Raw genomic sequence first — 56982 nt, forward strand, 5'->3', positions numbered from 1 at the left:
CCAGACCGACGAGCGCGATCTTCGCGCCACGCGCCGACAGCTTGCGCGCGAGCAGCTCCCCCACGCCGCGCGCCGCCCCGGTGACGACCGCGACCTGACCCTCAAGGCTGACCTTGCTCATGCGCTGCTCCCTTCGAGCCCCTGAACCTGAACCTGCTGACCGGCCGCTCCCGCGTACCTCTTCACGAGCTCCCTGACCTTCGCCGTGACCGCTTCCGGCGCCTCGACCGGCGTCATGTGACCGATCCCCGGCAGCTCGGTGAGGCCGAGGGAGTCCGGCAGCATCCCGGCCAGGCGCCGCGCATGCGTGACGGGAGTCATCCGGTCGGCCGTACCGGCGATGACCGCGGTCGGCACCTCCAACTCCAGTACACCCGCGTCGAGTGCGATCTCGTCGAGCACGTGCGACCAGCGGTAGCGCACCACCCGCGGGCACCCGTGCACGATCCGCGCGCACACGTCGACCCGGTCGGGCGCCGAACCGGGGCCCATCGTGGCGTACTTGAGGACACGCCTGGCCATCGGCGTCACCGGCCCCAGCGGCGCCTTCGCCCCGAGGACCGACCGCGTGAGCCGGGTCCGCACCCGCCCCGCCCGCATCGGCACCACCAGCGACTCGGCGACGAGCCGCGCACTGCCCGTGCTGCACAGCAGCACCGCCGCCGCGTGCTCCCGGAACCCGGGCCGCGTACTCGCGGCCATGATCGTCATGCCGCCCATGGAGTGCCCGGCGACCACGGCCTGCTCCCCCGGCTCCAGCGTCGCCGCGAGCACGGCTTCGAGGTCGTCGGCGAGTGCGGTGGTGCTGTACCCCTCCACCCCGTCCGGCGCGACACTGCGACCGTGTCCCCGCTGGTCGTACGCGATCACCCGGTGGTCGACCGCGAGGTCACGTATCTGCGCCGCCCAGAAGGCGGTCGAGCAGGTCCACCCGTGCGCGAACACCACCGCGGGCGCGCCGTCGGGTCCGTGCACCTCGGCGTGCAGCCGCGCGCCGTCCGCCGACACGACGGTCAGCTCCCGCGCGGCAGCGGGCGGCGCGAACGGCCCGCTCGTCACATGCGTCAGCCTGCTCATGCTCCTGCCTCGACCTTCTTCGCCTTACGGGACTTCGGCGGCGCCGCTTCCGGACTCACCTTGGGCGGCCGCACCACCTCGTACTCGGCGAGATCGACCCGCCGGGTGGCGGCGCGGAACTCGCTCGTCGTGCCCGGCCAGATCGTCGTGTTCACGCCGTTCTCGTCGAGGTACCAGCTGTTGCAGCCGCCGGTGTTCCACACGGTGCGCTTCATGCGCTCCTGCACCTTGTCGTTCCAGGCGTCCACGGCGCCGGTGCGCACGGCGAGCGCGGCCCGGCCGCCCAGCACGTCCAACTGCCGCATGTAGTCGGCGAGATAGTTCAGCTGGGACTCGATCATCAGGATCATCGAGGAGTTGCCGAGGCCGGTGTTCGGGCCGATGACCGTCATGAAGTTCGGGAAGCCCGCGGCGGTCGCGCCGCGCAGGGACTTCATGCCGTCCTTCCAGGACTCCATCATCGTCCCGCCGTCGGCGCCCACCACCCGGTCGGCGATCGGCATGTCCGTGACGTGGAAGCCCGTGCCGAAGATGATCGCGTCGACCTCGGTCTCGGTGCCGTCCGCGGCGACGACGGTGTTGCCGCGCACCTCGCTGAGCCCGCTGGCCACGACGTCCACATTGGGCTGCGCGAGCGCCGGGTAGTAGGTGTTGGACAGCAGGATGCGCTTGCAGCCGATGCGGTACGAGGGTGTCAGCTTGGCCCGAAGCGCCGGGTCCTTGATGGCCCTGGAGATGTTCCGCTTGGCGAGCTGCTCGACCGCACCGAGCTCGTTCGGCCGCTTGGTGAACGCCTGGACCTGCAACTCCCGTATGCCCCACAGGATTCCGCGCCGGGCCTGCGTGGTGAACGGCAACTGGCGGTGCACCCACCGCTCGGCCTTGCTGATCGCGCGGTCCATGCGCGGCATCACCCAGGGCGGGGTGCGCTGGAAGAGGGTCAGCTTGCCGACCTCGCGCTGGATGGCGGGCACGATCTGGATGGCGGAGGCACCGGTGCCGATCATCGCGACGCGCTTGCCGCGCAGGTCGTAGTCGTGGTCCCAGCGCGCGGAGTGGAAGACCTTGCCCTCGAAGGTGTCGAGGCCGGGGATGTCCGGGAGCTTGGGGTCGGAGAGCGGCCCGGTGGCGGAGACGACGACATCGGCGGTGAGGGTGCCGTTGCTGGTCTCGACCTCCCACCACAGCTTCTCCGCGTCCCAGCGCATCTCGAGCACCTCGGTGTCGAGGCGGATGTGCGAGCGCAGCCGGAAGGTGTCCGCGACCTGCTCCAGGTACTCCCTGATGCGCTCCTGGCCGGAGAAGGTGCGCGGCCAGTCGGGGTTGGGCGCGAACGAGAACGAGTACAGGTGCGAGGGCACGTCGCACGCGCAGCCCGGATAGCTGTTGTCCCGCCAGGTGCCACCGACGGCGTCGGCCCGCTCCAGGACGACGAAGTCGGTGATGCCCTCGCGGCGCAGCCGGACCGCGGCACCGAGCCCGCCGAATCCCGAACCGATCACCGCCACCCGCACGTGTTCGTGTGCGCGACCACTCTCGGGCCCGCCCTCGCGCCCCTGTTCGCGCTTCTGCTGGCGCTCGTCCTCGGCCATGCCGCCGCCTCCCGAACTGCATCACGACTCTGCCAGTGACCACTGGCGCAATTGGGAGAGTAGAACACCTGCCTACTGATGGGTAGGGGTCCGGCGACTTGAGTTACCGCCGGTAGATCTCGACCGAACGCACACGCGATCCGGCAGCACATAGGCTGCTGCCGTGGCAGAGACACGCGAGTACCGCATGGAGGAGCTGGCCAAGGCGGCCGGCATCACGGTGCGCACCGTGCGCTTCTACCGGGAGCGCGGCCTGATCCCGCCGCCCCGCCGCGAGGGCCGCATCGCCTGGTACGACGACCACCACCTGGCCAGACTCCGCACGATCGCCGCCCTCCTGGACCGCGGCCACACCCTGAACGGCATCGCGGAACTCGCGGAAGCCTTCGAGAACGGCCGCGACGTCGGCGAACTCCTCGGCATCGGCGAATCCACCGAGGAGACCCCGGTCCGCCTCACCCCCGAGGAACTGGCCGACCGCTTCGCGGGCGAGGTCACCCCCGAGAACCTCGCCGCGGCCCTTGACCTCGGCTACCTCGGCACGGACGGCGAGGAGATCGTCCACGTGAGCCGCCGCCTCCTGGACGTCTCGTCGACCTTGGTCCGCGAGGGCATCCCGCTGGCCGCGGTCCTGGAGGCGGGCCAGCGCGTGCGCGAACACGCGGACGCACTGGCCGAGTTGTTCGTCACGGTCATCCGCACGCACACCCCCGCCGAGGCGGGCGACGTCAGCATCGAGCGTCTGCGCCCGCTGGCCAAGAGCGTGGTGGAGGCGGAGCTGTCGATGGCGCTGGACCGCCGCATGGCGTCGGACAAATAGCCCGTCCGGCGTTCGAGGACGAACTCGGCGAAGCCGGTGATGACGGTACGCACGAGCCGGCGGAGCCGGAATTTCCGGGAAGGGGCGGGATCGGGGAAAGAACCGCCGGAGACAAGACCTCAGCCCCCTCCCGCGTGCACCCGAACGAGCCCCCTACCTCGGCAGGAACCACCGCGCCTTGTAGATCCCGCCACCGACCAACTCATACTCCCCCCGCGGCCGATGGACACTCACCTTCGTCGTCCACCAGGTCTCCTCGAGACCGCCCTCCGGCACGGTGGAGATGACCTGCCCCGTACGCGGATCATTGCCGACGCCCTTCACCGACTTCCGGGAAATCTCCTCGGCCCCCGCGAAGTCCTGCACGAAGGCCTTCTCCCGGATGTCGTACTGGAAGACGGACGCGTTGGTCGTCACCCACAGCCGCCCGGGGCGCCCGGCCACCGGGAAGAGGTCATGCCCGCCGGGGGTCCTGCCCGGCGTCCCGACCGGCAGCCCGATCGAGAACCGCCGCGTCAGCGTGGGCCGTGCCCGCGTGCCACCCACGGCGTACGTCACCAACTCATCGTCGCCGATGGCCCACAGCACCTCGCGCCTGCCGTCCCAGTGCAGCCCGTGCGCCCCCTTCAGCTCCGCCTCGGCGAATCGCGAGGCCCGCGGCCCCTGCGACGCCGCGTACAGCCTGACCAGCGCACCCGTGCTGCACGCCACCGCGACATTGCCGTCCGGCAGGATCTCCGCGCTGTGCGGATTGAAGAGATCGTCGCCGGGCCCGATCGCCGTACCCCAATACCGCTTCCCCGACGGGTAGTCGACGACGGCGACGAAGCCGAAGGACGCGGTGGTCAGGACGTACGTACGCTTCTTGTGTCTGCGCACCTTCGACTCGCTCGGATACACGAAGCTGTCGTCGGGCCGCAGATCCTCGTACCCCTCGCGCTCCCGGGGCGAGAACGCCCACCGCACGACGGACGGGTCCTCCTGCGGGTCCCAGACCCTGCGCCTCGGGTCGAGCACGAGGATCTGCTGGGTCGCCTGCTCGGTGAGGAGCACGGGCGGCGTCCGCCGGGGAATCCCGCCGGCGCCTCCGGCACCTCCGCCGTCACCGGCGGCCGCGGCGGGCGACGCGGCCACCATCGGCAGCCCCGCCCCGATCCCCGCGCCCAGAGCCCCGAGCAGCACACCCCGACGAGACGGTCTCGACATACCGGACATGAAGTTACCCCCACACGGCTGACAGTTGAGACATTGTCAGGTACGCGCTCGCAACATGCCATGGCGCCGCGCGGCATCACATGTCGTAGACCACCGTGACGGGCGCATGGTCCGACCACCGCTCCTCGTGACTGGCCGCCCGCTCCACGAAACCCTTGACCGCGCGCTCCGCGAGACCCGGCGTCGCCACGTGGTAGTCGATCCGCCAGCCCGTGTCGTTGTCGAAGGCGCGCCCTCGGTAGGACCACCAGGAGTACGGGCCCTCGACGTCGGGGTGCAGCGCCCGCACGACGTCGACGTACCCGGCGTCCCCCTCGAAGACCTCGCTCAGCCAGGCGCGCTCCTCGGGCAGGAAGCCCGAGTTCTTCTTGTTGCCCTTCCAGTTCTTGAGGTCGGCCTCCTGGTGCGCGATGTTCCAGTCACCGCAGACCACCACCTGCCGCCCCTCGGCGGCCGCCCGCACCCTGAGACCCTTCAGGTACGCGAGGAACTCCCCCATGAAGCGGATCTTCTCGTCCTGCCGCTCCGTGCCGACCTCACCCGAGGGCAGATACAGGCTCGCGACGGTGACGCCGGGCAGATCGGCCTCGACGTAGCGCCCGCTCCCGTCGAACTCCTGCGACCCGAATCCGATCTGCACGCGGTCCGGCTCACGGCGCGTATAGAGGGAGACACCCGCGCGCCCCTTGGCGGCGGCCGGTGCGTGCACCACGTGCCAGCCCTCGGGCTCCCGCACCTCGGCCGGCAGCTGCTGGGGCTCGGCCCGCACCTCCTGGAGGCAGACCACGTCGGCGGAGGTCTCGCCGAGCCACTCGACGAAGCCCTTCTTGGCGGCGGCGCGCAGCCCGTTCACATTCACACTGGTCACTTGGAGCATCCCGGAACGATACCGGCACACTTAATGGATACCCGCACACCACCGCATAGAAGTACGATGATTCGCATGAGTATTCAGTCACCGGCGCACCGGGCCTCCGTCGAGCTGCGCCCCACCCCCTTCGACCACCCCGACGCGGTCAGGCTCAACGACCGCGTGCAGCTCGAATACGCGGAGCGGTACGGAGATGAGGGCGACGTCACACCCCTCGACCCGGCCATGTTCACCGCCCCGCGCGGTCTGTATCTCCTCGCGTACGACGAGAGCGGCACCCCGGTGGCCACCGGCGGCTGGCGCGGCCACGAGGAGAACGACGAGGGCTACGCGCACGGCGACGCGGAGATCAAGCGCATGTACGTCACCCCGGAGGCCCGCGGCCTGGGCCTGGCCCGGCTCATCCTGGCGGCCCTCGAGGACGACGCGAGGGCGGCGGGCCGTACGCGCATGGTCCTGGAGACGGGCACGAAGCAGCCGGAGGCCATAGCCCTCTACACGTCGACCGGCTATACCCCGGCCCCCTCGAAGTTCGGCCTCTACCGCTTCGAGAACCTGAGCCGCTGCTTCGCCAAGTTCCTGTAGCCCTTGGGCACACGCAAAGATCCCGCCCGGTTCGAAGAACCGGGCGGGATCTCATGTGCAGTGGACCTGTGGGGATTTGAACCCCAGACCCCCTCGATGCGAACGAGGTGCGCTACCAGACTGCGCCACAGGCCCTTGCAACGAGTGAAACTCTAGCATCCCGATCCGGGTGCTTGGAAATCCGTTCCTGCCCGGTCCCTCGCTGGTCAGGCATCACTCGTTGGCGGCCCGCGGCCGCTCCCCGTCGTCGTACTGATCGAAGAGGGGCGTGCGTCCGCGTTCGCGGGCCCTGCGTGCGGACGCGGCCCGCCGTGCGTCGCTGCGGCCACCGCCGCCGTCCGCGCTGTCGGCGCCTTCCGCGGTCTCGGCGTAATCGGCGTACTCGCTCTCGGCCGCCTCGCCCCGCGCCTCGTCCGCGCTGGGCTCCACGGAGCTGGACCGTGCCGAGCTCCAGGCGTCGGGTGCGCCCAGGTCGACGTCGCCGGTGGCCCGCGGGGCGACCGGCGCGGTCACGTACGTCGGCAGGGGCACCGGCACCGGGTCCCAGCTGTCGCCGTGGCCGGGGCGGCGCTGGCGCTCGCGCTGCTGGTCCACCCACTCGGCGTGGTCGGTCTGCTCGACCAGGGCGCGGCGGTCGGCGGCGAGCGCGGAGAGCCCGGTCTCCGTCTCGGGTCCCGGTCCTTCCTCCGCTTCGTCGACGACCGCTTCCGTTCCGCCCGGCGCACGCCTGCGCGGCTGACGCTCGCGCAGCCGCTGCGCGGCGACCTCGGCCCGCTGCCGGTCCATGGTGTAGGTGAAGCGGCGCCGCTCCTGGCCCCGCAGATACACGATGTACGCGCTCAGGAGCGCGGCCGGCGCCGCGGGCGCCCAGAGGAACGCGAGCCCTCCGACGGCGGCGACGACCGTGCCGGCCGTGAAGGCGATGAACAGCATCACCGTCGTACGCCGTCGGCGTGCGAGCACCTTCGTGCGCCGGGCTCGCGCGGCGGCTTCCGCCGACGCGGCCCGCCGGGCGTGCGACTGCTGGGACCGGGCTCCGGTCGGGGCCGGGGTCGGCACCGGGGCCTTCACGGTGGGCCTGGCCGGGGGCTGCGCCGCGGCCTGCGCCTGAGGCCTGGCCGGAGGCTGCTGCGTCCGCGGCCTCGGCGAGGGCTGCTGCGCCTGGGGTTTGACCGGCGCCTTGCCCTGCGGCTCGGGCCGCTCCTCCTGGCCGCCCTGTCGATGCGGGGGCGCGACGAAGGCCCGGACGTCCACCGCGCCGGTGGCGTCGTCCGGGTCGCGCGACTCCTCCTCTTCGGGCGAGCGCGCTTGCAGGTCCTTGGCGTATCGGCGCTCCATCCCCGCACGTCCGGACAGGAGCCGGATGGCGGTGCTGAAGCGTTCCGTCGGACGGGCTTCATTGAGCTCGTCCTGCCTACGGAGCCACATCGGCACCAAGTAGGCGGCCCAGGCCCCGACGATGACTGCGTAGATGAGGCCGCTGCTGCTCACGCCTCACACGGTAGAGGGGTTTGCTGGAGGCCATCTGCCAATTGAGCCGGTGTGTCGCACGATCTGGCTGATATCTCGAACTTTTTTTGTGACTGATGCGATCAACAGGCCACCGGGACCGTGAAATTAATGCCTCAGAGGGACCAAGTCGGGCCCCAGACGGTCGATCACGGATTTATTTCAAACACTTATTCTATTTACGCGGTGTTCCGAGGTCGTGCCTGGTGCCAGCGCCGCAGCAACCCTTCCGGTACCTCTTCCGCGGTGAGCGCGAAGACAAGATGGTCGCGCCAGGCGCCGTCGATGTGGAGATAACGTGGACGGAGCCCCTCCTCGCGGAATCCGAGTTTCTCCACGACCCTGCGACTTGGCCCGTTCTCCGGGCGAATGCAGACCTCGATGCGGTGCAGCCCGACCGAGCGGAAGCAATGATCGACCGCGAGGGCGACGGCGGTCGGCATCACGCCGCGGCCCGCGACCGACTGGTCGACCCAGTAGCCGACATGCCCCGAGCACATCGATCCCCAGGTGATCCCGGCGACCGTCAACTGCCCCACGAGCCGCCCCTGGTACTCGATCACGAAGGGCAGCATGCGCCCGGCGTGCGCCTCGGCGCGCAGGTGCCGGACCATCTGACGGTACGTCGGGCGGTGCACGATCGGGCCGCTGGGCGTGGGCGGCGGAATGGTCGCCTCCCAGGGGCGCAGCCAGTCCCGGTTGCGCCGGTTGACCTCACGCCAGGGCCGCTGGTCGCGCATCTTTATCGGACGGAGGGCGACGTCGCCGTCCGTCAGCTCGACGGGCCAGGAGGGGCTGTTCAGCTCGCACCGCCTGGGGGGCGGGGATGGTCGCCGCCCCGGAGCTGCTCGACGGCGTGCGTGAGGAGCGGCTCCAGGACGGCCATGCCGTCCCGTACGCCGCCGGTGGAGCCGGGCAGGTTCACGATGAGGGTGCGGCCCGCGACCCCGGCCAGACCGCGGGACAGGACGGCCGTGGGGATCTTCTCCCTGCCGTACGCGCGGATCGCCTCCGGGATGCCGGGCACCTCGTGGTCGATGACGGCGCGTGTGGCCTCGGGGGTGCGGTCGGTGGGCGAGATGCCGGTGCCGCCTGTGGTGAGGATCACGTCGAAGCCGGCCTCGGATCCGGCGCGCAGGGCCTGCTCGACCGGGTCACCGTCCGGGACGACTTGCGGTCCTTCGACCTCGAAGCCGAGGGCGGTCAGCGCCTCGGCGATGACCGGCCCGCCCCGGTCGGCGTAGACCCCGGCGGCCGCGCGGTTGGAGGCCGTGACGACCAGTGCGCGGTAGGCGGTCATGCTCCGGCTCCTTCGCGGCTCCAGTCCCCGGACTTGCCGCCGGTCTTCTCCTCGACGCGCACATCCGTGATGACCGCGCCCTTGTCGACGGCCTTGACCATGTCGATCACCGTGAGGGCGGCGACGGTCACCGCGGTGAGCGCCTCCATCTCGACGCCCGTACGGTCCGTCGTCTTCACCGTGGCGAGGATCTCCACGGCGTCGTCCGCCACGGAGAGGTCCAGCTTCACCCCGGAGACGGCCAGCGGATGGCAGAGCGGGATCAGGTCGGGCGTGCGCTTGGCGCCCATGATGCCCGCGATCCGCGCGGTGGCCAGGGCGTCGCCCTTGGGCACGCCCTCGCCGCGCAGCAGTTCGATCACGCGGGGCGAGACCAGGACGCGGCCACTGGCCCGGGCGGTGCGCGCCGTCACGTCCTTCGCGGATACGTCGACCATGCGGGCGGCGCCCGCTTCATCGATGTGCGTCAGTCGCTGCTCGGTACTCATGTGCTGTGGCGCTCCCGGTCCGGGCCCTCCGGCGGTGCGGCGCAAGGGGGCCTATGTGCGCGACACCGTACCGCGCGGACGCGCCCTTCAGCCGAGCAGGACCACTTCGACGTCCGTACCCGGCTCCACCGATGTGATGTCTTCGGGGACGACGATCAGCGCGTTCGCGTGCGCGAGGGCCGCGACGAGGTGGGAGCCCGCGCCGCCCACGGGTCGCACGCCGCCCGCTTCGGCGTCGTACTGCCCGCGCAGGAACTGTCGCTTGCCCCCGGGGGAGGTCAGCGCCTTGTCGGCGGTGAGCTCCGCGCGCGCCGTGGGCCGGTGGACGTCCGGGAGGCCCATCAGGGCGCGCACCGCGGGGCGCACGAAGATCTCGAAGGAGACGTACGACGACACGGGGTTGCCCGGCAGGGCGAGCAGCGGGGTGTGGTCGGGGCCGATGGAACCGAAGCCCTGCGGCTTGCCCGGCTGCATGGCGAGCTTGCGGAACTCGATGCCGCTGCCGTCCTCGTCCTCGTCCCCCACGGAGGAGAGTGCTTCCTTCACGACGTCGTACGCCCCGACGCTGACGCCGCCCGTGGTGACGATGAGGTCGGCGCGGATCAGCTGGTCCTCGATGGTGGAGCGCAGCGTCTCGGCGTCGTCGGCGACCGCGCCCACGCGGTAGGCGATCGCTCCGGCGTCCCGGGCCGCGGCGGTCAGGGCGAAGCTGTTGGAGTCGTAGATCTGGCCCTTGGCCAACTCCTCGCCGGGCTGGATCAGTTCGCTGCCGGTGGACATGACGACCACGCGGGGGCGGGGGCGCACCTTCACCGTGCCCCGGCCGATCGCGGCGAGCAGGGCGATCTGCGGGGCGCCGAGGACCGTGCCCGCGGTCAGCGCGCGGTCGCCGGCCCGGACGTCGCTGCCCTGCGCGCGCACGTGCGCGCGTGCCTCGGCGGGGCGGTGCACGCGGACCTCGCCGGAAGCTCCCTCGGGTGCTCCGCTGTGCGCGCGCATCCCGGAGACGGGGCCTTCGCCGAGGCCTCCGTCGGTCCACTCCACGGGGACGACGGCCTCCGCGCCGGGCGGCAGCGGGGCGCCGGTCATGATGCGGGCGGCCTGGCCCGCGCCGACCTCCGGCTGCTCGCCCTGGCCCGCGGCCACGTCACCGATGACCGTCAGGACGGCGGGGAACTCCTCGCTCGCGCCCGTGATGTCGGCGACCCGGACCGCGTAACCGTCCATGGAGCTGTTGTCGAAGGGCGGCAGCGAGACGGGCACCGTGACGTCCTCGACGAGGACGCAGCCCTGGGCGTCGAGGAGTTGGAGCTCGATGGGCTCCAGGGGGCGGACGGATCCGAGGATGTCGTCCAGGTGCTCGCTCACCGACCAGACGTGTTCCTGGCCGGTGACTTCGGTCGTCGCGCTGCTGCTCAAAGTGCTACATCTCCTCGGACACGTAACTGCGAAGCCAGGCCTGGAAGTCCGGGCCCAGGTCTTCACGTTCGCACGCGAGTCTGACAATGGCACGCAGATAGTCGCCCCGGTCGCCGGTGTCATAGCGGCGGCCCTTGAAGACGACGCCGTGCACGGGGCCGCCGACCTTCTCGTCGGCGGCGAGCTGCTGGAGGGCGTCGGTGAGCTGGATCTCGCCGCCGCGGCCCGGCTCGGTCTTGCGCAGTATGTCGAAGACATGGGGGTCCAGGACATAGCGGCCGATGATGGCGTAGTTGCTGGGGGCGTCCGCCGGGTCGGGCTTCTCGACCAGGCCCGTCACCTTCACGACGTCGCCCTCGTCCGTGGTGTCCACGGCCGCGCAGCCGTAGAGGTGGATCTGCTCCGGGGCCACCTCCATGAGGGCGACGACGCTGCCGCCGTGCCGCTCCTGGACCTCGACCATGCGGGCGAGGAGCGGGTCGCGCGGGTCGATCAGGTCGTCGCCGAGGAGCACCGCGAAGGGTTCGTTGCCCACGTGCGGGGCGGCGCACAGGACGGCGTGACCGAGCCCCTTGGGGTCGCCCTGGCGTACGTAGTGCATGGTGGCGAGGTCGCTGGACTCCTGGACCTTCGCAAGTCTCGCTTCGTCGCCCTTCTTCAGGAGGGCCGACTCCAACTCGTAGTTGCGGTCGAAGTGGTCCTCGAGGGGGCGCTTGTTGCGGCCGGTGATCATGAGGACGTCGTCGAGGCCGGCGGATGCGGCCTCCTCGACCACGTACTGGATCGCCGGCTTGTCGACGACCGGCAGCATCTCCTTGGGAGTGGCCTTGGTCGCCGGCAGGAACCGGGTTCCGAGACCTGCTGCGGGAATGACAGCCTTGCTGATCCGCGGGGGGTGAGACTCAGTCATGTCCGTAACCATAACCGGTGACTATGTGCGGAATCTGTGGCTCCGGGCACTTTGTTCTCATATGAGCGCACCTGGAAGGATTTGTGAGCGCACCATGCAAGAAACCGGCTCGGACCAACCAACCAAGCGCACCTTGCGCGGAGAAATCCTCGCGGTGAGAAGCCGGTTGACTAGGGATAACGCGCAGAAGGCCGCCGCGGTTCTCGCCGACCGCGCATTGGAGCTGCCGGAGCTCTCCGGGGCGCACACGGTCGCCGCGTACGTCTCCGTGGGGAGCGAACCGGGGACGCGCGCGCTCCTTGACGCCCTCCACGCGCGCGGGACGCGGGTCCTGCTGCCGGTGCTCCTCGACGACAACGACCTGGACTGGGCGGGCTACGAGGGCGAGGACTCGCTGGCCCAGGTGCAACACCCGGGGAAAATCCGGCTCTTGGAGCCGTCGGGACCGCGGCTCGGGCCCGACGCGGTCGTGGCGGCCGACGTCGTGCTGCTGCCGGGTCTGGCCGTGGACGCGCGCGGGATGCGCCTCGGGCGAGGCGGCGGGTCGTACGACAGGGTGCTCGCCAGGCTCGGGCGGGCCGGGGCCGATCCGGCCCTCGTGGTGCTCCTGTACGACACCGAAGTCGTCGCGCGCGTCCCCCAGGAGCCGCACGACAAGCCGGTGCACGCCGTCGTCACCCCGTCGGGAGCACGCCACTTCCGCTGAGGCCCACGAAGACGGAAAGGGCCCTCCACGCGCGCGTGGAGGGCCCTTTCACTGCTGCGTGCGGCGGTTCAGGGCCGCAGCACCAGGGTGTCGTTCGTGCTCTTCTTGACGGCGTCGTCCGAGTAGACCCACGGCAGCAGCTCGCCCTTGACCCACTTGCTGGTCTGGTCGGTGTAGTGCGCGCTGTAGGCGTGCCCCGAAGCGCCGGTGAGGTTGATCCACTTCGACTTGTCGAGGTCGTCGAGGTTCACCACCATGCGCATCGAAGGCACCCACTGCACTCCGTAGCCGCCCGCCGCGTTCCAGCCGGTCGCGTTGACCGCCGCCTCGCCGCCGCCCAGCTTGAACGGGCCGCGGTTGAGCATGAACTGGAGCCAGCCGGGGCCTTCGACGCCCAGGGTCTGGTTCTTCAGGGTCAGCCGGTGCAGGCGGCCCCAGCTCCAGGTGTCGACGTCCTTGCCGAGCTTGGCCGTCAGGTCCCAGCGCGCGTCCTCCATGGCCCGGCCGAACAGCTGGTCGCGGGTCTTGGTCGCGTTGTCCGTGCGGGTCTTCGGCGACTGCCACCAGTCGTTGTCCTGGTCGTCCATGATCGTCCGGATCACTTCGTAGTAGCGGTCGCCGCCGTCGGGCTGCGCGGATTCCGCGTCCCGCTGGCCGCACTCGCGCACCGGCTCGGCCTCGTCGGCGGGACCCGTGTTGCCGGCCGGCTCGACGTTCAGGCACTGGCCCTTGACCCGCAGCTCCTTGGGCAGCTTGTTGCCGATGGAGAGCTTGAGGATGTTGCGCCAGACCGAGTTGAAGTACGCGGCCGCCGCCGAATCGGGGTCCTGGGTGTAGTCCCAGCCCTCGAGCAGCTTCTGCGCCTCACGGACGTAGCTGTCCTTGACGTCGATCTTGAGCAGCTTGGGCACCAGCAGCTTGGCGATCTCGCTGCTGTTGTCCATCTGCATCGTGCGCATGTCCTCGGTGGAGACCTTCCCACCGTCCTTGATCTTCGACTGGATCAGGTCGGTGATGCGCTGGCTGCGCGCCCCGTAGCCCCAGTCCGACGTGAGCTTGTACGGGTAGTCCGACTTCTCGTCGTCGATGACGGCCTGGTTGGCGGTCACGATGTAGCCGCGCTTCGGGTCGTACTCGTAGGGCAGCGCGGACTGCGGGATGTAGCCGGTCCAGCGGTAGTCCGAGTCCCAGCCGGGCGCCGGAAGGGCGCCGTCGCCCTTGCCGCGGACCGGGATCTTGCCCGGTGCCTGGTAGCCGATGTGGCCCTTGGTGTCCGCGTAGATCAGGTTCTGCGAGGGCACTTCAAAAGAAGAGGCGGCCTTGCGGAAGTCCGCGAAGTCCTTCGCCTTGTTGAGCTCGAATACGGCGTCCATCGACCTGCCCGGCTGCAGCGCGGTCCAGCGCAGCGAGACTCCGTAGCCGTCGCCCCGGTCGGGGGCGGCGCTGTCGACGGTGGCCTTCTTGCCGACCTTCACCAGTTCGTCGTCGCGGTCGGACAGCAGTGGGCCGTTGCCGGTCTCACGGACGGTGATCTTCTTCGGACTGCCGCCGGCGACCTTGATGGTCTCCACGCGTGTCTTGAAGGGCAGCACCTTGTCGTCGTACTCGTAGCCGTCGCCCTCGAACTTCTCGAGGTAGAGGTCGGTGACGTCGGCGCCCAGGTTCGTCATGCCCCAGGCGATGTCCTGGTTGTGGCCGATGACCACACCGGGCATGCCGGCGAAGGTGTAGCCGGAGACGTCGTACTGGCAGTCCTTGGAAACCGACCGGCAGTGCAGGCCCATCTGGTACCAGACGGACGGCAGCTGCGGTGACAGGTGCGGGTCGTTGGCGAGCAGTGGCTTCCCGGTGATCGTGTGGTCGCCGGAGACCACCCAGGAGTTGGAGCCGATGCCGTTGCCGTTCGGGCCGAGGCCCGCGTCCGGGACGCTGTCCAGGATGTCGGAGAGGCCCGACAGCTGGGACTGGAGGCCGTCGGGGGCCTGGGTGTTGCCCGCGAGGCCCGTGCCCGCCGCGCCGCCGGTCTGCGACTGGCTGCCCGTGCTGCTGCCCTTGCCGTCGTACTCCTTGGTGACGCTGTTGAAGGCGCCCTCCTGGACGATCGGCTTGTTCCGCGAGTACGGGTACTCCGGGTACAGGTCCTTGATCTGGGACGGGCCCAGACGGCTGGTCATCAGGGAGCGGTCGATCTCGTCCTGCATGTTGCCGCGCAGGTCCCAGGCCATGGCCTTGAGCCACGCCACGGAGTCGACGGGGGTCCACTCCTGGGGCGCGTAGTCGTTGGTGAAGCCGAGGGCGGCGTACTCCAGGGAGATGTCCTTGCCGCTCTTGTCCTTCAGGTAGGCGTTGACTCCCTTGGAGTACGCCTGGAGGTACTTCTTCGTCGCGGGCGACAGCTTGGTGTCGTACTCCTTCTGCGCCACGCGGTGCCAACCGAGCGTCCGAAGGAACTCGTCGGTCTTTACTTGGCCCTTGCCGAACATCTCGGAGAGACGACCGGAGGTCATGTGGCGGCGGACGTCCATCTCCCAGAACCGGTCCTGCGCCTGGACGAAGCCCTGGGCCATGAACAGGTCGGCATCGGACTCGGCATAGATCTGCGGGATGCCGTTGCCGTCGCGCTTCACGTCGACGGGGCCGGCGAGGCCGTCGAGCTTGATCGTCCCCTTGGTCTGCGGGAAGGAGGCACGCACCGTACTGACGCTCCAGTACGCCCCGTAGCCGATGCCCGCCACGATGGCCAGGACCAGGACGATGACGAGGAGGCGGGCTCGGCGCCCCTTCTTCTTGCCGGACTTATGACCGGAAGAGGCGGTGGTATTCGAGGGCATCGCTGTCCTTGCTGTCCTTACGCGAGCGGCAGGGCTGGCTGGGCGGTGGTGGGAGCGCTGGAGCAACTGTAGGCGCAGGGCACTGCGGCCTCGGACGCGGAGTCAGGAACCTACATGGCGACGCGTCGTACGGGAGTTCGAGGGCGTCAAGGAAGCGTTAACAATTAGGTAAGGTAACGAAGTACTTGGCTCGCGCGGAGGAAGGAACGGCCCCTGACTGTCCACGACCTCAACCAGCTTCTGCTCATCTGCTCGCTCGTCCTGCTCGTCGCTGTCGCGGCGGTCCGCATCTCGTCGCGCAGTGGGCTCCCCAGCCTGCTCCTCTACCTCGGCATCGGCATTGCCATGGGCCAGGACGGCATCGGCAACGTCACCTTCAACAATGCCGAGTTGACGCAGGTCATCGGCTATGCGGCGCTCGTCGTGATCCTGGCCGAGGGCGGCCTCGGCACGAAGTGGAAAGAGATCAAACCCGCGCTGCCCGCGGCCGCCGTCCTGTCGCTCGTCGGCATCGCGGTGAGCGTCGGCGTGACGGCCGCGGGCGCCCACTACCTGGTCGGCCTGGAGTGGCGGCAGGCACTCATCATCGGCGCGGTGGTCTCCTCGACGGACGCGGCGGCGGTCTTCTCCGTGCTGCGGAAGGTGCCGCTCCCCTCGCGCGTGACGGGCATCCTGGAAGCGGAGTCGGGGTTCAACGACGCCCCCGTGGTGATCCTGGTCGTGGCCTTCTCCGCCGCGGGTCCCGTGGAGCACTGGTACGTCCTGATCGGCGAGATCGCCCTGGAGCTCACGATCGGTGCCGCCATCGGCATCGCGGTGGGCTGGCTCGGCTCCTACGGCCTGCGGCACGTGGCACTGCCCGCTTCCGGCCTCTACCCCATCGCCGTGATGGCCATCGCCGTCGCCGCCTACGCGGCCGGAGCCATGGCGCACGGCAGCGGATTCCTCGCCGTCTACCTCGCCTCGATGGTCCTCGGCAACGCCAAGCTGCCGCACTGGCCCGCGACCCGGGGCTTCGCCGAAGGGCTCGGCTGGATCGCGCAGATCGGCATGTTCGTCCTGCTCGGCCTCCTGGTCACCCCGCACGACCTGCTCGACGACACCTGGCCGGCGATCATCATCGGCTTGATCCTGACCATGGTGGCCCGGCCCCTGGGCGTCATCGCCAGCCTGCTGCCGTTCCGCATGCCCTGGCAGGAGAAGGCCCTGATGTCCTGGGCGGGCCTGCGCGGAGCCGTGCCCATCATCCTGGCCACGATCCCGATGGTGAACGGCGTCGACGACAGCCAGCGGATCTTCAACATCGTCTTCGTCCTGGTCGTCGTCTACACCCTCATCCAGGGTCCTACGCTGCCGTGGCTGGCCAGGAAGCTGCGCCTTGGCGACTCCTCGGGCGCCGCCGACCTCGGCATCGAGTCGGCACCCCTGGAGCGCCTGCGCGGGCACCTGCTCTCGGTGGCGATCCCCAAGGGGTCGCGGATGCACGGCGTCGAGGTGGGGGAACTGCGGATGCCCGCGGGCGCCGCGGTCACGCTCGTCGTTCGCAACGGCGAATCATTCGTGCCGCAGCCCACGACCGTGCTGCAGCGCGGGGACGAGCTCCTGGTGGTCGCGACCGACCCGGTGCGCGACGCGGCGGAGCGGCGACTGCGGGCCGTCGGACAGGGCGGAAAACTGGCCGGATGGCTGGGAAGCGCTGGTCAAGACGCGGATGAGCGGGGCAATCGCAGGTGACGGGCGCCTCATTCTCCGTATTCACAGGTCCCCTCGCCCCATTCCCTGTACGATGAAGGCACACTTCTTCTGTACCAACTGATCGAACCAACTCTGTCTGAAGCAGAGCTGGCGCCGACCGTATGGCGGCCGCATGCCCTCGCAGTGGGCAACCGGCATCTACCGCAGTTCCGCGCTAGAGGACAGCTCTCGGCGCCGCCCTGAAAAGGGGGCCGCGCTACCAGGCGGCAGAAAGGCACGGGCCGTGGCATCCACGGTCACCTCCCGCCCCGGATACGGACAGCTGCTGCGCACCCGCGGCGCCTGGACGTTTCTCCTGCCCGGCTTCGCGGCTCGACAGCCCTTCGCGATGCTGACCATCTCCATCGTGCTGCTCGTGCAGCACACCACCGGCTCGTACGGCGTCGCCGGCGCCGTCTCGGCCGTCACCGGCGTCTCCATGGCCGTGTTCGCCCCCTTCGGCGGCAAGCTCGCCGACCGGTTCGGCCAGCGCGCCGTCCTGGTGCCCGGCGTGCTCATCCACACCGTCTCGGTGCTCTCCCTGACGGTGCTCGCGCTCTCGGACGCCCCCTTGTGGGCCCTCTTCGTCGCCGCGGTGCCCACCGGCGCCTCACAGCCGCAGATCAGTCCCATGGTGCGGGCCCGCTGGGGCGTCAAGCTCCAGGACTCCCCGCTCGCGGGCACGGCGGCCGCCTTCGAGTCGGTCACGGACGAGCTGACGTTCGTGCTCGGCCCGCTCTTCGCGACCGCGCTGTGCACGACCATCGACCCGGCGGCCGGACTCTTCACGGAGGCCGGTCTCACCCTGGTGGGCGGCCTGCTGTTCGCCGCGCAGAAGAGCACCCAGCCCAAGCCCGCCTCCCGCGAGGAGCACGCGCGCGTGGAGCACGTCTCCGCGCTGCGCATCCCCGGTGTGCGGGTCCTGATCGTGACCTTCCTGGGCATCGGCGCCGTCTTCGGCGGCATGCAGGTCTCGCTCGCCGCCTTCACCGAGTCCATCGGCGAACCCGGTCTGAACGGCGTCCTGTACGGCACGTTCGCGGCCGGCAACATGCTCTCCGGGCTCGTCTGCGGCGCCATCGCCTGGAAGATCGCCCCGCAGCGGCGCCTCCTCGTCGGGTACGCGGCACTGACCCTGATGGCCTCCGGCCTGTGGGCCGCGCACTCCGTGGTGCTCCTCGCCGGGCTCGGCCTCCTGGTCGGCGTCTGCATCGCACCCGCGCTGATCACCGGTTACACGCTGGTCGACCGGCTCGTGGACCCCTCCGGGCGCACCGAGGCGTTCACCTGGCTCACCGGTGCCGTCGCGCTCGGCCAGGCCGCGGCCGTCACCGTCGCGGGACAGCTGGAGGACCGCTTCTGGGACGGCGCCGGATTCCTGGTGCCGCTCGGCGGTACGGCACTGGCCCTCGCGGTGCTCGTGACCCTGCGCTCGCGGCTCGTTCCGCGGTCCGTCGGACGCACCGTGGCACGTGGCGTCGGTCACCGCCAGCCGGTCACGGTGGACTGATCTCGCGGAATACGTCACTATGGACCGTCGTTAGCACTCATCGAGTGAGAGTGCCAGGAGGAAGCAAGTGCCGACGTACCAGTACCAGTGCACCGAATGCGGCGAGGGCCTCGAGGCGGTGCAGAAGTTCACGGATGACGCTTTGACCGTGTGCCCCAGCTGCGACGGACGCCTCAAGAAGGTGTTCTCGGCCGTCGGCATCGTCTTCAAGGGCTCCGGCTTCTACCGCAACGACAGCCGCGGCTCGTCGTCGAGCAGCACGCCGTCGTCGGCCTCCGCGTCGAAGTCCTCGGACTCCAAGCCGTCGGACTCCAAGTCCTCGGCGGGCGCTTCGTCCTCCTCGGAGTCGAAGTCGTCGGGTTCGTCCAGCTCCTCGGGGTCGTCGGCCGGTTCGTCCAGCTCCTCCAGCTCGAGCTCGTCGGCCGCCTGAGTTCTTCTTCCGGGTCCCCGCTGTCGTACGACAGCGGGGGCTTCGGCGTTCCGGGGCCCGGTTACTGTGCTCGGCATGGTGAATACGGCGAACGCGACGCGGGCCGAGATCGGTGTCATCGGCGGCTCCGGCTTCTACTCCTTCCTCGACAACGTGACCGAACTCCAGGTCGACACCCCCTACGGGGCGCCCAGCGACTCCCTTTTCATCGGGGACATCGCCGGGCGGCGGGTCGCGTTCCTGCCCCGGCACGGCCGGGGACACCATCTGCCGCCGCATCGCATCAACTACCGCGCCAACCTGTGGGCGCTGCGCTCCGTGGGTGTGCGGCAGGTGCTGGGTCCCTGTGCGGTGGGCGGGCTGCGGCCCGAGTTCGGGCCGGGGACGCTGCTGGTGCCCGATCAGCTCGTGGATCGCACCAAGTCGCGTACGCAGACGTATTTCGACGGCGTCCCGCTGCCCGACGGGAGCATTCCGAACGTCGTGCACGTGTCGCTGGCCGACCCGTACTGCCCCGCCGGGCGCGGCGCCGCGCTGAAGGCGGCCCGCGGGCGGGAGTGGGAGCCGGTGGACGGCGGGACGCTCGTGGTGATCGAGGGGCCGCGGTTCTCGACCCGGGCCGAATCGCTCTGGCACGCGGCGCAGGGCTGGTCGGTGGTGGGCATGACCGGGCACCCCGAGGCGGTGCTCGCCCGTGAACTGGAGCTCTGTTACACGTCGTTGACGCTGGTCACGGACCTGGACGCGGGTGCGGAGAGCGGCGAGGGCGTCTCGCACGAAGAGGTGCTCCAGGTGTTCGCGGCGAATGTGGACCGGCTGCGGACGGTGCTGTTCGACGCGGTGGCCGGGCTTCCGGCGGAGGGTGAGCGGGGCTGTCTGTGCGCGGGGGCGCTCGGTGGGATGGAGCCGGGCATTCAGCTGCCGTGAGCGCCCGCACCGCCCGGACCGACCGCACCGACCGCACCGCCCGCCGCTTAGGCCGGAACTGCGCCTTCGGGTGACGGAGTTGTCCACAACCGGCGAGTAGTGCACGGGGCTCAGCGGGATCCGGCGCGGGCCTGCATCGTGAGAGCGGAAGGCAAGATCCGCAGCTCTCCCGAACTCTCCGCAGGTGGTGGCCGACATGCCGCAGGTTTCCCCAGACATCTCCTCCCCTTCTCCTCCCCCGCCATGCCCGGTCCCGCACTTCGCTCCCGTGCGGGTGCGGGGCGGGCGCCGGCGCCTGCGAAGGCTGCTGCGGCACAGGCGGCGGGCCATGGCCGCGGGGCTGGCCGTGACCGCTGCGGCGCTCGTGGCCGCCGGGCCGCGCGATGCCGAACGGGTACGGCCACAAGGGCATCCGGCAGCCGCGGCCGCTCCCTCACGGGCATCGGAGCGGGGCTCGGAGCGGGAATCGGAGCCGGAGTATCGGGCCGCCGCCATGGTGACGGCGCCGGTGCGGATCGCGGACGCGGAGACGGTGCGGCTGCTGCGCCGCGGTGACCGGGTCGACGTCGTGGCCTCGGACGGATCGAAGTCGCGGGTGGTGGCTGCCGGGGCGAGGGTGACCCAGGTGCCCCAGCCTCGGACGGGCGCCGGCGAAAGTGCCGCGGAGGCAGGGGCGTTGCTGGTGCTCTCCGTGCCACGGGCGACGGCGGCACGGCTCGCCGGAGCGGGTGCGGGCATGCGGCTGGCGGTGACGCTGTGCTGATTCACGACGTGTGCAACTGCACTGAGATCTTGTCAAGTCGCTCGTTCGAGGTACCCAATTGGACAGTGCTGCCAGGCCCTGCCGTAGGTTTCGAAGCTGTTTGTTTCACGACCTGCACATGCAACGAAAGGCCTCGTGGTGAGCGAGAAGAACGAGCCGAGTCTCTGGGAGGGCTTCAAGGCCTTCCTGATGCGCGGCAATGTCGTCGACCTGGCGGTCGCGGTGGTCATCGGAGCCGCGTTCACGAACATCGTGAACTCCGTGGTGAAGGGTGTCATCAACCCGCTGGTCGGCGCCTTCGGCACGAAGGACCTCGACCACTACAGCTCGTGTCTGCAGTCACCGTGTGTCGTGAAGGCGGACGGCACGGTCGAGAGCGGCATCCCGATCATGTGGGGCACGGTCCTCAGCGCGACCCTCAGCTTCGTGATCACCGCGGCCGTCGTCTACTTCCTGATGGTGCTGCCCATGGCCAAGTATCTGGCGAGGCAGGCCGCGCGGCGGGCCGCGAAGGAGGGCACGCAGGAGGTCATCGAGATCTCGGAGCTGGAGGTCCTCAAGGAGATCCGCGACGCCCTGGTGGCACAGCGCGGCTCGGGGCACGACGAGCGCTAGCGGCGGCTCAGAGGTGGTCTCAGAGGTGGTGGGGCGGCTTCTCGTCGAGGAAGCGTGCCAGGTCGGCGGCGCTGTCGCCGCCCGAGGGCCGCTCGCCCCACCCACGGTCCGTGTCGTCCGAAGACTGCTGCGACAGGGGGTCGTCGAAGACCAGGGCGCTCTTGGGCTTCTTCGGCGCCTCGGAGCCCTTCGGGGTCTCCGATTCCTTCGGATCGCGCGGTTCGGGGGCGGGGGCGGTGCTCATGCTTCCAGGGTACGTCGGAGGGGCACCACGGCGACCGTCAGACGGCCGTGAGCCCCTGGGCTGCGAAGATCTCCCTGGCGGCGGCCACCTGCCCGGGGGTCGGCGAGGGGGTGTCGCGCAGGGTGAAGTCCTTGCCGAGGGCGTCCCACTTCGCCTCGCCCAGCTTGTGGAAGGGCAGCACGTCGACGCGCGACACGTTGCCGAGCGAGGCGGCGAAGCGGGCGACGCCCTCGATGTTCTCCGGATCGTCGGTCAGGCCGGGGACGAGGACGAAGCGCACCCAGACGTCCTTGCCCACGTCGGCGAGGCGGCGGGCGAAGTCGAGCGTGGGCCGCAGGGGCCGCCCGGTGGCCTTCTTGTACGTGTCGCGGTCCCAGGACTTGATGTCCAGGAGCACGAGGTCGACGTCACGCAGCAGGGCGTCGGTGGCGCGCACGCCGAGGAAGCCGGAGGTGTCCAGGGCGGTGTGCAGGCCCAGTTCGTGCTTGAGGCGGTGCAGCAGTTCACCGGTGAAGACGGGCTGCAGGAGGGGTTCGCCGCCGCTGACGGTGGCTCCGCCGCCCGCCGCCGCGATGAACTTGGTGTACTTGGCGGCCTCCTTGATCACGTCGTCGGCGGTGGTCCGCTTGCCGTCCCGCATCCGCCAGGTGTCGGGGTTGTGGCAGTACAGGCAGGTCAGCGGGCAGCCCGAGAGGAACGTGACGAATCGGGCCCCGGGGCCGTCAACGCCGGTGGACAGATCCCAGGAGTGGAGGGACCCGGTGACGGGGCGCCGGGTGACCGCGGCGGCGGGGGTCGCCGTGCCGCGCGCGGTCACCGTTTCGAGCAGAGCAGTCATGGCGGTGCTCCAGGTGGCTCAGCAGGTGGCTCAGAGGGAGCCGTGGAAGGTGCGGTTGATGACGTCGAGCTGCTGGTCGCGGGTCAGGCGGACGAAGTTGACCGCGTAGCCGGAGACCCGGATGGTCAGCTGCGGGTAGTTCTCCGGGTGCTCCATCGCGTCCTGGAGCGTCGCCTTGTCGAGCACGTTGACGTTCATGTGGAAGCCGTCGCTTGCCATGTAGCCGTCGAGGACTCCGGAGAGGTTCTGGACCCGTTCTCCTGGGGTGCGGCCCAGGGCGTCCGGCGTGATGGTGTTGGTGAGCGAGATGCCGTCCTCGGCGTCGTCGTAGTCGAGTTTGGCGACCGACAGCGCGGAGGCGATGTAGCCGTGCTCGTCACGGCCGTTCATCGGGTTGGCGCCGGGGGCGAACGGCTCGCCGGCGCGGCGCCCGTCGGGGGTGTTGCCGGTCTTCTTGCCGTAGACGACGTTCGAGGTGATCGTCAGGACGGACTGGGTGTGCACCGCGTTCCGGTAGGTCGGGTGCTGCCGGATCTTGCCCATGAAGTCCGAGACGATGCGCCGGGCGATGTGGTCGGCCCGCTCGTCGTTGTTGCCGTAGGCGGGGTAGTCGCCCTCGATCTCGTAGTCGACGGCAAGACCCGTCTCGTCGCGGATGACCTTGACCTTGGCGTGCTTGATGGCGGAGAGCGAGTCGGCGGCGACGGACAGGCCCGCGATGCCGCACGCCATCGTGCGCAGGATCTCCCGGTCGTGCAGCGCCATCTCGATGCGCTCGTAGGCGTACTTGTCGTGCATGTAGTGGATGACGTTCAGCGCGTGGACGTACGTCTTGCCGAGCCAGCCGAGCATGGCGTCGTAGCGCTCGACGACGGTGTCGTAGTCCAGGTAGTCGCCCTCGATGGGCTCGAAGCCCTCGACGACGCGCTTGCCGGTCTTTTCGTCGCGGCCGCCGTTGATCGCGTAGAGCAGGGCCTTGGCGACGTTGACGCGGGCCCCGAAGAACTGCATCTGCTTGCCGACGGCCATCGCCGAGACACAACATGCGATGGCGGTGTCGTCGCCGTACTTGGGGCGCATCAGATCGTCGGACTCGAACTGGATGGCCGAGGTGTCGATGGCGACCTCGGCGGCGAAGTCCTTGAACCCCTTGGGAAGTTCGCGCGCCCAGAAGACCGTCAGGTTCGGCTCGGGGGCAGGACCCAGGTTGTAGAGGGTCTGCAGGGCACGGAACGTGGTGCGGGAGACGAGCGGGCGGCCGTCCTCACCGATGCCGGCCATGGACCAGGTGACCCAGGTCGGGTCGCCGGAGAAGCCTTCGTTGTACTCGGGGGTGCGCAGGAAGCGGACGATGCGGAGCTTGATGACGAAGTCGTCGATGAACTCCTGGGCCTCGGTCTCGGTGATGCGGCCGGCCTCGATGTCGCGCTGGAGGTAGATGTCGAGGAAGTTGTCGATGCGGCCGATCGACATGGCCGCGCCGTTCTGCTCCTTCACGGCGGCCAGGTAGGCGAAGTAGAGCCACTGGACGGCTTCGCGGCCCGAGGTGGCGGGGCCGGAGATGTCGTATCCGTAGGACATCGCCATGGACTTCAGCTCGCCCAGCGCCTTGATCTGCTCGGAGGTCTCCTCGCGGGCCCGGATGACGTCCTCGGTGGCCCACTCCTCGGCAAGGAGGTCCCTGTCGGCTTCCTTCTCGGCGATGAGGCGGTCGACTCCGTAGAGCGCGACGCGGCGGTAGTCGCCGATGATGCGGCCGCGGCCGTAGGCGTCGGGCAGGCCGGTGATGATGCCGGAGGAGCGGCAGGCGCGGATCTCGGGCGTGTAGGCGTCGAAGACACCTTCGTTGTGGGTCTTGCGGAGGTGGGTGTAGATGGCCTTGACCTCGGGGTCGGCCTCGTAGCCGTAGGCGTTGAGCGCGCCCTCGACCATCCGCCAGCCGCCGTTGGGCATGATCGCGCGCTTGAGCGGGGCGTCGGTCTGGAGGCCGACGATCAGGTCGCGGTCGGCGTCGACGTAGCCGGGCCTGAACGCGTCGATGCGGGACGGGGTCTTCACGTCCACGTCGTGGATGCCGCGCTCGATCTCCGCGGGGAACATCGCGAGGAGCTTCTGCCAGACCTGGGTGGTGCGTTCGGTCGCGCCGGTCAGGAAGGAGCCGTCACCCTCGTACGGGGTGTAGTTCTGCTGCACGAAGTCGCGGACGTCGACGGCGTCCCGCCACAGGCCGCCCTTGAAACCGTCCCACGCCTCGCCGTGCACCGTTGTCTCCGCGGGAGTTGCAGTCATCGCCGACACCTTCCGAATCGCCTTTTCGCTCTGCGTCCATTGCACTCCGCTTCGGCCGGCCAAGGGCTCCGCAATGGTCCCCACTTCAGGGCCGGAGGTCCCCTCTCCTCACCGCGGTCCACGAGGAGACTCGCTCTGACCTGGCGTTTTGCCCGGGACTTTGGACCCAAGTTCGCTTGTGAAGACATTCACAAGAAGTTCCCGGCCTCCCCGTGGCACCAGGTGTCCGGGCTCAGGACATGCCGGTGGGCCGGGTGCTCCCACACCCGGCCCACCGCTCCGACGCCGCTCGGGGCGTCAGCTCGGGGACTCCGCGCCCTTGCGGGCGTAGAACCACCAGCAGACCGCGATACAGCTGACGTAGAAGGCCACGAAGCCCCACATCGCGCTGGTGACCGCGAAGTTGGCGAACATCGCCGGGATGAAGAAGAAGCCGTAGGCCGCGATGGCGGAGGTGAATCCGGTGACCGCGCCGGCCTCCATCTCGGACTGCTTCAGCGCCTTCGTGTAGGCGGGGGTGCCCTCCTCCAGGCCCTTCAGGTGCTGGGCCCGGAAGATCACCGGGATCTGGCGGAACGTCGAGCCGTTGCCTATGCCCGAGAAGAAGAACGCGCACAGGAAGCAGACGAAGAAGCCCCAGAAGTTGCCGTCGTCACCGCCGGAGGGCAGGAAGTTGATGACGCCGATGATCGAGAGCGCCATGCCGACGAACGAGATGATGGTGACCCGCGCGCCGCCGATCTTGTCGGCGATCCAGCCGCCTGCCCAGCGGGCGAGCGCACCCACGGCCGGGCCCATCCAGGCGTAGGTGGCCGCGGAGTAGGCCGCGTCGATCGGCGTGAAAGTGGTCTTGATGAGCATCGGCAGAGCTGCCGCGAAGCCGATGAAGGAACCGAACGTGCCGACGTAGAGCCAGGTCATCAGCCAGTTGTGCTTGCGCTTGAAGATGATCTTCTGCTGGCTGAAGGGGGTGGAGGCGACCTTCAGGTCGTTCTGGCCGAACCACGCGACGGCGGCCAGGATCACCAGGACGGGCACCCACAGGAACGCGGCGTTCTGCAGCCACACGGGCGTGCCGTCCGCCTTGTGCTGGGCCGAGCCGACCGCGAGCACCGAGCTGGTGATGACGATCGGGGTGACCAGCTGGACGACGGAGACACCGAGGTTGCCGAGACCGCCGTTGATGCCGGTGGCGTTGCCCTTGTCGCGCTTGGGGAAGAAGAAGCCGATGTTGGCGAGGGACGAGGCGAAGTTGGCGCCGCCGACACCGCAGAGAGCCGCGATGGCGACCATCACACCGTACGAGGTGTTCGGGTCCTGTACCGCGATGCCGAGCCAGATCAGCGGGATGACCAGCACGATCGTGGAGAGCGCGGTGAAGCGGCGCTGGCCGATCATCGGGCCGAGGAAGGTGTAGAGGACGCGCGCCGTGCCGCCGGTGATGCCGGGGACGGCCGTCAGCCAGAACAGCTGCGAGGTGGAGAAACCGAAGCCGACGTCCTTGAGGTTGGTCGCCGTGACCGACCAGACCTGCCAGACGACGAACGCGACCAGGAGCGCGGGGACGGCGATCCACAGGTTGCGGGCGGCGACCTTCTTGCCGACGGACTTCCAGAAGAGTTCGTTCTCCGGCTCCCAGTCGGTGATGGTCTTGCCGGGGCGGTACTGCGCGGGGTCGTACGTGCTGTCCGATGGCGCGGTCCGCGTTTCTTGGGCGGCAGGCGATGTCATGTTGGATCCCAGTTCGCTACGGGTCCCGACCTTGCTCCGGGGCCTGACACATCCACCCTCGCGTGCGCGGTACTTCGGGAGCAGAGGCGTAGGACATGCGTCGACCGGCCCAAAGACACGAAGATGAGAGGGCCTTCGGACGTTCGGGCCTCGGGTGCTCCCCCGCGTGATACGCAAGTCGGCATGGCTTCCTCGAACCCCTCCACCAGGCCCCGCACCAACTCCCTCTCCGATGTCGCCGGTCTGCGCGTGGGCCATGCCACCCGCGTCGCGCCCACCCATGCGGGCCACCTCACCGGCACCACGGTCGTGCTCGCCCCGGATGGCGGCGCCGTCGCGGCCGTGGACGTGCGCGGCGGCGGCCCGGGCACCCGCGAGACGGACGCCCTCGACCCCCGCAACCTGGTCCAGCGCGTCGAGGCCGTGGTACTGACCGGCGGCAGCGCGTACGGCCTGGACTCCGCGACCGGTGTGATGGCGTGGCTCGAGGAGCGGGGCCGGGGCGTGCGGGTCGGCCCCGACCCCTCACACGTCGTCCCCGTGGTCCCGGCCGCCTGCGTCTTCGACCTCGGCCGGGGCGGCGACTTCGCGGCGCGCCCCGACGCCTCGACGGGCCGCGCCGCGGTGGAGGCCGCCGCGGGCAGCGAGCCGTTCACGCCCGTCGAGGAGGGGAACGTGGGCGCGGGCACCGGAGCCGTGGTCGGGAAGGTCAAGGGCGGTGTCGGCAGCGCGAGCGTCCGGCTCGACTCGGGCATCACCGTGGCCGCCCTGGTCGTGGCGAACGCGGCGGGCTCGGGGGTCGATGCGGGGACGGGTGCGCTGTACGGGCAGTTCTTCGAGGGGCGGCGGGTGGCCTACCCCGCCCCCGAGGTGCACGACGAAGCCACGCGCCGCCTTGCCGAGGCCGCCGCCATCAGCGGGCCTCCCCCGCTGAACACCACCCTCGCGGTGGTCGCGACGGACGCCGAACTCACCAAGGCCCAGGCGCAGAAGCTCGCGGGCACCTCGCACGACGGCATGGCGCGCGCGGTGCGCCCCGTCCATCTCCTCAACGACGGGGACACCGTCTTCGCCCTCGCCACCGGTGAGCACCCCTTGGCCGCCGACAGCCCCCTCGCCCTGAACGAAATCCTCGCGGCGGGCGCGGACATGGTGACGCAGGCGATCGTCAGGGCGCTCCTGGCCGCGGAGTCCGTCGAGACACCAGGCGGCAACTTCCCCTCGTACCGCGACCTTTACCGCCCATAGACTTCAAAGGAATCGTTAAGGGAATTCCTATGCTCAACAGCTACAAATGACCGCAGAGCACGGCGCGTTGGACCGCCGGTGGGCCATGTCCATGTGCCCGCCCTCACATCAAGCGGACGGAACCTCTCCGCCCGCAGGCCGCTCTTAACCCTTACTGGATCAGAACGCGCACTTCGCACAAAGATGGAGCAGCCCGTGACAACGTCGCACATAGCCAAGCCCCGGCGGCGCACCCTCCTGGCGGCCACCGCGCTCGCCGCGGTCGGTGCGCTGACCCTCACGGCCTGTGGCGGCGACTCGGACGCCGATGGCGACAGCGACGGCAAGAACGGCAAGGCCAGGACTCAGGGCGCCGACATCACCATCTCGGCGAAGGACGGCTCGACCGGGGCCTCCATCAACGCCACCGGCGTCAAGGTCGAGGGCGGCAAGCTGACCGAGGTGAAGATGACCCTGGTCTCCACCGGGGCGGCGGTCGACGGCACGCTCTCCGCCGACGGCACCAGCTGGAAGCCCAAGGCCCAGCTGGAGCGCGGCATGAAGTACAAGATCACCGCCGACGCGAAGGACACCAAGGGCAAGGAGGCGACGGAGAACTCGATCTTCACGACCGTCTCCAAGGCCAACAGCTTCATCGGCAGTTACACCCCCGACGGCGGCACGAAGGTCGGCGTCGGCATGCCGGTGTCCTTCAACTTCGACAAGGCGATCACCGAGAAGCAGTCCGTCCAGTCGCACATCAAGGTCACCACCGACAGTGGCCAGAAGGTCGTGGGCCACTGGTTCGGCGACCAGCGCCTGGACTTCAGGCCCGAGGAGTACTGGAAGGCCGGCTCCAAGGTCACGATGAAGATCGACCTGGAGGGCGTGAAGGGCGCGGACGGCGCCACCGGCGTACAGAACAAGACGGTCAGCTTCACCGTGGGCCGCGCGCAGGTCTCCACGGTCGACGTGAAGGCCAAGAAGATGACGGTCGAGCGCGACGGCAAGGTCATCAAGACCATCCCGATCTCCGCGGGCAGCCCGTCGAACCCCACGTACAACGGCAAGATGGTGATCTCCGAGAAGTTCACCCAGACCCGGATGAACGGCGACACGGTCGGCTTCGGCGGTGAGTACGACATCAAGGACGTGCCGCACGCGATGCGCCTGTCGTCGTCCGGCACCTTCATCCACGGCAACTACTGGGGCTCGCCCTCGATCTTCGGCAGCGCCAACACCAGCCACGGCTGCGTCGGACTGCAGGACGCACAGGGCGCGGGCGACTCCAGCACGCCGGGCGCGTGGTTCTACGACAACTCCCTCATCGGGGACATCGTGACGGTCAAGGGTTCCCCGGACGAGACCATCGCCCCGGACAACGGCCTGAACGGCTGGAACATGTCGTGGAGCGAGTGGACGGCGGGTAGCGCGGGCTGATCCCGGCGCCACTCCTGCCCCTCTCACCAGCCCCAACACCGCGAGCCGCACGGGAACTTGCCGTGCGGCTCGTACGTTTTCCAGTTCCCGGACATGATGTCCGACACAGGGGCTACGGTATGCACTCACAAGGTGACATGCAGCAACGCCGGGAGAGACCTTGAGCGTTCCGTACGAGTACGAGACGGCGTACGAGCCCCAGTCTGCCGAGCAGGATTCTCCGCACTCCCCGCAGGAGCATCTCGAGCGGCTTCTTCGCCGCGCCATGAACTCCTTCGACCTGCCGGACGACACGATAGGACGTCTGGACTCGGCCTTGGCGTACGACAGTTCGCTGCACTCCGCGCATCACAGCGCGGGCCTGCACCGCGAGACGTACCGCCACACGTGGCTTCTCGCCGACGCGGGCGCGCTCACCCTCTGGGAGCTCGTGCACAACACCGGCCCCGGCAGCCACCCCCAGTACGAGCTGTACGCGGACGAGGAGGAGGCCGGGGTCGCCACCTCGCGCCTGCCGCTCCCGCCCGACACCCCGTCCGCCACCTGCGAGCAGCCCGTGGTGCTCCAGCTCCCGGTCGCCGACGAACCCCGTCATACGTACGTGCCGGACGGCTCCGCGGACCACGGCCGCCGGCTGCTGCGCCGCGCGGAGAACTCGGTGAGCGAGGGACGCCCCGGCGAGGAGCTGGAGCGGTTATTGCGCTCGGCGTTCGCGCACCAGATCACGCAGGCCTTCGGCCGCCCCTGCCTGGTCGGCGAGGCACGCCTCTGCTTCTCGCTCTACGAGCACGCGTTCCTGCTCTTCGACGGCAGCGAGCTCAGCCTCTGGGAGGTCGAGCACACGGTCACCCCCGACAAGCGGCACCGCTGCGAGGTGTACGTCTCCGAGGAAGCGGCCCGCGCGGCGATGGAGCAGCGCGCCAGGAACATTCCGCAGCAGCGCAGGAAGTAGCGGGCCGGTCCGCGTACGGGCGTCAGGGGCGGCCGTCGCCGAACTGCCGCACCAGGCCCGCGAAGGCGGCGCGCTCGTCCGCCGTCAGCTCGACCGTCTCGGCGCGCGGCGGGCCCGTCTGCGCGGGCAGCGAGCCCAGCGCCCGGGACGTGCGCCAGACGTCCACGTCGGCCTGGTCGCGCCGCATCACCCGCACCAGGCCCACGGCCCAGACGACGGTCGCCGCGGCCAGGACGGCCACGCCTGCCTGCTGGAGGATCGAGACATTCTGGAGCATGCCGCACAGTAGACATCACGATCCGGGGCTTACGACAGGGGGTTGTGGGACTTACGTCCTGAAGTGACGCATGTCGCACAACCCCCCTCATAGGGTCCGAACCCCCGGAGCCCGGCCGAACCCGGCAAGCGAGCCGAAGTCCGGCAGCCGGGCCCCGAAGGGGCGGGATCAGACAGCCGCCGGCACCCGCTTCTCCGTCGCCGCTTCCTCGCCCGTGATGCCGCTCTCCGAAGGCGCCGTCCTCCGGACGCCCTTGAGCAGGATGACCGCCACGGTCGAGACGCCGACTCCGGCGGCGATCGCCACCAGGTACAGCAGCGGCTGCCCGATGAGCGGCACCACGAAGATGCCGCCGTGCGGGGCCCGCAGCGTGCAGCCGAAGGCCATCGACAGGGCGCCGGTGACCGCGCCGCCCGCCATCGAGGCGGGGATCACCCGCAGCGGGTCGGCCGCGGCGAACGGGATCGCACCCTCCGTGATGAAGGAGGCGCCGAGGAACCAGGCCGCCTTGCCGTTCTCACGTTCCGTCTTGGTGAAGAGCCGGCCCCGGATCGTGGTGGCGAGAGCCATGGCCAGCGGCGGGACCATGCCGGCCGCCATCACCGCGGCCATCACCTTGAAGCTGCCGTCGGTCGGGTCGGCGAGACCGCCGACGGCGAAGGCGTACGCGACCTTGTTCAGCGGGCCGCCGAGGTCGAAGCACATCATCAGGCCGAGGATGACGCCGAGGATGACGGCGTTGGCGCCGGACAGGCCCTCCAGCCAGTCCGTGAGCGCGCTCTGCAGTTCGGCGATGGGCTTTCCGATGACGAGGAACATCAGGAAGCCGACGACCGCGGACGAGATCAACGGGATCACGACCACGGGCATGATCCCGCGCAGTACGGCCGGGATTTTCACGCGCTGGATGCCCATGACGACCGCACCCGCGATCAGACCCGCCGCGAGGCCGCCCAGGAAGCCCGCGTTGATCGTGACGGCGACGGAACCGCCGACGAATCCGGGGACGAGCCCTGGCCGGTCGGCCATCCCGTACGCGATGTAGCCCGCGAGGACCGGCACCAGGAAGGCGAAGGCGAGCCCGCCGATCTGGAAGAGGAGCGCGGCCCAGCTGGTGGTGTCCGTCCACACGAAGTGCTCGGCGACGGACGGCGCCTTGTCGATCTTCCAGCCGCCGATGGCGAAGCCGAGTGCGATGAGGAGGCCGCCGGCCGCGACGAACGGGACCATGTAACTGACGCCGGACATCAGCCACTTGCGCAGCTTGGTGCCGTAACCGTCGCCGCTGTCACCGGCGTTGTCGACGGGGCTCGGCCCGACGTCCGCGGTGATCTCGCCGCGGGCCGCCTTCGCCCGTACCTCGGCGATGAGCTCGGCTGGCCTGCTGATGCCTGCCTTCACCCCGACGTCGACGGTGGGCTTCCCGCCGAAGCGGTCCTTGTCCCGTACGGGGACGTCGTGCGCGAAGACGACCGCGTCCGCGGCGGCGATGACGGCCGGGTCGAGGCGGGTGAAGCCCGCTGACCCCTGGGTCTCGACCGTCAGCTCCACGCCTGCCTCGCGGGCGGCGTTCTCGAGGGACTCGGCTGCCATGTAGGTGTGCGCGATGCCCGTGGGGCAGGAGGTGACTGCCACGATGCGGAACGGCTCCGCCGGGGGCGCGTCGCTTTCCGGCTGCGGGCCGGTGGGTTCTTCCGCCGCGCTGCCCGCCGCGGGCTCCCCCGTGATCAGGGCCGCGGCCGTCTCGGCGTCCTGCGCGGCCCGCAGCGCGCTCGTGAACTCCTCGTCCATCAGCTGCCGCGCGAGCGACGACAGGATGGTCAGGTGGGCGTCATCGGCCCCGGCGGGAGCGGCGATCAGGAAGATCAGGTCGGCGGGACCGTCCGGCGCCCCGAAGTCGATGCCCTCGGCCGAGCGGCCGAAGGCCAGGGTCGGCTCGGTGACGTGGGCGCTGCGGCAGTGCGGGATGCCGATGCCGCCGTCGAGGCCGGTCGGCATCTGCGCCTCGCGGGCCGCCACGTCGGCGAGGAACCCGTCCAGATCGGTCACCCGGCCCAGGGCCACCATGCGCTCGGCGAGGGCACGGGCCGCCGCTTCCTTGGTTCCGGCGGACCGGTCGATCTCGAGGTCGACCAGTTCCGCGGTGATCATCTCGCTCATCGCGGGCTCCTTCGCACGCGTATCGCCCGGAGGGCTGGGGTGGGGACGGGGGTGGGGACGGGGGTGGGGGCGGGGGTGATGCGGTGTGGGTACGTCATGACGCCGGCTCCGTCAGTACGCGGTCCAGGGGGACCTCCGACGTGACGGTGACGGCGTCGGGCGCGAGGTCGGCGGGGGTCGGCATCGCGCTGCCGGGGAGCTGGACCGCTGCCGCGCCGTGCGCCACGGCCGACGCCAGGGCGGTGACGCCGGTGCCGCCCGCGACGAGGAAACCGGCCAGGGAGGAGTCACCGGCTCCGACATTGCTGCGTACGACGTCGACCGACGCGGCGGCGAAGTACGCGCCCGAGTCGTCCACCAGGAGCTGGCCGTCCGCGCCGAGACTGGCGAGCACGGCCCGCGCGCCCAGCTGCCGCAGTTCCTCGGCCGCCTTGACCGCGTCGCCGACGGTCGCCAGGGGGCGGCCCACGGCTTCGGCGAGCTCCTCCGCGTTCGGCTTGACGACGTCGGGGCGTTCGGCGAGGGCGGCGAGCAGGGCGGGACCCGAGGTGTCGAGGGCGATGCGGGCACCGGCGGCGTGCGCGCGGGCCACCAGGTCGGCGTACCAGGAAGGGGCGAGCCCACGGGGCAGGCTGCCGCAGCAGGCGATCCAGTCGGCGCCGACGGAACGCTCCCGCACGGTGGAGAGCAGCAACTCGGCTTCGTCCGGGCTCAGTTCGGGACCGGCCGCATTGATCTTGGTGAGCGTTCCGTCCGGTTCGGCCACCGCGATGTTGGACCGGGTCTGGCCCGCGACCGGGACCGGCGCGACCTGGATGCCCTGCTCGTCGAGGAGTTGGGCCACGAGGGCGCCGGGTGCGCCGCCGAGGGGCAGGACCGCGAGCGTCGTCGCGCCTGCCGCCGCGACCGCCCTCGACACGTTGACGCCCTTGCCGCCCGGGTCCATGCGGTCACCGGTGGCCCGGATGACCTCGCCGCGGTCCAGCGAGGGGACCTCGTAGGTGCGGTCGAGGGAGGGGTTGGGGGTGACGGTGAGGATCATGCGCGTACGTACCGTTTCCTTGCTGACCTGCGTTGTGCCGCTGTCCGCATTCCTGTCCGCGCCGCTCACGCGCGGATCACCTCCGTGCCGCCGCTCTCGATCGCCGCGGCGTCCTCGGGGCTGAGGCCGCTGTCGGTGATCAGCAGATCCACGTCCTGGAGGTCACCGAAGCGCGCGAAGTGCTCCTGCCCGTGCTTGGTGGAGTCCGCGAGGAGCACCACGCGGCGGGCCGCGCCGATCGCCGCGCGCTTGACGGCGGCTTCGGCGAGGTCGGGGGTGGTCAGGCCGGCCTGCGCGGAGAAGCCGTTCGCGGCGACGAAGAGGACGTCGGCGCGAATCTCTCCGTACGCCCGCAGCGCCCACGCGTCGACGGCGGCGCGCGTACGGCTGCGGACGCGGCCGCCGATGAGGTGCAGCTGGATGCCGGGGTGGTCGGCGAGGCGGGCGGCGGTGGGGAGGCCGTGCGTGACGACCGTGAAGGTGGCCTCCAGCGGGAGGGAGGCGGCGAGGCGGGCGACGGTCGAGCCGGCGTCGAGGATGACGCTGCCTTCGGCGGGGAGTTCGGCGAGGGCGGCGTGGGCGATGCGGTCCTTCTCGTCGGCCGCCGTTCCCTCCCGCTCCGCGAGGTCCGGCTCGAAGTCGAGGCGTCCCGCCGGTATGGCGCCACCATGCACGCGGCGCACCAGGCCCGCGCGGTCGAGGGCCTTCAGGTCGCGCCGGATGGTCTCGGCGGTGACCTTGAACTCCTCGGCGAGCGACAGGACGTCGACCCGGCCGCCGTCGCGCGCGAGCCGCAGGATCTCCTGCTGCCGCTCCGGTGCGTACATGTCCGTCTGCCTCCGCCGGGTGCCCGAGTGTGTGGTTTCCCATGCAGAGTACGACTGCTTTACGGGAAAGTCCACAGGTTCGGACCCCGAACGGACACAAACGGACTTCCGTCCTTGCCCGCGCTCTTGGACCCCGGAGCACGAAAGCGGCCCGGGCGGAGCTATGAGCTCCGCCCGGGCCGCGCCCCGTCACTACGTCACTCCCCCGCTCAGGAGGTCAACACGGGCTCCCGCTCGCCGAGTTCATCACCGGAGGCACGGACGGCCGCGTCCGCACCGCCACCGTCGGCATCACCGCCGACGCCATCACCATCGCCCTCCACGTGCTGCCGCGGCTTCGACGGCAGGGCGAACATCAGCAGGAAGATGGCGACGAGCACGCCGACGACCCACCACAGCGAGTTCTGGAACGCGCCCACGATCTCCATGGGCATCTCGCTCCGCGCCGCCTTCTCGTTCATCACGCCGAAGAACACCACCGAGACCAGGCCGAGGCCGAGCGCCGTACCCATCTGCTGCACGGTGTTGAGCAGCCCCGACGCGGACCCGGAGTGCTCACGCGGCACGTCCGACAGGATGGCGTCGGTCAGCGGCGCGACGATGAATCCCATGCCCGCGCCCATCACGACCAGCGGCAGCGCCATCTGCCAGGACGCGATGCCCGCGCCGTACCGGTCCGCCTCCCAGATGTAGAGCAGCACCCCGGTGGCCATGACGAGCGCGCCGCCCTGAAGGACCTTGCGCCCGAACCGCGGCACGAGCTTCTGCACGGACATGCCGGCCGCCACCGAGACGGCGATCGAGAACGGCACCCCGGTCGTGCCCGCCCGCAGCGCGCTCCAGCCGAGTCCCGTCTGCATGTAGACCGTCCAGACCAGGAAGAAGATGCCCATCGCGACGCCGAACACGGTCTGCACCGCGATGCCCGCGGCGAAGCTCTTCACCTTGAACAGGGACAGCTCCACGAGCGGCGAACCGTCCTTGGCCGCCTTCGCCTTCTCGTACGCGATGAGCGCGACGAAGACGACGAGTCCGCCCGCCATCATGGCGTGGCCCCACAGCGGCCAGTCCAGCTCCTGCCCGCGGGTGAGCGGGTAGAGCACCATCAGCAGGCCGAGCGTGACGAGGACGACGCCGACGAGGTCGAGCTTGAGGGCCTTCGGCGCCTTGGACTCGGTGATGAACTTGCTGCCGAGGATCAGGCCCGCGATCCCGACCGGCAGGTTGATGAGGAAGATCGGACGCCATTCGAGGCCGAGGATGTTCCACTGGGTCAGCAGCGCGCCGAGCAGCGGTCCCGACACGGCGCCGAGCCCCACGATCATGCCGAAGAGGCCGAAGACCTTGCCGCGCTCGTGCGCGGGGAAGGTGGCGTGCACGATCGACAGGACCTGCGGCACCATCATCGCGGCCATGCCGCCCTGCAGGATCCGGGACGCGACCAGCATCTCCGGGTTGGCGGCGAACCCGCAGAGCGCGGAGGCGACCGTGAAGCCGCCGATCCCGACGAGGAACATCCGCTTGCGCCCGTGGATGTCGCCGAGCCGCCCGCCGGTGATGAGCCCGGCGGCGAACGCGAGCGCGTAGCCCGCGGTGATCCACTGGATCTGGCTGTACGAGGCGCCGGCCTCCTCCTGGATGGACGGAATCGCGATGTTGACGATGGTGACGTCGACGAGGTCCATGAAGGCCGCCGTCATCACGATGGCGAGGGCGAACCAGCGGCGCCGGTCGGCTGCTGCGGCGGCGTCCGATCCGGTCGGTGCTGTGGCGGGGCTGCTGTAAGTCATAAGAGGAGACTAGAAGCCATATAGGTCAGGTCATGACCTAGATGGACGGCATCCTTGGAGACATGACTTCGACTTCCGGCACGACCTCGGAACGGTCCGGCGGTACGGACACCCCGGCTCGGCTGCTGCAACTCCTCTCCCTGCTCCAGACCCCGCGCGAGTGGCCGGGCGGCGAGCTGTCGGAGCGGCTCGGCGTCAGCCGTCGTACGGTGCGGCGCGACGTCGACCGGCTGCGGGACCTCGGCTATCCGGTGCAGGCCAGCCAGGGTGCGACCGGTGGCTACCGGCTGGTCGCGGGCAAGGCGATGCCTCCGCTCGTCCTGGACGACGAGGAGGCGGTGGCGATCGCGGTGGGGCTGCGGGCCGGGGCGGGGCACGCGGTGGAGGGTGTGGAGGAGGCGTCGGTCCGGGCCCTGGCGAAACTCGAACAGGTCCTCCCCTCCCGCCTGCGTCACCGAGTCCAGACCCTCCAGATCGCGACAACCCCCCTGACCAGCGGAGACGGCGCGAGCATCGCGCCCGAGACGCTTACGGTCATGGCGTCCGCGGCGGCGGGCCAGGAGCGCCTGCGCTTCGCGTACCGCTCGGGGGACGGCACGGAGTCGCGCCGCCTCACGGAGCCGCACCGGCTCGTGTCGACGGGACGGCGCTGGTATCTCGTGGCGTACGACATCGACCGTGACGACTGGCGCACGTTCCGGGTGGACCGGGTTTCGTCGCCCTTCGCGACCGGCGCCCGCTTCGTGCCGCGGGAGCTGCCCACGGGAGACGCCGCGGAGTTCATCCGCCGGTCGATGTGGCGGGGTCAGCCTTCGTACGCGATCGACGTGACGTTCGAGGCGTCCGCGGAGGCCGTCGCGAGGGCGTTCCCGGCGGCCCTGGGGACGCCGGAGCCGCTGACGGCCACGACGTGCCGGCTGCGGGCGGAGGTGACGGACGCCGTCGAGTGGCTGGCGGTGCGGCTTGCCCTGACGGGCCATGATTTCGTCGCCCACGAGCCGCCGGAACTGGTCGACGCGTTGCGTTCCCTGGGGACCCGCCTCACCCGCGCATCCACCTCCACGTAGCCGCCGCGAGCGAGGCAGGAAACAAAAATGAGCCCCGGTGCCGGGGGGGGGATGGCACCGGGGCTCGGCTGTGGGGGCCGGTCGAGGCGGGCCGCCTAGGCCGCCGCGTCGAAGCCCGTGTCCCGAGCCAACTTCTTCAGTTCGAGCAGCGCGTGCTTCTCGATCTGACGAATCCGCTCCCGCGTCAGACCATGCTGCTTGCCGACCTCCGTCAGCGTCCGCTCACGGCCGTCCTCGATGCCGTACCGCATCTTGATGATGGAGGCCGTGCGCTGGTCGAGGCGGCCGATCAGGTCGTCCAGCTCCTCGCTGCGCAGCAGGGTCAGGACGGACTGCTCGGGCGAGACCGCGGAGGTGTCCTCGAGGAGGTCACCGAACTGCGTGTCGCCGTTGTCGTCCACGCCCATGTTGAGCGAGACCGGGTCACGCGCCCAGTCCAGGACGTCCGTGACACGCGCGGGCGTGGAGTCCAGCTCCGCCGCGACCTCTTCGGGCTCGGGGTCGCGTCCGTTCTTGCGGTTGAACTCCCGCATGACCCGGCGGATCCGGCCCAGCTCCTCCACCAGGTGGACGGGCAGACGGATCGTGCGGGACTGGTCGGCTATGGAGCGCGTGATGGCCTGACGAATCCACCACGTGGCGTACGTGGAAAACTTGAAGCCCTTGGCGTAGTCGAACTTCTCGACCGCGCGGACCAGGCCCGCGTTCCCCTCCTGGATCAGGTCGAGCAGCGGCAGACCACTGCGCGGATAGCGGCGGGCCACGGCGACGACCAGACGCAGGTTCGACCGGATGAAGACGTCCTTGGCCCGCTCACCGTCGGCGACAAGCGTTTCGAGCTCCTCGCGGGACGCGGAGGCGCCGGGGACGGAGTCCTCGACGTCGCCGTCGAGTATCTTCCGGGCGTACACACCGGCCTCGATGATCTGGGACAGCTCGACTTCCTTGGCGGCGTCGAGCAGCGGCGTACGCGCGATCTCGTCGAGGTACATGCCGACCAGGTCGCGGTCGGCGATCTCCCCGCCTACGGCGCGAACACTGCGTGCCGCGTCGGTCTCGCCGGTGGAGGCGGACTTACGACGGGCGACGGCACGGGTTGCCATGCGTGCTCCCTTGCGTGTGGAGGTCCTGGTCGGCCCTTTTCACGGGCCTCTGTGGTGGAAACCACACCCTCGCGGGTGCCCTGCTTCCGATGGAAACAACGACTGGAATCCGGACAGAATTCCCAAGCCGCGCAACTATTTTCCTGACGTTGCAGTACCCTGTGCCGCCACAAAGGGAGGCCGGATGCCGTCGGAACGTGACGAGGTGCAGGTCAGGCCGGGCACGGAGGCCGATCTGGGGGCCCTGACCGCTATCTACAACCACTACGTGCGCGAGACGGCGATCACATTCGACACGGCCGTCTTTCTGCCGGAAGAGCGCCGCCCTTGGCTGCTCTCCCACCCTGAAGACGGCCCCCACCGCCTCTTGGTTGCCCAGGAGCGTGATTCCGGCCTGGTCCTCGGGTACGTCACGAGTTCTCCTTTCCGGGCAAAGCCCGCGTACGCCACCTCTGTGGAGGTGAGCGTCTACTGCGCGCCGGACGCCGCCGGCCGCGGCATCGGCACCCTGCTCTACAAGGCGCTCTTCGAGGCCCTCGAAGGCGAGGACCTGCACCGCGCCTACGCCGGGATCGCCCAGCCGAACGACGCTTCCGGCCGCCTCCACGAACGTTTCGGCTTCCGGCACGTCGGCACGTACCGCGAGGTGGGCCGCAAGTTCGGCCGCTACTGGGACGTCGCCTGGTACGAGCGTCCCCTCGGCCCCCGGCACCGAAGCGGGTCCTAGGTCCCGACCCGGCCCGCCCTAAGCCCTGACCTAGGGCGCAAGGCCGTTACGTCCGCACCCGGGCCCCGCCTACCGTGCCGCCATGGAAGCCAACGCGGACGCCGACGCCACCACCGGCACCCTCGACGAAGCCCTGCAGCGCCTGCACGCCTCGGGCCCCGAGCGGCTCGGACGGCTCACCAACCACGCGCCGATGGCCGTCGAGGCGCTCGCCGCGCACGGCCACTCCGGTGCTGTCCACCGCTGGCTCGGGCTGTACGCGCCGAAGTTGGAGGAGTACCCGGGCGCGGTCGGAACAATCACCGACGACGACTGGCGCGAGGCTCTGGGTGATCCGCGCCGGGCGGCGGACTGGATCGCGTACTTCGGCCGCGAGGTGGCCGAGCGTCCGTGGCGCGAGGTGCTGGCCGCGTGGTGGCCGCTCCTGCTGCCGGGCATGTACGGCGGCTCCACGCACCCGGTGATCCGCGTGGGCCACGCGGTCCGCACGCTCCTGTCCGGCGAGGCGACCGGGCCCCGCGTCACGGAACTCGCCCACGGCCTCGGCTACTGGGCCGCCCGCCACCACCCCGTCACCGGCATCGCGCTCCTGCCGCCGGGCACCGGCACCGCGGCCGCCGCCCTGGACGTCGTCGAGCCCATCCCGGACAGGGAGAGCGGCGGCTTCCCCGTCAGGCTGGGCCGGGTCGTGGGCCTGCCCGCGTGGGCGGCCACGGTGACGGACCCGGACGAGGCGCACCGCGGGCTGACCGAGCTGGTGCGGGCGGCCACCCACCGGTACGCCACGCACGGCCACGGCGAGGCGACCATGCTGGTGCACGCGGCGACCGCGCCCAACGCCGTGCTGCGCGCGCTGCCCGCGCTGCCCCGCACCCTGTGGGCGCCGAGCCTGCACGCGGCCTGGACGGCGTCGGCCGCCGTGACCGCGATGTACGCCCCGGACACCCCGGTCACGTACACGGCGCCCGGCACCTTCGCCCCCGAGGAGGTCTTCGAGCGGGCCTTGGCGCACGGCGACGAGCACGTCATCAAGTTCGCCGACACGGCACTGGACGTGGGCGACGAGCGCGCCCTGACGGCGGCCCTGCGCGCGATCGAGATCAGCGAACCGCTCGCCTAGGCACGCGGGCGACCTCAGCCGAACTGCACCGACCGCTTCGCGAGCCCCATCCAGAACCCGTCGATCACACTGCGCTGCCCGCCGAGGTCCCCGGCGGCCTCCGCGGCCCCCAGCGTCACGAACAGGGGCGCGAAGTGCTCCGTGCGCGGATGTGCGAGCTCGCCCGCCGGAGACTTGTGCCGGAAGTCGAGGAGACCGTCGATGTCGCCCGCGTCGAGCGCCTCGTGCCCCCACGCGTCGAACTCCACCGACCACGACGGCGTACCGCCCTGGCGCAGCGCGGCCAGATTGTGCGTGAAGAAGCCGCTGCCGACGATCAGCACGCCCTCGTCCCGCAGCGGCGCGAGCTTGCGGCCGATGTCGAGCAGGCGGCGCGGGTCGAGGGTCGGCAGGGAGATCTGGAGCACGGGGACGTCCGCGTCGGGATACATCTCGACGAGCGGGACATACGCTCCGTGGTCGAGCCCGCGATCCGGGATGTCCTGCACCGGTGTACCCGCCCCGCGCAGCAGTTTGCGTACGGAATCGGCCAGTTGGGGGGCGCCCGGGGCGGCGTACGTGACCTGGTAGTAGTGCTCGGGGAAGCCCCAGAAGTCGTAGACCAGCGGCGCCGTTTCGGTCGCGCCGAGCGCGAGCGGTGCCTCCTCCCAGTGGGCGGAGACCATGAGGATGGCCTTGGGGCGCGGCAGCCCCGCCGACCAGGCGCGGAGCTGGTCCGGCCAGAGCGCGTCGTCGGCCAGCGGCGGTGCGCCGTGGCTGAGGTACAGGGCGGGCATGCGCTCCTGGGTCGCGGTCATGGCGGCACCTCCGAGAACGTACGAGAAACGGTTTACTTTAACTCTCAAGCTTTCTCGACGACGACCCTACTCCCGTATTGTTTAACTTTCAAGGAAGGGCTGCGTACGATGGAGTACATGGACACGGCACCCACTTCTCCCCCCGACCTTCCCGACGGGGAACCGCGCTGGCTCGACGACGACGAACAGCGCACCTGGCTCGCGTATCTGCAGGCCACCACGCTCCTGGAGGATCACCTCGACCGCCAGTTGCAGCGTGACGCCGGCATGCCGCACATCTACTACGGCCTCCTGGTCCAGCTCTCCGTCGCCCCGCGGCGGCGGCAGCGCATGACGGAGCTGGCCAGGAACACCAAGATCACCCGGTCCCGTCTCTCGCACGCCATCGCGCGCCTCGAGAAGAACGGCTGGGTGCGCCGCGAGGACTGCCCCTCCGACAAGCGCGGCCAGTTCGCGATCCTCACCGACGACGGGTACGAGGTCCTGCGCAGGACCGCGCCCGGCCATGTCACCGCCGTGCGCCAGGCCCTCTTCGACCGGCTCACCCCGGAACAGCAGAAGTCCCTCGGCGAGATCATGGTGATCGTCGCCGAGGGACTTCAGCCGAAGGAGGCGGGAGCGGACCTGCCCTGGCTCCGCTAGGCCTCCCCGCGTGCGACCGGGGTCAGTGCGCGACCACCGGGATCCGCACCTCGTCCGCGGAGCCCTCGACGCCCTCGCCGTCACCGGAGCCCGATGCGGCCGGAGCGCCGCTCTGGGCACCGGTGTTGATCAGGGCGAAGGCGATCGCGGCGGCGGCGGCCAGGATGCCGACGGCCCACCAGATCGCGCTGGTGTAACCCTCGACCATGGCCTGCGCCTGGACCAGCTTCTGGGCCGCGGGGGTCGTCGCACCCGCCGCGTGGTCCGCGATGTACGCGGTCGTGGCGGAGGCGGCGATGGTGTTCAGGAGGGCGGTGCCGATGGCGCCGCCGACCTGCTGCGAGGTGTTGACCATCGCGGAGGCGACACCCGAGTCACGCGGCTCCACACCGTGCGTGGCGAGCGACATGGCGGGCATGAACGCCGTACCCATGCCGAGGCCGAGCAGCAGCTGCGCGGGCAGGATCAGACCGGCGTACGAGGTGCCGATCTCCAGCTGCGTCAGGAGCAGCATGCCGATGGCCGCGACCACGAAGCCCGGGCCCATCAGGAGCCGCGGCGCGACGCGGGTCATCAGGCGGGCGCCGATCTGCGTGGAGCCCGTGATCATGCCGACGATCATCGGCAGGAACGCGAAGCCGGTCTTCACCGGCGAGAAGCCCTTGACGATCTGCAGGTAGTACGTGAGGAAGAGGAACAGGCCGAACATCGCGATGATCGCGAGGCCGAGCGAGAGGTAGACGCCACCGCGGTTGCGCTCGGTCAGGACGCGCAGCGGGAGCAGCGGCGACTTGACCTTGGCCTCGACGAGGACGAACGCGGCGAGCAGGACGGCGGAGCCGACGAACATGCCGATCGTCAGGGAGTCCGACCAGCCGGCCGACTCGGCGCGCGTGAAGCCGTAGACGAGGGCGACCAGACCGAGGGTGGAGAGGATCACGCCGGGGATGTCGAGCGGCGAGCGGTTGCGGGCGCCGGCCGGCTCACGGATGACGAAGTAGGCGCCGAGTGCGGCGATGACGGCGAACGGGATGTTCACGAAGAACGTCCAGCGCCAGTTCAGGTACTCGGTGAGGAATCCGCCGAGGATCAGGCCCACGGCGCCACCACCACCGGCGATCGCACCGTAGATGCCGAACGCCTTGGCGCGCTCCTTGGCATCGGTGAACATCACGGCGAGCAGGGACAGGGCGGCGGGCGCGAGCAGCGCGCCGAACACACCCTGCAGGGCGCGGGCGCCGAGCATCATGGCCTCGCCCGTCGCGGCGCCGCCGAGCGCGGAGGCCGCGGCGAAGCCGATCAGTCCGGTCACGAAGGTGCGCTTGCGGCCCCAGAGGTCGGCTATGCGGCCGCCGAAGAGCAGCAGACCACCGAAGGCCAGGGCGTAGGCCGTGATGACCCACTGGCGGTTGCCGTCCGAGATGCCCAGGTCCTGTTGGGCGGAGGGCAGCGCGATGTTCACGATGGTCGCGTCGAGGACGACCATCAGCTGCGCGAGCGCGATGAAGATCAGCGCTTTCCAGCGCCTGGGATCTGTTTCTGACATGGGAGTAGCCACCTAGCGGTACGTGTGGTGAAAAAGTGACGGAAAAGCGACGCGTGCCGCGCACGACGGAGGCGCGTGCCGCGTGGAACGTGATGGAGCCGGGTCAGGCGTGACTCAGGACTGGCGGAGGTCCTCCAAGGTCGCCGCCTCACCGGGCAGCTCGGAGCGGGCAGGCGCCATCAGGCCGTCCAGGAACAGCTGCAGATGACGGTGGACGAAGCGGTCCATGTTCGGGCACGCCGTGCCGGGCAGCGGCCTCGTGAGCTGGGAGAGGGCGACCATCAGGTCCCCGACGGCGATGTCGGTGCGCAGCTGCCCGGCCGCGCGCGCCCGTTGCATGAGCCCGTCGATCACGGCTTCGAGCCGCTCACGGGCATCGACCAGATCCGGGTGATCGGGGTCGAAGGCCGCCTGGAGGATCGGGCACAGGGCACCGATCCGCTCGTCGGCGGAGGCATGTACGAACCGGCGCAGGACGTCGAACGCGACACTCGGGTCGGCGTCCGCGGCCAGGATCGCCGCCTCGGCGTGCGCCGAGACGCGGTCGGTGACCAGCAGGACGACCTGGTGCACCAGTTCGGAACGGTCGGAGAAGTGCCGGTAGACCGTGGCGTTGCCGACGCCGGCCCGGCGCGCGACCTCGTCGAGCGGCACATCGGGGCCGAACTCGACGAACATCTCGCGTGCGGCGGCGACGATCCGCTCCCGGTTGCGCAGGGCGTCGGCCCGCGGGCGGGGCGTTCGGCGCTGCGCGGCGGTGGCGGTTTCCACGGCGGCTCTCCTCAAGTCTGCGGTCGAGCCTCCGGACGGTGCCGGAGCCTCGGATGCGCGATGCGGGGAATCACTCCCCGTTTCGCTCGGACACAGGTCTAAACGGGGAGACAGTCCCCGGATATTTCCCGCTCCCGGACTTTCTTCGCGTGACCCGCGTCACACGTAAATGAACAAGAAACCCACGATCGGTCGCACCCAACGAGCGCCCGCGCACCCACCGGCACAGGGTGATCGAAAGGGTGCAGCCAGGACCGGCGGCTGCCGCTAGGGGAAGGCCCACGCATGCAGCAGCCGACCTGGAGGCAGATATGCGGAGCGCGACGTGGCACTGCACTCGCCACCTGCGCCGTCCTTGCTTTCACGGTCACCACATCGGCGAGCACCGGCCGCCTGATGGAGGAGTCCCCCACGGCGGCGGGCCCCTCGTCCCTGGCCCGCGCGACCACGCTCAACCCGTGCATGATCAGCGGCACGATGGGCGTCCAGATGTCCGAGGGGATGCCCACCCCCACCGGATACTCCCGCTCCACCGGCACCGTCCGGGCCCTGAACCTGATGGTCGACTTCTCCGACGCCCCCGGCGAGGGAAGCGCCCTCGACCGCCTCGGTGAGTTCTTCCCGCAGACGTCCGACTGGTTCCGCACCAGCTCCTACGGACGGCTCGACTACCGCCCGGAGTCCCCGGTCTCCGACTGGCTGCGGATGCCCAAGAGCTTCAAGGAGTACGGGATAGAGCGCGGCGCCCCCTTCGACCCCGGCTACCGCGAGCTGGTCACGGACATCGTGGCGGCGGCCGACCCGGACGTGGACTTCCGGGAGTACGACCTGGTGAACATCCTGATCACGCCGAACGCCGGTCCTTCCGCGCTCGACACGGTCCTCTCGGTGACCTTCGCGGGCAACACCGAGGCCCCCGTAGCGGACGGCGTCCCGGTCTCGAACGCGTCCTTCGTCTACAGCAGGCAGGACGACGGCTCGGGCAGCTACCGCGAGACCGGCTACCGCGTGCTCCCCCACGAGAACGGCCACGTCTTCGGCCTGCCCGACCTCTACACACAGGAGGGCGGCGGCGCGGTCGGCCATTGGGACATCATGAGCGAGGACTGGGGCGCCAACAACGACCTCGTGGCCTGGCACAAGTGGAAGCTCGGCTGGCTCGGCGACGACCAGGTCAGCTGCGCGTCGAACTCCGGCACCACCGAGCACACGCTCAGCCCGCTGCCGACGGAAGGCGGCACCAAGCTCGCCTTCGTGCCGCTGAGCGACCGGACGGGGTACGCCGTCGAGGTGCGCACCCGCGGCGGCAACGACGAGGCGATCTGCAAGCCGGGGGTCCTCGTCTACCGGGTGGACGCGGAGGTCGACACCGGCCACGGCCCGATCACGGTCTCCGACTCCACGAAGGACAGCGGCGGCTGCACGCGCCGGCCGAACGTCCACGCGGAGCTCTCCGACGCGACCTACGAGCCCGGACAGACCTTCACGGACAAGAAGACGGGCGTACGCATCACGGTGACGGACATCGACGAGACGGGCCGCTACCGGGTGCACGTCACCCGGCCGTGAGGCCACGCCTCAGCCGCCGTTGACCTTGGCGGACCCGGCGCCGGGCACGGTCTGCTGCACCTGCCGCAGGAAGGCGGCGTTGTCCGGGGTCTTGCGCAGGCGGTCGAGGATCGCCTCCAGGTTGCCCTGCGGGTCCCTGCCCTGCAGGGCGCGCCGCAGACCGCGTACGGCGGTCAATTCGTCGGCGGGCACCAGGAGTTCGTCGCGGCGCGTGCCGGAAGGGGTGACGTCGACGGCGGGGAAGACCCGGTGCTGGGCCATGCCGCGGTCGAGGCGGAGCTCCATGTTGCCGGTGCCCTTGAGCTCCTCGAAGTAGTAGTCGTCGGCGCGCGATCCGGTCTCCACGAGCACGGTGGCGAGCATGGTCAGGGACCCGCCCTCCTCCGCGCACCGCGCGGCACCGAAGAGCCGCTTGGGGCCCTGGATGGCGGCGGCGTCGACACCTCCGGAGAGGGTGCGGCCGCCGCTGGATGCCGCGTTGTTGTACGCGCGGCAGAGCCGGGTGAGGGAGTCGAAGAGCATCACGACGTCCTTGCCCTCCTCGGTGAGCCGCTTGGCGCGCTCGACGGCGAGTTCGGCCAGGGCGATGTGCTCCCTGGCGGGCCGGTCGAAGGTCGAGGCGAGCACCTCACCCCGTACGGAACGCTTCATGTCCGTGACTTCCTCGGGCCGTTCGTCGAGCAGCACGACCATGAGGTGGGCCTCGGGGTGGTTCGCGCTGACGGCGGCGGCGATCTGCTGGAGCAGGACGGTCTTGCCGGTGCGGGGCGGCGCGACGATGAGGCCGCGCTGGCCCTTGCCGACGGGGGCGACGAGGTCGATGAGCCGGGTCGCGACACTGCCGCCGCCGCTGCCGGGCGTCTCCAGGAGGAGCCGCTCGCGGGGGTGCAGCGGGGTCAGGTCGGCGAACCGCGTACGCCTGCGCAGGGCTTCGGCGGAGTGTCCGTTGACCCGCTCGACGCCGGTCAGGGTGCGGGCCCTGCCGCTGACGCCCTCGACCATGTCACCCGCGCGCAGGCCGAACCGGCGGATGAGCGCGGAAGGGACCTGTACGTCGTTCGGGGTGGGGAGGCAATCGCCCGTACGCAGATGGCCGTTGGCGTTGTGACTCACGTCGAGGATGCCGGAGGCGGCGACGACGGGAGCCGTGGTGGTGTCCCTGTTCGGGGTGGTGTCCCTGTTCGGGGTGGTGGTCTTGTTCCGGGTGATGGTTGCGGTACTCATGGTGGGGTCCTTTCGCAGGCGTGCGAATGAAGGGGCCCGGCGGGACGGTGAGTTCACGTCCCGTACGTCGGGCGGAGAGAAGAACTGCGGCACAGGGCTGCGCGGAAGTTTCCTGAGAGCTTCGTCGAACGACGGAAGCCACGGAGCCACTGGACTGCGGAAGCCTCGATGAGGCGGAAGAAGAGAAGATCGGCACGGGCGCCGCGGAAGGCGGCGTACACACGTGCTGTTCGCAAGGTAGCACAGCTTTCGGACCGCCGAGCGTGACGTGGGTCACCAGGATCGTACCCGGACGGCCGCATCCATCCACATGACCCGGCGCCCGGTTATGTGGGCCCCACACATGGGATCCCCGCCCGGCGCACCCTTACGTTTCCGGCCATGACGAGTCCCCCTCCCCGCGGTGTCGCCCCCGCAGGCCCCGCCGGAACCGATCTCACCGGACGCACCGCCCTGGTCACCGGCGGCGCCAGCGGCATCGGGCGGGCCTGCGCCGTGGCCCTGGCCGACGCGGGCGCCTTCGTCCACGTCGTGGACCGGCACGCCGACGCGGCCAAGAACGTCGCCGACGAGATCGACGGCGAGGCACACCCCGTGGACCTCGCCGACCCCGCCGCGGTGGACACCCTGCCCACGGACGTCGACGTCCTCGTCAACAGCGCCGGGCTCCAACACGTCGCCGCCATCGAGGAGTTCCCCCCGGAGCGGTTCGACCTGATCCAGCGGGTGATGGTCACCGCGCCGTTCCTCCTGCTGCGCCGGACACTGCCGCACATGTACGCGCACGGCTGGGGCCGCGTCGTGAACATCTCCAGCGTGCACGGGCTGCGCGCCAGCGCCTTCAAGTCCGCCTACGTCACCGCCAAGCACGCCCTGGAGGGCCTGAGCAAGGTCACCGCCCTGGAAGGCGCGACGCACGGCGTCACCAGCAACTGCCTCTGCCCCGGCTACACCCGCACGCCCCTCGTCGAGGACCAGATCAGCGCCCAGGCCACCGCCCACGGAATCGCGCCCGAACAGGTCCTCACCGACGTACTGCTGCGGCGTTCCGCGACCAAGCGGCTCATCGAGCCCGAGGAGATCGCCGCCGCCGCGCTCTGGCTCTGCGGCCCGCACAGCGGCTTCGTGACCGGCGCCTCGCTGCCCCTGGACGGCGGCTGGACCGCCGGCTGAACCCCCGCTCCCCCAGCGCCACTTCACCCCACGTCCCCATCGAGAAACGGATCACGCCATGGCAGCCGCAACGCCGCGTGCCCAGGGCAAGACCCCGGGCACGCCAGGTATCGCCCGCATCATCAGCGCAAGCCTCATCGGCACCACCATCGAGTGGTACGACTTCTTCCTCTACGGCTCGGCCGCCGCGCTCGTCTTCAACACCCTCTTCTTCCCCAACAGCGACCCGCTGGTCGGCACGCTCCTCTCCTTCCTCACCTACGCCGTCGGTTTCGCCGCCCGGCCGCTGGGCGGCGTCGTCTTCGGCCACTACGGCGACAAGATCGGCCGCAAGAAACTTCTTGTGCTCAGCCTGATGATGATGGGCGGCGCCACCTTCGCGATGGGCCTGCTGCCCACCCACGCCACGCTCGGCGTCGGCGCCCCGATCCTGCTCACGGTGCTGCGCCTGATCCAGGGCTTCGCGCTCGGCGGTGAGTGGGGCGGCGCCGTCCTGATCGTCTCCGAGCACGGCGACGACAAGAACCGCGGCTTCTGGGCATCCTGGCCGCAGGCCGGCGCACCCGGCGGCAACCTCCTGGCCACCGGCGTCCTCGCGCTCCTCGCCGCCGTCCAGTCCGACGAGGCGTTCCTCGCCTGGGGCTGGCGCATCCCGTTCCTGCTCTCCGGGGTGCTCGTGATCATCGGCCTGTGGATACGGGTCTCGGTCTCGGAGTCCCCGCTGTTCCTGGAGGCGCAGGCCCGTGCGGAGGCCGCGGCGGCCTCGGGGGAAGCGGCCAAGGAGGAGGCGCCCGTCGTCGAGGTCTTCCGGCACAACTGGCGCGGCGTCCTCACCGCGATCGGCACCCGGCTCGGCGAGAACGTCTCGTACTACATCCTCACGGCCTTCGTCCTCGTCTACGTCACCGTGCACCTGGAACTGCCCAAGAGCACAGCCCTGAACGCCGTCCTCATCGGCTCCGCCGTGCACTTCGTGACGATCCCGCTGTGGGGCGCGCTCTCGGACCGCATCGGCCGCAGGCCCGTCACCCTGATCGGTTCCATCGGCATGGCGGCGTGGGCGTTCGCGTTCTTCGCGCTCGTCGACAGCGAGTCCTTCGCCGTGATCACCCTCGCGGTCACCGTCGGGCTGCTCCTGCACGGCGCGATGTACGGGCCGCAGGCCGCCTTCATCTCCGAGATGTTCGACACGAAGGTGCGCTACTCCGGGGCGTCGATGGGCTCGCAGCTCGCGTCCATCATCGGCGGTGCGCTCGCGCCGATCATCGCGGTGGAACTCCTCAAGGACTTCGATTCGGCGACCCCGGTGGCCCTCTACGTCTGCGTGACGGTGGTGATCACGACGCTCACGGTGCTCGTGGCGAAGGAGACCCGGGGCCGCTCGCTCTCCGAACAGCGTTCCGCTCCCGAGGGTGCGACCAGCACCGCCTCGGCGACAATCGGAAGCTGAACCGCACCCCGCTCCCGGAGGCGACCCGTCGTATGACCAGCTCCCCAGACGCCGCCCACCGGGAGCAGGTGTGCACCGCCGCCCTGCGCGAGCTGCTCGACCTGCTCGCCCAGGACGCGCCGGCCGAGCAGTTCGCCCGGCCGGCGGCCGCGGCCCGCGCCGCGGGGGCGAACGGCGCCCAGCTCGCGGCGGTCGACGAGGCCACGCAGACCGCCCTGCGCGTACGGCGCACCCTGAACCAGCACCAGCGCAGAGAAGCCGAACTGACCGCGCTGTTCGACACGGCCGGCGACCTCGCCGCGCTGCGCGACCTGGACGCGGTGCTCCGCGCCATCGTGCACCGGGCCAAGCTGCTGCTCCGTACGGACGTCGCGTATCTGTCCCTCAACGACCCCGCGGCGGGCGACACCTACATGCGCGTGACGGACGGCTCGGTCTCCGCCGCGTTCCAGAACCTGCGCCTGGGCATGGGCGAGGGGCTCGGCGGCCTCGTCGCCCAGACCGCCCGCCCGTACGCCACCGGGGACTACGAGGTCGACCCCCGCTTCCAGCACACCGCGCCCATCGACAGCGCCGTACTGGAAGAGGGCCTGCACGCCATCCTCGGCGTACCGCTGCGGCAGGGCACCCACATCATCGGGGTCCTGTACGCCGCCGACCGCACCGCCCGCGCCTTCACGCCGGACGAGGGCGCGCTGCTCTCCTCGCTCGCCGACCACGCGGCCATCGCCATCGACAGCGCGCGCCGCATGGAGGAGACCCGGGCCGCGCTCGTCGACCTGAACGCGGCATCGCAGACCATCCGCGCGCACAGCGAGGCGCTGCGCAGGGCCGAGGACGCGCACGACCGCCTGACCGATCTCGTGCTGCGCGGCGGCGACTTCACCGAGGTCGCCACCGCCATCGGCGCCCTCCTGGACGGCGGCACGCTCATCCACGACGCGGACGGCACGGAACTCGCCCGGGTCGACGCCGAACCCCGTACGCCACCTGCCGAGGCCGTCGCCGCCTCGCGTGCCAGCGGCCGGGCGGTGCCCCTCGACGGGACCTGGGTCTGCGCGGTCCTCGCCGGCCCCGAGCTCCTCGGCAGCATCGCCCTCACCGACCGGCCCGACCTCGGCGAGGCCGACCGCCGCCTCTTCGAACGCGCCGGGGTCGTCACCGCACTGCTCCTGCTCCTTCGCCGCTCGGCAGCCGAGGCCGAGGACCGCGTACGCGGTGAACTCCTCGGCGACCTGCTCTCCCTCTCCGGCACCCCGGGCCGCCTGGCCGCGCGCGCCCGCCGCCTGGACGTCGATCTGGCCCTGCCCCACGCGGTGTTCGTCGCCCACAGCGAGGCGGCTTCCCGCCGCCTCCTGCTCTCGTCGGCCGCGCGCGCCGCCCGCGCCCACCGCGGCCTGTCCGGCCTGCACCACGACCACGTGGCCCTGGTGATCCCGGCCGACGACACGGGCTCCCGGGCCCGCGCGCTCGCCGCCGAGCTCACCCAGGCCGCCGGGGCGCCGGTCACGGTCGGCGCCGCGGGCCCCGCGATCGGCCCCGAGGCCCTCTCGCTGGCCCACGCCGAGGCGCTGCGATGCCTCTCCGCCCTGCGCGCGCTCGGCCACACCGGGCGGGGCGCGGACCTCCCCGACCTCGGATTCCTCGGCGTACTCCTCGGCGAGGACACGAACCTCGACTCGTACGTACGCCGCACCCTCGGCCCGGTCCTCGACTACGACACCAGACGCGGCACCGAACTGATCCACACCCTGCGGGCCTACTTCGCCTGCGGCATGAGCCAGTCCAAGGCGAAGGAATCCCTCCACGTGCACGTGAACACCGTGGTCCAACGCCTCGACCGGATAGGCCACTTGCTGGGCGCCGACTGGCAGTCACCGGAGCGCGCACTGGAGATCCAACTGGCTCTGCGCCTGCACGCCTACACCCGGGCCACCGCGTCGTCCTGATCCTCGGCGGCTTCCTCGCGCGGCGCGGCGACGGCCGGGACGAGGAACGTGGCGACGAGTCCGAGGACGACGAAGCCCGCGGCGACATAGCCGCCGAGCGCGACGCCGTCGGTCATCGCCGAGCGTGCCGCGTCGGCGATGGACGCGGTCTCCGGGCGGTCCGCGAGGGGCCCGATGGTGGCACCCGCGCTGTCGGTGACGGCGGCGGTGAGCTGGTCGGCCTTCCCGGACGGCACACCGGCATCGCTCAGCCGGTCGCGCAGGTTCGTGCTGAGGGTGGTGAAGAAGACCGTGGTCAGGGCTGCGATGCCGAGCGCGGAACCGAGTTGGCGGAAGGCGCTCTGGATACCGGAGCCCTGCCCCGCGCTCTCGTGCGGCACCTCGGCGAGGACCACGTTGGTGACCTGGGCGGTGGCGAACCCGACGCCGATCCCGTACACGAAGAGCATCAGCGCGACGGCCCACCAGGAGCTGTCCGGGGCGGCGATGAATCCGACCCCCGCAAGACCGGCGACCTCCAGGGCGAGCCCGATGCGCACCTGCCCCAGCGCCGCGACCCGGGCGGCCAGCGGGAAGCTGACGCCGGTCGCCACGAAACTGCCGATGGCGATGGGCACCAGGGCGAGCCCGGCCTCCAGGGCACTGTAGCCGAGGGTGAACTGCAGCCACAGCGGGAGCACGGCGACGATGCCGAACTCACCGAGGCCGATGATCAGGGTCGCGATGTTGCCGTTGCGGAAGGAGGCGATGGAGAACAGCCGCACGTCCATCAGAACCCGTGAGGAGCGTGCGGGGTCAGTGGCCCGGCCGAGCGCGATCTGCCGCCGCACGAAGGCGAACAGCGTGGCGGCACAGAGCACGAGGGCGACGAGAACGGGCGAGGGGCCGCTCCTCCAGGTGACCCCGAGAACCTCCAGCGGCTCGATGCTGACGATCCACCCGTACGTGCGCCCTTCGACGAGCCCGAAGGCGAGCAGCCCGAGCCCGACCGCGGAGAGCACCGCACCGGCCACGTCCAACCTGCCCTTGGAACGCGGCGAGGGCGCCATGTAGAGCAGCACCCCGGCGGCGACGAGGACGGACAGCGGCACGTTGATGCCGAACGCCCAGCGCCACGAGACGTGTTCGGCGAGCCAGCCGCCGAGCAGTGGGCCGAGCGCGGCGGCGGCGCCGATGGTCGAGCCCCAGATGGCGAAGGCCTGACCACGCGCCTTGCCGGTGAAGGTGGCGTTGAGGAGGGAGAGCGAGGTCGGCAGGATCATCGCCGCGCCCGCACCTTGCAGGAAGCGGGCCAGGATCAGCAGCCCGCTGCCGGGCGCGAGCCCGGCGAGCACGCTGGTCGCGCCGAAGACCACGACGCCCGCGACGAAGATCCGGCGCGCGCCGAAGATGTCGGCGAGGCGCCCGGTCAGCAGGAGCAGCGCCGCGAAGACGATCGCGTACGACTCCTGGATCCACTGCGCCTGCGCCGAGCCGGCGTCCAGGTCCTCGATGACCGAGGGGACGATCACGTTGACGATCGTGGTGTCCACGACGATCAGGGCGACACCCAGGGCGATGGCGAGGAGGCCGAGCCAGCGGCGGGCTGTGGGTGGGGCGGGTGACAGGGCGGGCGGGGGGTCCGAGGGGTCACGCATCTCGATTGATACCTCCATGGTGAAGTAATTCCATGGTGAAGGTAATGTCGGGCCGGTAAGTTGTCAAAGCACGAGCGCATGCAGGCAGGCAAGCCGACAGACAGACGAGGGACCAGAGAGGGCGGGCGCGGTGGCGACGGAGGGACCGACTCCCGGCGAGGTTTCCGAAGAACCGACTCCCGCCGAGGTGACGGCGCAGCGCGAGCGCCTGATGGAGGGGCTCAGGGGCTACGGCGAGCGCTACAACGAGCTCAGCCGCCGCTTCGCCGTCTGGCTCGGCCTGCACTCCACGGACGCCGACGCCCTCCTGGAGATCGTCATCGCCGAGGACCGCGGCACCCCGCTCTCCCCGGCCCGCCTCAGCGAGCGCATCCTGCTCTCATCCGGGGCCACCACCGCGCTCCTGAACCGCCTCGAGGCCGCGGGCCACATCGTCCGCACCCGGGAGCACACCGACCGCCGCGTCGTCACGCTGCACAGCCTCCCGGGCATCCGGGACCGCGCCGACGAGTTCTTCACGCCGCTCGCGGTGCGCATGGACGCGACGATGGCCCAGTACCCGCCCGAACTCCTGGCGCGCTTCGAGACGTTGCTCGCGGACCTGCGGACGACGATCGACGTGGACCTGGCGGAGCGGGACGGCCGAGCCGGGCCGACCTGACCGGCAACCGCGTCGACCCCGGCATCCGCGGATCCCGCGGCAACCAATGACCCCCCTGGTGGCGACTGCCCTGCGCAACGCACACCCACGACTGCCAGGGCGGATGAGCATGAGAGCGATCAAGGACGAACACAGGGCACCCAGGGCGCAGCACCGCAGGCGCCGTCGGCTGAGACTGACGGTCGGCGTCTCGGTGGCCGTGGCGGTCGCGGCCGGACTCACCTACGGCACGGCCTTCGGAGTCTTCGGCGAGGACGCACAGCCGAGGGCATCGGCGGCGGCGTCGGGCTCAGCCGCGGCGGACGTGGCCGACGGCTTCGCCTCGGTCAACGCGCTGGGCCAGAACGGCACCTACGGCGGACGCGACGGCAAGACGGTCACCGTAAAAACCCTCGCGGACCTCGAGAAGTACGCGACGGCCTCCGATCCGTACGTCATCGTCGTCGCCGCGACGATCACGATGAACCCCAAGGGCAAGGAGATCAAGGTCGCGTCCGACAAGACGATCGTGGGCGCCGGAACCTCGGGCCAGATCGTCGGGGGCGGCTTCTTCCTGGGCCAGGGCGTGCACAACGTGATCATCCGGAACCTCACGATCCGGGACTCGTACGCGGGCACATGGAACGACAAGGAGCACGACTTCGACGCCGTACAGATGGACGGCGCGCACCACGTCTGGATCGACCACAACGACCTGCGGCACATGGCCGACGGCCTGATAGACAGCCGCAAGGACACCACGTACCTGACGGTGTCCTGGAACAAGCTGAGCGACAACAACAAGACCTTCGGCATCGGCTGGACCGAGAACACCACGGCCGACATCACGATCCACCACAACTGGATACGCGAGACGGAACAGCGCAACCCGTCGACCGACAACGTGGCCCACGCACACCTCTACAACAACTATCTCCAGGACGTCGCGGGCACCGACATCACCTCGTCGTACGGAAATTACTCACGAGGCAAGACAAAGATGGTCCTGGAGAACAGCTACTTCGAGGGCATCAACAACCCGGTGACGAAGGACAGTTCGGCGTCGGTCGTGCAACGCGGCAACGTCTTCGTGGGCACCAGCGGCCGCAACGAGAGCGGAGGAACAGCCTTCGACCCGAAGAGTTTCTACGCCTACACGCTGGACAAGGCGGCAGACGTCCCGGCGAAACTGAAGGCGGGAACGGGCCCGCGCGCGAAGCTCGGCGCTGAATCGGCGAAGGCCACGGCGGCGAGCACCCTCACGGTGGCGAAGGACGGCAGCGGCCAGTACAAGACGGTCCAGGCAGCGGTGAACGCCGTACCCGCGAACAACCCGTCGCGGGTCACGATCTCCATCAAGCCGGGCACGTACCGCGAGACGGTCAAGATCCCGGCCGCCAAGCCACACGTCACGCTCCAGGGCACGGGCGGCAGCCGCAAGGACACGGTCATCGTGTACGACAACGCGGCGGGCACGCCCAAGCCGGACGGGTCCGGCACCTACGGGACCTCGGGCAGCGCGACCGTCGCCGCGGAGGCGGACGACTTCCAGGCCAGGAACCTGACGATCTCCAACGACTTCGACGAGAAGGCGAACCAGAACATCGCGGGCCACCAGGCGGTGGCCCTGCGCACGGCGGCCGACAAGGCGTTCCTCGACAGCGTGATCATCGAGGGCGATCAGGACACACTGCTCCTGGACACGGCGGCCAGGACCAAACTGGGCCGCGCCTACATCACGAACTCCTACGTCATCGGCAACACGGACTTCATCTTCGGCCGGGCGACAGCCGTGGTGGACCGCTCGGTGATCACCCTCAAGAAGCGCTGGGACGGCTCCTCGCAGGGCTACGTCACCGCGCCCTCGACCGCGCCCGACCGCAAGGGCTTCCTGATCACCCGCACCACGGTCAAGGGCGACGTGTCCGCACGCAGCTTCCACCTGGGCCGCAACTGGCACGCGGGCGGCGACGCGACCCTTGACCCGCAGACGACGGTCCGCGACTCCTCCCTCAGCGCGGCGATCAAGCCCACCCCGTGGGCGGACATGGGCGGCTTCTCCTGGAAGGACGACCGTTTCGCGGAGTACAAGAACACGGGCGCGGGCGCGGGCCCGGCAAGCGGCGACCGCCCCCACCTGACGGACACGCAGGCCAAGGACCAGGAAATCGCCGACTGGCTGGCAGGCTGGACACCCACCCCCTGACGAGCCCACCCCCGACCCCGCACCGCCGCCCCACCCCCATCCGCTACCCTGTCTGGAACCGCCATCCACGGCGGCCCGCCTCGCCTTCGTAGCTCAGGGGATAGAGCACCGCTCTCCTAAAGCGGGTGTCGCAGGTTCGAATCCTGCCGGGGGCACGGACAGCATCTGTATGGGATGCGCTTGGGCAAGGGCCCGCGACCTTCTTGGTCGCGGGCCCTTGTGCGTGCCTGGGCCCGGCGACGCATCGGGCCCTTACCGTCACGTCCGTACACCTCAGCCGGCGTCGAACGACCAGATGAGGCCGACCTCCTACCCGGAACGGAAATCCGGGGTCCTCCTTTAGTTCCTCGTCCCCTTGCTCGGGATCCTTGCCGCGCGGGCCGACCGCAATGAACGAGTACCGGTTGCGGTACATCTCCAACGCCGTCGCCCAAGTACCGGCATCAAGACCTGTCTGGGGACCGCTCTGCCGAACGGGCTCGATCTCGCTGCTCATCCGGGTCTCTGCCGTCATCGTTCAGGTTCGTCCGCTGTGTACGGGTGGACGTAGCGGTCCTTGTCGAAGGGGGTGAACCAGGTGGTGATGGCCTGGGGGTCGTCCGGCTCGCTGTCGTCCTCGCCGTCCATCGCGTCGTCGTAGAGCCACTCGTGGTCCATGTCCTCGTAGACCAGCTCGGCGAAGCAGTCCAGTGCTGATGCGACGCCCTCGTCCAGGAGGCCGAAGGTGTCCAGCGTGACCTCGGCCTCGCGCAGCAGCAGCCTCAGCGCCAGCTCCTCGGCCACGCTGCTCAGCTGCCGGAAGCTTCCCTCGGTCAGGCGCGTCGTCAGGGCGATTGCCGTCACGAGGAAGCGGCGGGCGAAGCGGGCGTCGTACTGCAGGGCGTAGCGCGGGGGCAGCTCGTCCAGCAGCCACAGGGGGCCGTCGCATTCGGCGACGTTCGTCGCCTCCCTGTCCAAGGCGTGCGCGTCCTGGAACAGCTCGTCCAGGAGGACATCCGTACCCCAGATCAGCGCTCCCGCGGCCAGCTCGGCGTCCTCGGTCGTGATGGCCGGGCCGGAGGAGTCGGGGGCCTTTGCTGCTCGAACGGCGTCCTCGGCCTTCTCCCCCTCCTTCTCTCCCTCCCCCTCCTTCTCTCTCTCCTTCTCCTTCTCTCTCTCCTTCTCCTCCTCGGGTACGCCGAACGTCCCCACCCCGAACGCCGCCAGCCTCGGGGCCATCGCCCGGATCTTGGCGCGGATCGC

50 protein-coding genes and 2 tRNA genes (2 of these 52 running past the window's edge) are annotated in these 56982 nt (G+C 70.3%); 23 read left to right on the forward strand and 29 right to left on the reverse strand.

Going from position 1 to position 56982, the window contains the following annotated elements; genetic code table 11:
• The 3 genes in view from ACWD02_RS25075 to ACWD02_RS25085 are tightly spaced (each overlapping or abutting the next) and all read right to left on the reverse strand, a layout consistent with a single transcriptional unit that may run on beyond the window.
• On the reverse strand, positions 1-121 hold the 5' end (the start) of the coding sequence (locus ACWD02_RS25075) for an SDR family oxidoreductase (protein ID WP_451214672.1). It extends 758 nt beyond the left edge of the window; the window shows 121 of its 879 coding nt (coding positions 1-121); its start codon is at positions 119-121; its stop codon lies beyond the left edge, outside the window.
• Complete coding sequence (locus ACWD02_RS25080; protein ID WP_451214673.1) at positions 118-1077, reverse strand: alpha/beta fold hydrolase; 960 nt, start codon at positions 1075-1077, stop codon at positions 118-120. The genes ACWD02_RS25075 and ACWD02_RS25080 overlap by 4 nt, the downstream gene beginning before the upstream one ends.
• A complete protein-coding gene (locus ACWD02_RS25085) occupies positions 1074-2669 on the reverse strand; it encodes a flavin-containing monooxygenase (protein ID WP_451214674.1) in 1596 nt (531 codons plus the stop codon). The genes ACWD02_RS25080 and ACWD02_RS25085 overlap by 4 nt, the downstream gene beginning before the upstream one ends.
• A gap of 163 nt (positions 2670-2832) precedes the next feature.
• Here ACWD02_RS25085 and ACWD02_RS25090 point away from each other — a divergent pair, with 163 nt between their 5' ends.
• Entirely contained in the window at positions 2833-3489 is a 657-nt protein-coding gene (locus ACWD02_RS25090) for a MerR family transcriptional regulator (RefSeq protein ID WP_451214675.1), read from the forward strand.
• A gap of 153 nt (positions 3490-3642) precedes the next feature.
• On the opposite strand, the gene ACWD02_RS25095 is transcribed toward ACWD02_RS25090, so the two are convergent.
• On the reverse strand, positions 3643-4695 hold the full coding sequence (locus ACWD02_RS25095; RefSeq protein ID WP_451214676.1) for a DUF6528 family protein: 1053 nt from the start codon (positions 4693-4695) through the stop codon (positions 3643-3645).
• Positions 4696-4780: 85 nt separating this feature from the next.
• Positions 4781-5581 (reverse strand): exodeoxyribonuclease III, encoded by an 801-nt coding sequence (locus ACWD02_RS25100; RefSeq protein ID WP_451214677.1) that lies wholly within the window; start codon positions 5579-5581, stop codon positions 4781-4783.
• 66 nt (positions 5582-5647) lie between these two features.
• Between ACWD02_RS25100 and ACWD02_RS25105 the strand changes: the two genes are divergently transcribed.
• The gene (locus ACWD02_RS25105; RefSeq protein WP_451214678.1) at positions 5648-6160 is read left to right on the forward strand and encodes a GNAT family N-acetyltransferase; all 513 of its coding nucleotides are present in this window, start codon (positions 5648-5650) and stop codon (positions 6158-6160) included.
• A 61-nt stretch (positions 6161-6221) separates the two neighbouring features.
• On the opposite strand, the gene ACWD02_RS25110 is transcribed toward ACWD02_RS25105, so the two are convergent.
• From ACWD02_RS25110 to galU, 7 genes are all read right to left on the reverse strand, one after another.
• Positions 6222-6295 (reverse strand) — tRNA-Ala (locus ACWD02_RS25110).
• Between the two features lie 78 nt (positions 6296-6373).
• Positions 6374-7651, reverse strand: a complete 1278-nt coding sequence (gene sepX / locus ACWD02_RS25115) for a divisome protein SepX/GlpR (RefSeq protein ID WP_451214679.1) — start codon at positions 7649-7651, stop codon at positions 6374-6376.
• A 197-nt stretch (positions 7652-7848) separates the two neighbouring features.
• Complete coding sequence (locus ACWD02_RS25120) at positions 7849-8472, reverse strand: GNAT family N-acetyltransferase (RefSeq protein WP_272902883.1); 624 nt, start codon at positions 8470-8472, stop codon at positions 7849-7851.
• Positions 8469-8969, reverse strand: a complete 501-nt coding sequence (locus tag ACWD02_RS25125) for a MogA/MoaB family molybdenum cofactor biosynthesis protein (protein WP_451214680.1) — start codon at positions 8967-8969, stop codon at positions 8469-8471. The genes ACWD02_RS25120 and ACWD02_RS25125 overlap by 4 nt, the downstream gene beginning before the upstream one ends.
• Entirely contained in the window at positions 8966-9457 is a 492-nt protein-coding gene (moaC, locus tag ACWD02_RS25130) for a cyclic pyranopterin monophosphate synthase MoaC (protein WP_363211760.1), read from the reverse strand. The genes ACWD02_RS25125 and moaC overlap by 4 nt, the downstream gene beginning before the upstream one ends.
• 87 nt (positions 9458-9544) lie before the next feature.
• Positions 9545-10876 (reverse strand): molybdotransferase-like divisome protein Glp, encoded by a 1332-nt coding sequence (gene glp, locus ACWD02_RS25135; protein WP_451214681.1) that lies wholly within the window; start codon positions 10874-10876, stop codon positions 9545-9547.
• A gap of 4 nt (positions 10877-10880) precedes the next feature.
• The gene (gene galU / locus ACWD02_RS25140) at positions 10881-11786 is read right to left on the reverse strand and encodes a UTP--glucose-1-phosphate uridylyltransferase GalU (RefSeq protein ID WP_451214682.1); all 906 of its coding nucleotides are present in this window, start codon (positions 11784-11786) and stop codon (positions 10881-10883) included.
• Positions 11787-11880: 94 nt separating this feature from the next.
• On the opposite strand from galU, the gene ACWD02_RS25145 reads away from it, so the two are divergent.
• The gene (locus tag ACWD02_RS25145; protein WP_451214683.1) at positions 11881-12492 is read left to right on the forward strand and encodes a 5-formyltetrahydrofolate cyclo-ligase; all 612 of its coding nucleotides are present in this window, start codon (positions 11881-11883) and stop codon (positions 12490-12492) included.
• Positions 12493-12560: 68 nt separating this feature from the next.
• On the opposite strand, the gene ACWD02_RS25150 is transcribed toward ACWD02_RS25145, so the two are convergent.
• On the reverse strand, positions 12561-15323 hold the full coding sequence (locus ACWD02_RS25150; protein WP_451214684.1) for a penicillin acylase family protein: 2763 nt from the start codon (positions 15321-15323) through the stop codon (positions 12561-12563).
• Between the two features lie 213 nt (positions 15324-15536).
• Here ACWD02_RS25150 and ACWD02_RS25155 point away from each other — a divergent pair, with 213 nt between their 5' ends.
• From ACWD02_RS25155 to mscL, 6 genes are all read left to right on the forward strand, one after another.
• On the forward strand, positions 15537-17057 hold the full coding sequence (locus ACWD02_RS25155; RefSeq protein ID WP_451214990.1) for a potassium/proton antiporter: 1521 nt from the start codon (positions 15537-15539) through the stop codon (positions 17055-17057).
• A gap of 244 nt (positions 17058-17301) precedes the next feature.
• Positions 17302-18567 carry an MFS transporter gene (locus tag ACWD02_RS25160; protein ID WP_451214685.1) on the forward strand — a complete coding sequence of 422 codons (1266 nt, stop codon included), beginning with the start codon at positions 17302-17304 and terminating at the stop codon, positions 18565-18567.
• Positions 18568-18634: 67 nt separating this feature from the next.
• Complete coding sequence (locus tag ACWD02_RS25165) at positions 18635-18997, forward strand: FmdB family zinc ribbon protein (RefSeq protein WP_451214686.1); 363 nt, start codon at positions 18635-18637, stop codon at positions 18995-18997.
• Between the two features lie 75 nt (positions 18998-19072).
• A complete protein-coding gene (locus tag ACWD02_RS25170; protein WP_451214687.1) occupies positions 19073-19924 on the forward strand; it encodes an S-methyl-5'-thioadenosine phosphorylase in 852 nt (283 codons plus the stop codon).
• A gap of 196 nt (positions 19925-20120) precedes the next feature.
• Positions 20121-20687, forward strand: a complete 567-nt coding sequence (locus ACWD02_RS25175) for a hypothetical protein (RefSeq protein WP_451214688.1) — start codon at positions 20121-20123, stop codon at positions 20685-20687.
• A gap of 138 nt (positions 20688-20825) precedes the next feature.
• Positions 20826-21302: a large conductance mechanosensitive channel protein MscL gene (mscL, locus tag ACWD02_RS25180; RefSeq protein WP_451214689.1), complete on the forward strand. Its 477-nt coding sequence runs from the start codon at positions 20826-20828 to the stop codon at positions 21300-21302.
• A 19-nt stretch (positions 21303-21321) separates the two neighbouring features.
• On the opposite strand, the gene ACWD02_RS25185 is transcribed toward mscL, so the two are convergent.
• From ACWD02_RS25185 to ACWD02_RS25200, 4 genes are all read right to left on the reverse strand, one after another.
• Complete coding sequence (locus ACWD02_RS25185) at positions 21322-21546, reverse strand: hypothetical protein (protein WP_451214690.1); 225 nt, start codon at positions 21544-21546, stop codon at positions 21322-21324.
• A gap of 37 nt (positions 21547-21583) precedes the next feature.
• Positions 21584-22384, reverse strand: a complete 801-nt coding sequence (pflA, locus tag ACWD02_RS25190; protein ID WP_451214691.1) for a pyruvate formate-lyase-activating protein — start codon at positions 22382-22384, stop codon at positions 21584-21586.
• A 30-nt stretch (positions 22385-22414) separates the two neighbouring features.
• Positions 22415-24673, reverse strand: a complete 2259-nt coding sequence (pflB, locus tag ACWD02_RS25195; protein WP_451214692.1) for a formate C-acetyltransferase — start codon at positions 24671-24673, stop codon at positions 22415-22417.
• Positions 24674-24970: 297 nt separating this feature from the next.
• Positions 24971-26404, reverse strand: coding sequence for a NarK family nitrate/nitrite MFS transporter (locus tag ACWD02_RS25200; protein WP_451214693.1), 1434 nt, complete (start codon positions 26402-26404; stop codon positions 24971-24973).
• Between the two features lie 183 nt (positions 26405-26587).
• On the opposite strand from ACWD02_RS25200, the gene ACWD02_RS25205 reads away from it, so the two are divergent.
• The 3 genes from ACWD02_RS25205 to ACWD02_RS25215 all read left to right on the forward strand — a co-directional run bounded on the left by ACWD02_RS25205 (position 26588) and on the right by ACWD02_RS25215 (position 30023).
• Positions 26588-27652 carry a P1 family peptidase gene (locus ACWD02_RS25205; protein ID WP_451214694.1) on the forward strand — a complete coding sequence of 355 codons (1065 nt, stop codon included), beginning with the start codon at positions 26588-26590 and terminating at the stop codon, positions 27650-27652.
• Between the two features lie 195 nt (positions 27653-27847).
• Positions 27848-29071 (forward strand): L,D-transpeptidase, encoded by a 1224-nt coding sequence (locus ACWD02_RS25210; RefSeq protein ID WP_451214695.1) that lies wholly within the window; start codon positions 27848-27850, stop codon positions 29069-29071.
• Positions 29072-29231: 160 nt separating this feature from the next.
• Positions 29232-30023 carry a DUF6227 family protein gene (locus tag ACWD02_RS25215; RefSeq protein ID WP_451214696.1) on the forward strand — a complete coding sequence of 264 codons (792 nt, stop codon included), beginning with the start codon at positions 29232-29234 and terminating at the stop codon, positions 30021-30023.
• A gap of 22 nt (positions 30024-30045) precedes the next feature.
• On the opposite strand, the gene ACWD02_RS25220 is transcribed toward ACWD02_RS25215, so the two are convergent.
• The 5 genes from ACWD02_RS25220 to ACWD02_RS25240 all read right to left on the reverse strand — a co-directional run bounded on the left by ACWD02_RS25220 (position 30046) and on the right by ACWD02_RS25240 (position 36119).
• Complete coding sequence (locus ACWD02_RS25220) at positions 30046-30300, reverse strand: hypothetical protein (RefSeq protein WP_451214697.1); 255 nt, start codon at positions 30298-30300, stop codon at positions 30046-30048.
• A 168-nt stretch (positions 30301-30468) separates the two neighbouring features.
• The gene (locus ACWD02_RS25225; RefSeq protein ID WP_451214698.1) at positions 30469-32460 is read right to left on the reverse strand and encodes a PTS fructose transporter subunit IIABC; all 1992 of its coding nucleotides are present in this window, start codon (positions 32458-32460) and stop codon (positions 30469-30471) included.
• A gap of 94 nt (positions 32461-32554) precedes the next feature.
• The gene (gene pfkB, locus ACWD02_RS25230; RefSeq protein ID WP_451214991.1) at positions 32555-33502 is read right to left on the reverse strand and encodes a 1-phosphofructokinase; all 948 of its coding nucleotides are present in this window, start codon (positions 33500-33502) and stop codon (positions 32555-32557) included.
• A gap of 65 nt (positions 33503-33567) precedes the next feature.
• Positions 33568-34329, reverse strand: coding sequence for a DeoR/GlpR family DNA-binding transcription regulator (locus tag ACWD02_RS25235; RefSeq protein ID WP_451214699.1), 762 nt, complete (start codon positions 34327-34329; stop codon positions 33568-33570).
• A 209-nt stretch (positions 34330-34538) separates the two neighbouring features.
• A complete protein-coding gene (locus ACWD02_RS25240; protein ID WP_451214700.1) occupies positions 34539-36119 on the reverse strand; it encodes an MFS transporter in 1581 nt (526 codons plus the stop codon).
• A gap of 62 nt (positions 36120-36181) precedes the next feature.
• Between ACWD02_RS25240 and ACWD02_RS25245 the strand changes: the two genes are divergently transcribed.
• The gene (locus tag ACWD02_RS25245) at positions 36182-37186 is read left to right on the forward strand and encodes a helix-turn-helix transcriptional regulator (RefSeq protein WP_451214701.1); all 1005 of its coding nucleotides are present in this window, start codon (positions 36182-36184) and stop codon (positions 37184-37186) included.
• 95 nt (positions 37187-37281) lie between these two features.
• Here the strand turns inward: ACWD02_RS25245 and ACWD02_RS25250 are convergent, their stop codons facing one another.
• Positions 37282-38289: a sigma-70 family RNA polymerase sigma factor gene (locus ACWD02_RS25250; protein WP_451214702.1), complete on the reverse strand. Its 1008-nt coding sequence runs from the start codon at positions 38287-38289 to the stop codon at positions 37282-37284.
• Between the two features lie 184 nt (positions 38290-38473).
• On the opposite strand from ACWD02_RS25250, the gene ACWD02_RS25255 reads away from it, so the two are divergent.
• Positions 38474-39016, forward strand: coding sequence for an N-acetyltransferase family protein (locus tag ACWD02_RS25255; RefSeq protein WP_451214703.1), 543 nt, complete (start codon positions 38474-38476; stop codon positions 39014-39016).
• 82 nt (positions 39017-39098) lie between these two features.
• Positions 39099-40136, forward strand: coding sequence for a questin oxidase family protein (locus ACWD02_RS25260; RefSeq protein ID WP_451214704.1), 1038 nt, complete (start codon positions 39099-39101; stop codon positions 40134-40136).
• A gap of 14 nt (positions 40137-40150) precedes the next feature.
• On the opposite strand, the gene ACWD02_RS25265 is transcribed toward ACWD02_RS25260, so the two are convergent.
• A complete protein-coding gene (locus tag ACWD02_RS25265) occupies positions 40151-40933 on the reverse strand; it encodes a dioxygenase family protein (RefSeq protein WP_451214705.1) in 783 nt (260 codons plus the stop codon).
• A gap of 117 nt (positions 40934-41050) precedes the next feature.
• Between ACWD02_RS25265 and ACWD02_RS25270 the strand changes: the two genes are divergently transcribed.
• Positions 41051-41575 carry a MarR family winged helix-turn-helix transcriptional regulator gene (locus ACWD02_RS25270; protein WP_451214706.1) on the forward strand — a complete coding sequence of 175 codons (525 nt, stop codon included), beginning with the start codon at positions 41051-41053 and terminating at the stop codon, positions 41573-41575.
• A 22-nt stretch (positions 41576-41597) separates the two neighbouring features.
• On the opposite strand, the gene ACWD02_RS25275 is transcribed toward ACWD02_RS25270, so the two are convergent.
• Together ACWD02_RS25275 and ACWD02_RS25280 are read right to left on the reverse strand one after the other, a co-directional pair.
• Positions 41598-43121, reverse strand: coding sequence for an MFS transporter (locus tag ACWD02_RS25275; protein ID WP_451214707.1), 1524 nt, complete (start codon positions 43119-43121; stop codon positions 41598-41600).
• A gap of 114 nt (positions 43122-43235) precedes the next feature.
• Entirely contained in the window at positions 43236-43892 is a 657-nt protein-coding gene (locus ACWD02_RS25280; RefSeq protein WP_451214708.1) for a TetR/AcrR family transcriptional regulator, read from the reverse strand.
• 285 nt (positions 43893-44177) lie between these two features.
• On the opposite strand from ACWD02_RS25280, the gene ACWD02_RS25285 reads away from it, so the two are divergent.
• Positions 44178-45461, forward strand: coding sequence for a M6 family metalloprotease domain-containing protein (locus ACWD02_RS25285; protein ID WP_451214709.1), 1284 nt, complete (start codon positions 44178-44180; stop codon positions 45459-45461).
• Positions 45462-45470: 9 nt separating this feature from the next.
• On the opposite strand, the gene rho is transcribed toward ACWD02_RS25285, so the two are convergent.
• Positions 45471-46685 carry a transcription termination factor Rho gene (gene rho, locus ACWD02_RS25290; protein ID WP_451214710.1) on the reverse strand — a complete coding sequence of 405 codons (1215 nt, stop codon included), beginning with the start codon at positions 46683-46685 and terminating at the stop codon, positions 45471-45473.
• Positions 46686-47066: 381 nt separating this feature from the next.
• On the opposite strand from rho, the gene ACWD02_RS25295 reads away from it, so the two are divergent.
• The 3 genes from ACWD02_RS25295 to ACWD02_RS25305 are packed head-to-tail and all read left to right on the forward strand — an operon-like array spanning position 47067 to position 51257.
• Complete coding sequence (locus ACWD02_RS25295) at positions 47067-47858, forward strand: 3-hydroxybutyrate dehydrogenase (RefSeq protein ID WP_451214711.1); 792 nt, start codon at positions 47067-47069, stop codon at positions 47856-47858.
• 58 nt (positions 47859-47916) lie between these two features.
• Positions 47917-49308: an MFS transporter gene (locus ACWD02_RS25300; RefSeq protein ID WP_451214712.1), complete on the forward strand. Its 1392-nt coding sequence runs from the start codon at positions 47917-47919 to the stop codon at positions 49306-49308.
• A 32-nt stretch (positions 49309-49340) separates the two neighbouring features.
• A complete protein-coding gene (locus ACWD02_RS25305; RefSeq protein WP_451214713.1) occupies positions 49341-51257 on the forward strand; it encodes a helix-turn-helix domain-containing protein in 1917 nt (638 codons plus the stop codon).
• On the opposite strand, the gene ACWD02_RS25310 is transcribed toward ACWD02_RS25305, so the two are convergent.
• Complete coding sequence (locus tag ACWD02_RS25310; RefSeq protein WP_451214714.1) at positions 51230-52912, reverse strand: DHA2 family efflux MFS transporter permease subunit; 1683 nt, start codon at positions 52910-52912, stop codon at positions 51230-51232. The two genes, ACWD02_RS25305 and ACWD02_RS25310, sit on opposite strands and share 28 nt — an antisense overlap.
• Before the next feature lie 193 nt (positions 52913-53105).
• Here ACWD02_RS25310 and ACWD02_RS25315 point away from each other — a divergent pair, with 193 nt between their 5' ends.
• The 3 genes from ACWD02_RS25315 to ACWD02_RS25325 all read left to right on the forward strand — a co-directional run bounded on the left by ACWD02_RS25315 (position 53106) and on the right by ACWD02_RS25325 (position 55895).
• Entirely contained in the window at positions 53106-53555 is a 450-nt protein-coding gene (locus tag ACWD02_RS25315; RefSeq protein WP_451214992.1) for a MarR family winged helix-turn-helix transcriptional regulator, read from the forward strand.
• Between the two features lie 109 nt (positions 53556-53664).
• Positions 53665-55740 carry a pectinesterase family protein gene (locus tag ACWD02_RS25320; RefSeq protein ID WP_451214715.1) on the forward strand — a complete coding sequence of 692 codons (2076 nt, stop codon included), beginning with the start codon at positions 53665-53667 and terminating at the stop codon, positions 55738-55740.
• Positions 55741-55822: 82 nt separating this feature from the next.
• Positions 55823-55895, forward strand: a tRNA-Arg gene (locus ACWD02_RS25325).
• A gap of 355 nt (positions 55896-56250) precedes the next feature.
• On the opposite strand, the gene ACWD02_RS25330 is transcribed toward ACWD02_RS25325, so the two are convergent.
• Positions 56251-56982 carry the 3' portion of a hypothetical protein gene (locus tag ACWD02_RS25330; protein WP_451214716.1) on the reverse strand. The gene runs 465 nt beyond the window's last position, so only the last 732 of its 1197 coding nucleotides appear in the window; its start codon lies off the right edge, out of view — the gene reads right to left on this strand; the stop codon is at positions 56251-56253.

This window comes from Streptomyces sp. NPDC002853, from assembly GCF_053591915.1.

What these genes read in the sequence shown, in the direction of transcription:
- ACWD02_RS25295 (WP_451214711.1), top strand. Translation starts at nt 47,067, where the DNA reads ATGACGAGTCCCCCTCCCCGCGGTGTCGCCCCCGCAGGCCCCGCCGGA.
- pflA (WP_451214691.1), bottom strand. Translation starts at nt 22,384, where the DNA reads ATGACTGCTCTGCTCGAAACGGTGACCGCGCGCGGCACGGCGACCCCC.
- pfkB (WP_451214991.1), bottom strand. Translation starts at nt 33,502, where the DNA reads ATGATCCTCACCGTCACCCCCAACCCCTCCCTCGACCGCACCTACGAG.
- ACWD02_RS25185 (WP_451214690.1), bottom strand. Translation starts at nt 21,546, where the DNA reads ATGAGCACCGCCCCCGCCCCCGAACCGCGCGATCCGAAGGAATCGGAG.
- ACWD02_RS25300 (WP_451214712.1), top strand. Translation starts at nt 47,917, where the DNA reads ATGGCAGCCGCAACGCCGCGTGCCCAGGGCAAGACCCCGGGCACGCCA.
- moaC (WP_363211760.1), bottom strand. Translation starts at nt 9,457, where the DNA reads ATGAGTACCGAGCAGCGACTGACGCACATCGATGAAGCGGGCGCCGCC.
- ACWD02_RS25315 (WP_451214992.1), top strand. Translation starts at nt 53,106, where the DNA reads ATGGAGGGGCTCAGGGGCTACGGCGAGCGCTACAACGAGCTCAGCCGC.
- ACWD02_RS25080 (WP_451214673.1), bottom strand. Translation starts at nt 1,077, where the DNA reads ATGAGCAGGCTGACGCATGTGACGAGCGGGCCGTTCGCGCCGCCCGCT.
- ACWD02_RS25200 (WP_451214693.1), bottom strand. Translation starts at nt 26,404, where the DNA reads ATGACATCGCCTGCCGCCCAAGAAACGCGGACCGCGCCATCGGACAGC.
- ACWD02_RS25250 (WP_451214702.1), bottom strand. Translation starts at nt 38,289, where the DNA reads ATGGCAACCCGTGCCGTCGCCCGTCGTAAGTCCGCCTCCACCGGCGAG.
- ACWD02_RS25150 (WP_451214684.1), bottom strand. Translation starts at nt 15,323, where the DNA reads ATGCCCTCGAATACCACCGCCTCTTCCGGTCATAAGTCCGGCAAGAAG.
- ACWD02_RS25205 (WP_451214694.1), top strand. Translation starts at nt 26,588, where the DNA reads ATGGCTTCCTCGAACCCCTCCACCAGGCCCCGCACCAACTCCCTCTCC.
- ACWD02_RS25235 (WP_451214699.1), bottom strand. Translation starts at nt 34,329, where the DNA reads ATGTACGCACCGGAGCGGCAGCAGGAGATCCTGCGGCTCGCGCGCGAC.
- ACWD02_RS25220 (WP_451214697.1), bottom strand. Translation starts at nt 30,300, where the DNA reads ATGCTCCAGAATGTCTCGATCCTCCAGCAGGCAGGCGTGGCCGTCCTG.
- ACWD02_RS25265 (WP_451214705.1), bottom strand. Translation starts at nt 40,933, where the DNA reads ATGACCGCGACCCAGGAGCGCATGCCCGCCCTGTACCTCAGCCACGGC.
- ACWD02_RS25175 (WP_451214688.1), top strand. Translation starts at nt 20,121, where the DNA reads ATGCCGCAGGTTTCCCCAGACATCTCCTCCCCTTCTCCTCCCCCGCCA.
- ACWD02_RS25245 (WP_451214701.1), top strand. Translation starts at nt 36,182, where the DNA reads ATGACTTCGACTTCCGGCACGACCTCGGAACGGTCCGGCGGTACGGAC.
- ACWD02_RS25100 (WP_451214677.1), bottom strand. Translation starts at nt 5,581, where the DNA reads ATGCTCCAAGTGACCAGTGTGAATGTGAACGGGCTGCGCGCCGCCGCC.
- ACWD02_RS25125 (WP_451214680.1), bottom strand. Translation starts at nt 8,969, where the DNA reads ATGACCGCCTACCGCGCACTGGTCGTCACGGCCTCCAACCGCGCGGCC.
- ACWD02_RS25095 (WP_451214676.1), bottom strand. Translation starts at nt 4,695, where the DNA reads ATGTCGAGACCGTCTCGTCGGGGTGTGCTGCTCGGGGCTCTGGGCGCG.
- ACWD02_RS25085 (WP_451214674.1), bottom strand. Translation starts at nt 2,669, where the DNA reads ATGGCCGAGGACGAGCGCCAGCAGAAGCGCGAACAGGGGCGCGAGGGC.
- ACWD02_RS25255 (WP_451214703.1), top strand. Translation starts at nt 38,474, where the DNA reads ATGCCGTCGGAACGTGACGAGGTGCAGGTCAGGCCGGGCACGGAGGCC.
- ACWD02_RS25310 (WP_451214714.1), bottom strand. Translation starts at nt 52,912, where the DNA reads ATGGAGGTATCAATCGAGATGCGTGACCCCTCGGACCCCCCGCCCGCC.
- rho (WP_451214710.1), bottom strand. Translation starts at nt 46,685, where the DNA reads ATGAGTACCGCAACCATCACCCGGAACAAGACCACCACCCCGAACAGG.
- ACWD02_RS25270 (WP_451214706.1), top strand. Translation starts at nt 41,051, where the DNA reads ATGGACACGGCACCCACTTCTCCCCCCGACCTTCCCGACGGGGAACCG.
- ACWD02_RS25260 (WP_451214704.1), top strand. Translation starts at nt 39,099, where the DNA reads ATGGAAGCCAACGCGGACGCCGACGCCACCACCGGCACCCTCGACGAA.
- ACWD02_RS25225 (WP_451214698.1), bottom strand. Translation starts at nt 32,460, where the DNA reads ATGAGCGAGATGATCACCGCGGAACTGGTCGACCTCGAGATCGACCGG.
- pflB (WP_451214692.1), bottom strand. Translation starts at nt 24,673, where the DNA reads ATGACTGCAACTCCCGCGGAGACAACGGTGCACGGCGAGGCGTGGGAC.
- ACWD02_RS25320 (WP_451214715.1), top strand. Translation starts at nt 53,665, where the DNA reads ATGAGAGCGATCAAGGACGAACACAGGGCACCCAGGGCGCAGCACCGC.
- ACWD02_RS25275 (WP_451214707.1), bottom strand. Translation starts at nt 43,121, where the DNA reads ATGTCAGAAACAGATCCCAGGCGCTGGAAAGCGCTGATCTTCATCGCG.
- ACWD02_RS25305 (WP_451214713.1), top strand. Translation starts at nt 49,341, where the DNA reads ATGACCAGCTCCCCAGACGCCGCCCACCGGGAGCAGGTGTGCACCGCC.
- ACWD02_RS25285 (WP_451214709.1), top strand. Translation starts at nt 44,178, where the DNA reads ATGCAGCAGCCGACCTGGAGGCAGATATGCGGAGCGCGACGTGGCACT.
- ACWD02_RS25105 (WP_451214678.1), top strand. Translation starts at nt 5,648, where the DNA reads ATGAGTATTCAGTCACCGGCGCACCGGGCCTCCGTCGAGCTGCGCCCC.
- galU (WP_451214682.1), bottom strand. Translation starts at nt 11,786, where the DNA reads ATGACTGAGTCTCACCCCCCGCGGATCAGCAAGGCTGTCATTCCCGCA.
- ACWD02_RS25170 (WP_451214687.1), top strand. Translation starts at nt 19,073, where the DNA reads ATGGTGAATACGGCGAACGCGACGCGGGCCGAGATCGGTGTCATCGGC.
- ACWD02_RS25145 (WP_451214683.1), top strand. Translation starts at nt 11,881, where the DNA reads ATGCAAGAAACCGGCTCGGACCAACCAACCAAGCGCACCTTGCGCGGA.
- ACWD02_RS25240 (WP_451214700.1), bottom strand. Translation starts at nt 36,119, where the DNA reads ATGACTTACAGCAGCCCCGCCACAGCACCGACCGGATCGGACGCCGCC.